Raw genomic sequence first — 56,008 nt, 5'->3', positions numbered from 1 at the left:
GCTGCGCAACGGCCCAAAGGGATCGGCTGTTGCCGAAAACGCCCGGAAGGCCTTGGCGGGCTCGCGGAAAGGTCCCGGGCCGCAACGGTTCGGGTCGCCCCGGGCGCTGCAAGGGTTACGGCGTCCCGGCCACGTTTCAGGGTGTAATCCGTGGGCCCTCCGGGCAGGGACAGGTGCCCCAGGCGCTCGATGGCGGAATGGGCCTTTGGGCTCTCTCCTTCGACGTTCACGGTGAGCTGGCTCTTCTGGGACATGGCTTTAAAGGCCTCGGCGGGAAAGAGGGTGTAGGTGTAGTAAAAGTGACGCACCGCGTTCCCCGCCGGGTTGTCGAAGAGAAAGGCGTCCCGGAAGCCGCTGAACAACCCCCTGGGAAGGACCATGTGGGTTCCTGCGATGCAGAGGGCAAGGGTGACGGGAATCAGGGCATGGAAGAGAAGGGCTTAAAACGGGGCCCGGTGGCTTGTTGTCCTGCGGGCAGGAGTACGAGGTAAGCGCCGATAGTGCCCAGGAGAAGGGGAGAGGTTTCAGAGCGGATTCCCAGGCTGAGAAGGCAGCCTACCAGAAAGAGTCCGTGAGTGTGTGGCTGTTTTCGGGAGAGAACCCCTTGTCGGTAAAGGAATGTGGGGCCACCAGGGCACTGGCAAGGACAAAGGCACCGGAGGTGACCGTGAAAAATATCGCCCCGCACAGGGCCGCCTCCCAGCTGGCAAGGGGCGGCTGGGTGACCGGGCTTGGGCAGGGCAAGGAGCCCTGCTTTGGCCATGGCCCTGGTTTTTTCCAGGAGAAAGAGGTTGCTCCCCCGGACAAAGAAGGTGGCCCCCAGGTGGAACAGGCCAAGGGCCAGGATGTATGAGGCTGCGGATGTCAGGTATCGTTTCATCGCTATCCGGTGTGTTTGAGAACGGTGAACTAAGGATGGCCATGGCCGTCGGCAGAGACGGGAGGCGCCGATGACCTACTATGGCACGCTTTTTCGCGAAAAAAAAGGCACGTTCCCCCATCGGCTCATGGTGTGCCGATGGCGGTCGTGCCCATGGGGTGCCCGGAAAAGAGACGAAGACTGGCCGCTTCAGCCTTTACGGGTGTTTTGCCCGGGTGTTCTGGCGAGACGGTTCAGTGAAGGGGATCCTGCTGGTGTCGGCCATGGTTGAAATGACGGCAAGATTTCCTGCAAGCAAGTGAAAGATTCCCGGCCGTCCCTCGAACAGGAGGGCGGCGGGCTGTTTGACCAACCTCAGGCAGAGGCGGGCGAGCCTGCGGGCGTCATGATGTGAGAGAACGTGGTCCTGGGAGGAGAAGGCGATGTAAGAGATGGGGTTGCCTTCGTGGGCAAGGGATTCGGTGGAGATCCGGATACCGGAGCCCGTGGCCGTCAACACGATGGCGGGCTGGCTCGTCCCGTCGGACGGGGAGGGGTCCTTTGCCTCCTCGCCAAACCATGAAAGACGTGCGGCCAGCTCCTTGACGTGGGCCGGGCGAAACAGGCGGGCTGTCTGGCGGTGCGAGGGGCTTACGGCCAGGACGCATCCTGCAGAAGCTGGCCCGGCAAAGGCCAGGGCGTGCCAGGAAAAAAACGGGATGGCCTGGGTGGCTGCAGCAAGGAGGACGCCGAGCATGAGCAGCATGCTGAGGCACTGGGCTTCGGAGAAGGGGCCCAGAAAAGCCCGTGCCGTATCCCCTCGGTAGAATTCCAGGAAAAACCGGCCCAGGCCGTAGAGCACGAGGTAGGAGGAGAGGCCGCTGCCCGGGGGGAAACCGGCCAGCAGCAGGCCGGAGCCTGTGGCCACGCACAAAAAGCCCCAGAAGGCCTCCACCGCCTGGACCGGAAAGAGTCGGACACCCCTTAGGTATGCAGGAAATCCTGCGGCAACATGGGCATCTCCGTAGCAGATGCCCCAGCCATGGGGCCTGCCGTGGCAGCACCCTGCCATGAAGCACCCGAAGCGCCCCGTGGCCTGGAGCAGGCCCACGGCCAGCATGACCACTTCGGCATGTGCCAGGGAAGAGGAGAGGCCGAGGGCCATGCCGGAGAGGAGAAGGACGGGCACCAGGGTCACCACATGGCGCAGGTAGACGAAGGTCTCTTTCAGGGTCAGGATTTTTACGGCGAGGCTGTGGATCCAGAAGGTGAAAACCGCAAGGCCCATGAGAAAGAGGATGGCATTCAGGGAGAGGCCGAGGCAACGGGTCAGCCCCGTGGCAAGGAGGAGGGCCGCACCGGCCCCCAAGGTCCCGAAGGCATGAAAAACCGGGATGCGTTTGCCGAGGACGGTGAGGGTGGGCGAGACGCGGCGGTCCCAGGAGGCAAGGCATGGCTCGGAGGGTTCAATGATTACATGCATTGGTCGTAGATGCGCTCCCAGTACCTGCGCTCCTCGTGGGTGAGGTCATTTCCGTGCCGGGTCAGGAGCCGGACGATCTCCCTTTGGATCTGTGCACGGACAATGACGGGTACCGCGGCAACGGCTTCGGCCTGCACGTCCAGGGGGTACCCACCGGTGGCCGCCACCTCAAGGGGCGTACTGGTGAACAGGGTGACCAGGGGCCCGGCCACCAGGGCTTTGTTCAACCAATCCCCCGACTCGATGATGTCCTTGATCCGCTTGGGCGCCTCCCGGTGAGTGGGGCCCGAACAAAGGCGGGCGGGTTTGGAGGGGCGGGTGGAGCTCTTGTGCATCGCTGGAGCCGGATGCCGGAGCGAACGGTTGGCCCTGCGTGACGAGCCACATGGGACGAGATATCCCGGACACCGTGCCAGAGGGTTTTCAAGGCGCCGAAGGCATGGCGGTTGGCCTCAGCCTCCACGGTTGCCTCATGCCTGGTGGGGAGTGGGTGCCCCTTGGGTTCCGGCTGTGACTCCCGCTGGAGGGTGTGGGCCAGCTCATGGGCCAGGAGCACCTTTCCTGCCGGATGTCCGGGGAGGTAGGTGCCGGTGTCAAAGACAATGTCCTGCCCTGCAGTGAGGGCAAAGGCGTCGTGGGCTTTTGCCACCCCTGCGGCCCGGGCGCTGGTGTGGACGCGCACGTTGGAAAAATCGGCGTTGAAGGCCGACTCCATGCGGGCCCTGACCTCTCCGCTCAGGGGAGCCCCGTCCCCCAGCTCAGAGGCAAGGGGATGGCTGTGGTGGGCCATGGCCTCCATGGTTCTGTTTCCGAGGCATCGTCTTACCTGTTCACGGGCATCGGTGGGTCCGTGAGCTGCAACGAGTGGTTGCGTGTCTTTGGCATGGCTCGGGGAGCGTGTGCCCTTGGAACGGCGGCGTGTTTTGGGTGTCAAAAGGATCTCCCTGGGGACGGGATCAGTTCCCTGACGGGGGTGTCAGGTCGTTTATGGTGATGGATTTCAAGGCATCGTCGGTCATGGCCACCTGAAGGGACATCAAGGCCTGATGCAGCTCCAGGGCCTTCCCCGGGGTGTTTTCGGACGTCTTCAACAGGGTGCCCAGGGCCTCGGGGGGCCCGGCTATGAGGTCGCCCAGGGGGCGGCTGGCCGTACCGGAGAGAGCGGACAGAGACGGGGGAAAATTCAGGATCATGCGCGCCTTGGTGCGGAACTCCAGGAGCTTTCCCGAGGGGACGGCATCGGTGTGCTCGCCGGGGACCACCCGGGCAAGGTCGGAAAGGGTGCGGATCCCCCTGGCCGTGAGGGCAGCCTCATAGGTCTTGCCGATGCCGTCGATGCCCTGGAGGGGCAGAGACGCCCCGAAGGTCCCCAATGCCTTTTCCTGGAACGATTCTCCGGAAAAATCGAGGCGGAGGGTGCGGACCAGGGTGGTGCCGGGGGCAAGGTCGATGCGGGGGTGGATCACCCGGTTGATCATCACCCCGCTGTCCTTTTCGTCCGTGGCGTCTCCGCCGAAGAGGGCAAATTCCCTGAGGCGGAGTCCGTTTTTGCCTCCCACCTCCCCTGCGGTGAAACGGACGCTGATTTCAAGGCAGCTGGTGGGTTCGGACACCGGGCGGTTGTCCGGATCGAGGAAGGCGAGGTCCGACGGGCTGAGGGTTTTTCGGCAGCACTCACGGGCAAGGCGCGTGTCCTGTGGGGACGGGACAGGCGGCTGGCCGTCCCAGCCTTTGTCCCCGGTGCCCACGGCAAGGCTGAGGATTCCCCGCGACTGTTGATGCCCCTTCATGAGGGCGGCAAGGAGGGTGAAGCATCCGGACACAATCTGGTTGGACCGCCAGCCGCCGTCAAGCAGTACCCGGCGCCCTGCGTCAACCAGCGTGTCCCGGTAGGTTCCGCGGATGGAAAACACAGAAGACATCAAGGCTCCTGATCCATTGATCGCCTTTCGTTCGGGGCGCCAGCGCATCGTCCCTTCGGAGGACCCGGGGAGCCGGGGACCTTCCCCCCGCACTCCCCATCCCCTCCTAACCCTGTACTTCCGGGTGGGTACGGGAGCCCGCCTTTTCCCGCGGCGGCACGAACCAACGGCCACGCGACGGCGGCGCCCCGAACGAAGGGCGACCAATGGAGAATAAACGTGATTGTGGTAACTATTCAGCTCAAAAAAGGCCTCCGACGGCCCTGCCGGAGGTACGCTTTTGGGACCGACTATTTTGAAATCAACGATGCCAGGGGTGCAGGCAGGTTTTTGCGTTGCAGGCGCCTGCTGGTTTCCGGGTCGTTGAATCGGGCGAGCTGTTTGATGAGGGTCGGGTGGCGTTCCGGGTCCACGGCATCGGCTATTTTTCGGACCAGGGCACGCTCCCTGGGCTGGGACATGTCCGCGTGTTTGACGAGGACGCTCTGGATCAGGGGGTCGTCTATCTCCACCAGCACCGGCACAATGGGGTCAAAGCACGCCTCGTGGTCTTTGCGGAACTCGGGGATCACCTCGATCCAGCAGGACGCCGGGGTGTGCTTGAGAAAATCGAGAAATTTAAGGATCTTTTCGTCTTTGGAATCCAGGATACCAGCACGCTCAAAGGCTTTCCAGATCAATTTTTTTTGGGGCATGGGGTGTTAGTCCTCCGCAAAGGTGTAGACGTACCACATGAGGTCGACCTTTTCGTTGCTGGGCCCGTTTCGGATGTTGGTGAAGCGAATGTTGACGTCGTAGGCATTCTGGTCCTCCCGGGAGGTGTAGATGAACTCGCTGCTCACCTCGGCTTTGCCCGCCTCCGTGACATCGGTGATGGCCACGCACTGCATGTAGAGTTTCTTGATGCCCACAAGGGGATCCACGTTGGCTTCCACCAGCTGGGTGACGGATTGCTCGGGCATCAGGTCCATGACACTGCCGCTGTTCACCAGGTCGATGCCCAGCTTTTTCCGGGTGACCGCACCGTTGGCAAGCCCTTCGGTGCCGATGGGCTTGCCGTTGTCTTCGCCGCTGTGGTCGTGGCCGCCTGCGGCAAAGGCGATTTTGGACTCATCAATGGCCGCGTCGGACCGGACCTGGTCGTTGCCCACCACATGGTGCCGGAGCTGGCCTCCCTTGGTGAGGGACTCGTCAAGGCGGTTGCCGATGTTGCCCTTGATGCCCCGGGCGTCCCGGATCTCTTCGGAAAGGTTTGTCAGGCGAATCCCGGTGGCCCGAAGGTCTGCGATGTGATCTCCGGTGATGGTGGCCCTGCCCGCCGGGCGGTTGAGGCGGGCTATGGGGTAGAAGGCGTGACCCGCAGCTGGGTTGGGCGGAAAGAGGCTCCCTTCGGCCACGCGCACCGCCCATTCGCGCTTCAGGCGCACGCAGGTCTCCAGGCCGATGGCGGGGTTGACCAGGGCGCCGTCCTCATCGCTGTCCACTTCCCGTTCCCACACATCCAGGTAGACCGTGTCGGCGCGGACATTGCGGGGGGTGGTCGGGGGGCGACGGGATCGACCCCCCACCGCTCTGCCTGTGCCGGGTCGTTGAACAGGGGCTGGTGGGTAAAGCGCATGTTGGAGACGTTGATGACGTCCATGCCCTCCACCAGGCAGCGGCCCGCGCCTTCTGCGGTGCCGTCGCCCCCCCGGATAACAAAATCGTTTTGCCTGCCCGAGGCCGAGAGGATTTCAAAGCCGTCGTTGCCCTGGGGAACGCCGTTGCCTGCGAACCATTTGAGAAAGGCCTGGAGTTCGTATTTGCGGATATCCTCCTGCTCGTTCCAGTCCGCGTCCACCAGGGGAACACCCTGCTGCAGGCGGACCCCAACGTAACGGTTGAGCCGATCAAAGGTGTTTCGTGAAAAATTGCCCATGCTCGCATCCTCGTTAGAAGTGTAATCGGATCTTTCGAATCAGCGTCGCTGATGCGTCTTTGTGGATGACCGGGTGCCGGATGGAGTTGATCATGAAGTACGTCCCGTCAAAGGTCCCGAACAGGCCGAACTCGCGCAGGGGGCACGTGCCCTCCGGAGTCCCGGGGGCCGGGTACCCCGGTTCCAGGATGGCGGTAATCTGCAACCGGCTGGTGGGTGTGGCCACCTCGTTGTTGTCCTCGTCCAGATAGATCAGGTTCAGGGCGTTCAGGGGCATGGGGTGAGGACAGGGGGCAATGAGGTCCGTTGCCGACGGATCGGGTGCCGGGGGACCGTCCTGGTCCCATGAGGCCCGGCCCGTGCCGAAGGCGAGATGGTGGATGCCCCCCGAGGCGTCGCCCTTCATGAACCCGGCCAGGAGAACCCGGCACTGCCGGGCGATGGTGTTGGAGGACCAGCCGCTGTCCGAGAGGACGCGGCCCTGGCCGTCCTTGAGAATATCGCGGTAGATACCCTTGAGTTGACCGCCTAATTGTTCCATGGATCGTCATCTCCTGTGAGGCCGGTGTGCCAGGTCCTGATGTGGATGTTTTCCTTGGGGGGCGAGGTCTTGACGCTTCCGCCACCGGGGGCTTTAGGGCCCCAGGATCGCAGCCTGCGCCATTGGGGGATTCTGTCGGTATGGTGATCCGTGACCCCCGGAAGGTGCTCCCGGTTCACCGTGGTCAGGCTGGCCTCGGTGCCGTCGTCGATGACACGGGGCGTTTCTGCCGTGGGGTCGTCGTAGGTGTAGATGTGTTCCGCGTACACCGCCGGTTCGATGATGAAGACATGGCGTGCCTGGATGGGGAGAAACCGGTGGATCACCCCGTTCAGGAGGTTGCGGTTTGTCAGGATGTGCTCGGGGTCTTCCCGGTCCGGGGTGAGGTAGATGCCCAGGGTCTCCCGGGAGTACCAGGTGGTGTCGTCCATCCTGCCGTTCTTCCCGGTGTCGCAGGTGTAGGTCTGAAAATCTTCGAAGCTTCCGTGCCGTGCGTTTTTTGCCGTGTGTCCGGCCACGGCCGCCACGCTGCCGCAACAGCGCAGGTCCCGGGTTTCCGTGGCCCTGTAGACAGAACTCTTGTGCTTCAGGGGCTTGCAGGCCCGGTACAGGACCGTCAGGGTGCCTGAAAGGTCCAGGGGGCAGGGAAACCGTTCCGTATAAGGGGAGGCGGGGGGGCCTTCGGATTCCACCCAGCTGCCGGTGTCCCCATGGAATGTTGCCTGTCGGACGGAGCGGTCGCCTCCATGGTCCGAGCTGAAAAAGAGGTGGAGGCGCCCTGTGTCGTCCACCAAAGGGGCGGGGTCGGACTCCCCGATGCGGTGCGGGGCGCAGGGTTTGCAGAGAACAGGGCCCCAGTCCGAGGTGTCATGGGGATCCATGCTTTCCTTGAACCGGTACATGACGCGCCATTGTTTTGGGGTATCTCCCGGGCCGTGCACTCGTTCAGCCCAGAAAAACCCTAAGCGCGGGCCGGTGTCCCCGGGGAGGCAACAGGCCGTGGGGGGATGTGCCAAAGGCGCCGGTGAGGAGGGCATACCTGGCATAACGGCGGTGGGGCCCGGTTGCCATGCATGTCCGTCATGCAGGGTGTATCGGGTTTGCCATCTTTGGCGATGCTCCTCCTGCCAGAAGAGCCAGAGCCTGGTGCCGTCGGATACGGCCACGGGGTGCCTGCGCTGGCTGCGGGTGTCCGTGAACACCTCGGTATCGGACCAGCGACCATTGCAAAGCCTGCGGAAGCAGATTCGCCATGTGCCTGAAGGGGTGTCCAGGGAACTCCAGAAGAGCCACAGGGTGTCCCCCTGGCTTGCCGTTGAAGGGTCCCTATCTAAACTGGAGCCGCTGCTTAAAGGGAGGCTCGCCCCCCAGCCTGTTTCCGAGTCGTGGCGCTTTCCCCAGATATGGCAGTGGTTTTTCCTGATTACATGGGAGAAGACCCAGGTGGCGTGGTCTTCATGCGTGGCGGACACGGGCCTGCCGTCAAAGGCGGCGTTCACGGAAAAAGGGGCCTTCCCCTGCCGCCATCTGCCGAGGCATCGCGCTCGGTGTACCAGAGCATGAGTTGCTCCGGGGTGTTGGACAAAAAGATGTTGTGGACAAACTCCTTGGTGCGGCTCTCCCAGCCGGTGAGCCGTTTTACCGTGGCTTCCACCGTGGGAACCAGCCCCACGGTCTTGTAGAGGTGGGGGGCGCTCCTCACCTCGTTGCGCTGGGTGTCGAGTTCCTGGCGGTAGTCGGGTTGCCAGCCGATCCACCGAGCCAGCAGGGGCAAGAGGTTGCCGTCGATCCTGTCCCGGTTGTGAAGGGCCAGGCTGGCCCTGGCGTGGCTGTGGAGCTGGTCGAGGACGCTGCCCGGAAGTTCCAGAAAGCGCCGAAGCTGCCCGGCATTTTCAAGGGCTGTCGGCACACCTGCCGAGGCATCGGGTACGGTGGTGTCGTAGCGGTGGGTGATCCTCGGGAGGAGGTCGTACATCATCTGGGCCGAGCCAAAGGGCGAGGTGGCCATGGCGTGGCAGCGGTTACCGGGGGCCTCGGCATATCGGACCGGAGAGCCCCCAAAGGGAAAGAGGCTGTAGTAGTGAACGGTTTCCCCTTTTAAGGGGGCGTCGGTAAATGCGTGCCGGAGTTTTTCGCCCTGAACCGGTTGGGCACCGGGGGCAGGGCCGTCAAAGACCACTTCCCCGTCATCGGGGGCCACAGGGTAGGTACCGGTGCGGCGCACGATGCGGACACCGGCATGGCCGGACGGATCCGGGTTGGTCCAGGTGAGGCGGATGCCGTTGCCCTCGGCGGTGGCTTCGCCATGGAGGTCTTCAAGGCGCATCAGCGGCTCCCGTCCACCCGGAGACGCATGCCGTGGGCGTAGTCGGCGTTGCCGTCAGGCACTACGGGGATCTCGTGGTCTTCAAGGATGAGCTTGCCCGAGGGCGCCACCGTGCCGGGCGCTTCGCCTTCCCGGCGGAACTCGTCGATGCTCACAAAGGCCACCCCTTCCACGGCCTCCATGGCCTCGTAGAACTTGCTGAGGTAGAGGGTCTGGCCGAAGTCCACCCGGGGCAGGGCCAGGAGCGCCCCTGCGGCGGCAAGGGTTTTATCCCTGACCTCTTCACGGGGGTAATGGCTTTCGACCCCGATCTCGGCAGAGATCCAGACGGGGACATAGGTGACATCTTCAATGCGAATCAGGGTGGTCACGGGCCGCTTGTCTTCGAAATAGGCCAGGAGGCTCTCTTCCAGTACATCGCTTACCCGGCCTCCGCCCTCCGGGGCCACGTGGAGGGTGACCCGGTTCCAGCTGTCGGCCACGGCCTTGACCTTGGCCACTCCCTTGAGGTTCAGGGCCAGGGCCTTGTAATCCTCTTCGGTGACGGCCCGCTTCAGGGAGCGGAAGACCGAAGGCGCGTGCATAACGGCATGCTCGATGCTCTCCCGGTCCGCGCCGCCTGTGGCTGCCTCACTTTGAATGACGATGACCACGTTGATCCGGGCAGCGTGGAGATGCCGGATGGCTCCAGCGGGTACGTTGCCCATGATGCCGCCGCCAACACGGTAGGTTGCCGTGATCTCGGCCCCGCTCTCGGGCACGGCCCCGAAGGCCCCGTCCCCAAAGAGAATGGTGGCCCGGTCCCGGTCATCGATTTCGATGACATAGTCCTTCTGGTTGTTCCGGCTAAAGGCAAGGCTCTCCTGGAGGGTCCATTCGGTGACGGCGTCCCCCAGGCGGGTGGTGACGAGGATGTCCCGGTGTCGCTTGCCGGAGGTCCCGGCCGCACGGAGGATCAGGCCGGTGCGGCCCAGGGGGAATCGCTGGTTCCGTCCCCCGTCGGAGAGGCCCAGGTGCTCCTCTTTCACAAGCCTGCCCTCTTCCACGGGGACCCCGCCCGTGCCGGTGACCGGGTCTTTTCGGTGGTGTTTCCGCTGGGTGGACGGGTCCACAGCCAGGGCGGCGCAGTCGATGACAAGGGGCGTGTCCCGGGTGTATTCGAAGCGGACGCTGGGGGCGCCGCTGTCGCTGGCCGTGGTAAAGGCGTGGCCCTTTTCTATGGAAATGACGGCCCGGCAGCTCGCCGGAAAGGAGAGTTCCAGGGTGCAGGAGGCCGGGGAAGCCGTTGCCAGGCTGTACCCGATGAGCTTCAGGTGGTCGATGACGCTTCGGCGGGTGCGGGCCGTGGAGAGAAAACTCTCGGTGGCCACCCGGTCCTGGTAGTAGCTGAGGATGTCCCCCATGTGGGCAAAGAGCTCTAAAAGGACGTTGCCGAAATCCGCCTCAGACTCACCCGGACGCCATTCGGGCAACCTGGACGAGACAAGCTCCTGCATGGCCCGCAGAAGGGAGTCGTAGTCCCGGGCCATGTAATCCACCACCTGGTGTTGTCCTGTGACCTTTATCTCTGCCATGTTATTTCCCGAATTTTTTTTTGAAAGCGATCCGCCGGAGTTCTCCCTTTTAAAGTCAAGCAAATCACCAATGCCCTTCATCAGGCTTTCAGGAGAATGGAATGGGTCTCTCCTGAAAAGTCGATTGCCATATGCCACACCCCACGCGAATGCCCCGAAAACCTTTGCATGATGTCGGCCGGTCCACGGCATTCGTAATGCCTGTTTGTCAAACTTTTTAAAAGTTTGGCCCCCGGCAGGGCCGCCGGAGGCTGTTTCGGGCTGAATTGTTACTCGTTTTTTTTACTATTTAAAATGAACGCGCACGGCCTGGCGGGTCTGGTCCTGCTTTTGGGTGTAGGCCACCTCGATGGTGACGGTTTCGTCCTGGTGGGAGACGTTGACGCCCTCCACGGTGATCTCATCGCCCATCCACCGCATGAGGGCGTGGCCGATGGTGAACTCCACGGCCGCGGCCAGCACCGGGTTGTTGCCTTCGAAGACGAGGTTGAAGAGCCCGCAGCCGAATTCGGGCAGGCGAACCCGCTCGCCGGGGGCCGTGAAGAGGACCTGGATGATCTTTCCCCGGATGGCTTCGTCCCCTCCTGTGGCGGTGAGGCCACCGGCCTTGGTGACGGAAAAGGGAAACCCAAAGGCGGTGCGGACGGTCATGCGAGGCGTCCTTTAAGGGCTGTGGGGGGATCCGGGAGCTCACCCGGCTGGGGGAGGGCAGCCAGGTCGGCCTTGAGCTGAAGGTTTGCTGGCGTGTCTGCGGCCCATTGGTCCACGGCCTCAGCCACCCCTTTCTGCCACTGGGCCAGTGCCTGCAGCCAGCGGTGGGTCTGGTCCACCCACTCCCAGAACGGAGGATCCTCCTGGGAGGATGAAATCGCGTCGGTGTGGGCGGTGACAATGCGGTAGACCGCCTCGGCCAGGGCCCCCATGTTCTCACGAACCGCGGGCTCGTCCATGTTCTTGCCCAGGCTCTCGTCTTCCCGCTCCAGGCGGGCGCGCATGGCGTTGATGAATTCGGTTGTGGCAATCTCATGGTTGGGCCCAAGCCCCATGGCACTCTCCTTAAAACATAGAAAAACGTGAATGACCTGGTTTAAACAAGCCTCCGGCGGCCCTGCCGGGGGCTAAACTTTTAAAAAGTTTAACAAACAGGTTTAAAAAAACAGATTCAGGTCAATTGACATCAAAGGCACATATGATTTCCCCCGAGGAATCCGCCTGCGCCCGTTTCGGCCTGTCACCAGTCAACCAGCGTTACCGGAGGCGCGACAACGTATCCTGTGACGTCGAAGCTTGTGAGGCAGCCCGCACAGAGCATCAACGTTTATGTCGGGCGTAGCCCGAGCCGAAGGCCATTGCGCTTTGCCCTGAGGAACGAAGGGCACAGCGCAATGGCAATATGCTTTCGAGGTGGCTCACCTCGCCGCCGGAGGCCTGCTTTTTAACCGGCTCGCTACGATGCGCTTCAAGCAAACACCTGGGTGTTGCTGGTGACGCCCATGACCACCGGGGCGCCCAGGTTGCCGATGCCACTGTCCCCGATGCGGATCACGGGGGCCGATGCCGAGCCGAGTCTTACGGCGCTCCCCTTGACTTCCACGGTTCCGGCTCCGGCGTCCACGGACACGCCGGACCGGGTGAGGGTCACCGTTGCCCCTGAGGCGGTGGTGATGCTGATGTCGCCCTCGGCCAGGGTGATGCTGTGGCCTCCTGTGCCGTGGGTGATGGCAATGCCATTGCCGTCCATGGTGAGGACATGGTTGTGCCCGGCCTCCACCAGGGTGACCCGTTCGTCGCCGTCCCGGTCTTCAAACTGAAGGGTATGGCCCTTGGCTGTCTTGATGATTTTGGCCGTGGGCGGGTCCTGTACCTCGCCTTCGTCGGCGCCGTCGGTGCCGACGGGTTTGGGAGCCTCGCTCTCCCCGCCGGGCTTGCTCCAGTAGGTGCCCACCCAGATGGGAAACTCCAGGTTCCCTTCCTCAAACTCCACCCAGACCCCGGCCCCCACCTCCGGCACAAAGAGCAGGCCCTGGTTCGCGTCCCCGCCAAAGGGCACGCAGGCCGTGGCCCACCCTGTGACGGTGTCCGGGCCCAGTACGCTGGGAACCCTGATTTTTAGACGTCCGAGCCCCTCGGGGTCCCGGTTGTCCACCACCAAGCCCCGGTACTTGCCGTAGTGGTGGTGGTCTATCTTGTCCGACAGCACGGAAATCATCTGTTCAAGGGACACGGATCCTCCTTGGCTACAACCCGAAGGGGGCGTCGGAAAAGCTCTCCGATCCTGTGGGTTCCAGGGCATTGCGCGTGGCCGTGAACCGTTGGGTGTAGCCGTCGTCGGTGAAGGTGTGGGTGACGCGGGTGACGGCGTAAAGGCCGCTGAAGGTCTCGCCGATGCCTTTGATGGGCACCGCTTGGCGCGGTTTGAGCACGTGCCCGTAGTGGTTTCCCATGATTTCGCCGTGGCCGGTGACGAACCAGTGGGCCCGGCGGTGGATGGCCTGGGCGAAGAGGTCCATTTCGGGTTGGCCGGTGGTGATCTTCCGGTCCAGGTGCAGGGTGGCCGCCTGGATCCCGGAAGGGGCAAGGGCCGAGGCATCCAGGCGCCCCAGGGACGGGGCGTCGTTGGATTCAATCGTTGTTGAAAGGACCTTTTTGTTCAGGCGGTCCACCTGGGCCATGGAGACGCGGCCAGGGCCCAGGGCGTTTACCGAGAGGGAGAAGCTGCGGACAGTGGTCTCGTCACCAAAGTGGACGGCGAGGACAGGCTGGGGGGCTGCGTTGAGGTTTGGCTTTTTAAAGCAGCCGGTGCCTTCGTCCATGTAGCAGTCGCAGCCGTTACGAAGGGCCAGGCGCCTGAGGAACTGGAGGTCGGTCTCCCGCTGGATGATGGTGGAGACGGCCTCGCCATGGACCACCTCGGTCTCCTCCACGTCTGTATCAAACCCGTGGCTTTCGAAAATCTCCCGGGCAATGTCGCTGTCTTTTTTATCGGGCCAGGCCTTGAGGGCTTCGTCCCTGTCCATGAGGACCGAGGCGTCCATGCCCCGGATCTCCAAAATGCAGGCCGCTGGGTCCGGGTCGAAGATGGGGGCCATGTGGGTGATGTAGCCTCTTAACAGGGGGTCGTCGGCAGAGCCGAACCCGGCCCGGAGGGTGATTGATTTCCAGGGCCTGAGCCTTTCGTCTTCCAGGAGTTCCCAGGTCCCCTGGTGATCGCAGGAGAGGGTCAGCTGCATGGCAAAGGTGTCGGTGAGCCCGGTCTCTTTTTCCACCTCCACCGAGACGAGGTGGGGGTAGAGGTCGTCGGCCTCTTCCCCTTGGATCTCTATGGCAAGGTGCTCGTTTTCCATGTCGGCTTTGTGACCCTTTATGGGTGAACCTGTTGCGGTGGCCCCTTACAGATCCGCAAGGGCAATGGATTTGCCCGTGCGTTCCACGGGTTGGGCCGTTCCCGCAATCCAGCCCGCCTCGGTGACGGCGGCGACCAGCTCATCCGGGCTCGTGGTGAGGCGGTTGTAGCAGATGATCAGGGTGGCTTCCGGGGCGTCTGCTGCTTCTGTGGGAAGGGGCTCCCCGGTTTCGTCCATGAGCACGTCCTCAACCCCGGGAAGGGCGGTGAGCCTGCGGAGCAGGTCGCTTCGTCCGGGGGGGGGCGCTGCGTTGCCGGAGCCCATGGGGATGCGCACCGTGCGAAAGGGGCCGTCGCCCATGAGTTCCAGGGGGGAGAGGAACTCGGGGTTGGCGTCGGCGATGTGCCACCAGAGCTGCGGGGTGCGGTAGCAGGTCCAGGAGAGATGGTCCAGGCGGTCTGCGTCGGTGAGGGTGTGGCGAACGGTGCCGGTGGTGACCGGGGTGAGGCGAAGGGACACGGACGAGAGCTTTCGGCCCCTGGCGTCCGGGACCACCTCTGTCTCCAGATTTTTGTACCTCGAATGCTTGAAAAACATGGATTATCCCGGGATGACCACGTCGGTGATGCTGGCGATGTTGGCCAGGTTCAGGGCGGACATCACCTCTTTCATGGCCTTGGTGTAGGTGAAGACCGGGTTGGGCCCCTCAATGACGGTGAGGGAGACGGAGAGGGTGGCCCGGATTGGGTTGAGGTCGGTGCTGAACTCGGTCTCGGTGATGTTCATGCTGTTGATGTTGACGGGCAGGACCCGTTTTCGTCCCCAGATAAACAGGATCATGGGGGGATTTTCTCCCCGGGTGAACCGGAAGCCCAGGTCCGAGGCAAAGAAGCTCTCTTTTTTTGGGTAGAGCATGAGTTCCAGGGAGGAGAGCTGGGGCATGATCCCGAACTGGCTGGCCAGGGGGGCCCCTTCGTCCATCTTTTCCGTTGCGTCCAGGCGCATCTCAAACTGGATGGTCTCTTCCTGGACCGTTACCTTCTGGTCCCGCTGAAGCTCCAAAAGGTCCGAGTAGGTATCCTGTTGGTGGAACTGCCTCAGGGAGGGACCGGCTGTGGTGGTCCCTCCGGTTGCGGGGTTTCCTGTCACGGGAGACGCGGCTCCGGGGCCGGAGAAGGTGAGGGTTCGGTTCCGTTTCAGGTCCACGGGGTTGAACTGAAAGGGCACGATAAGGGGAGGAATGCTCAGGCCGAACTCCACAAAGGCCCCGCGCAGGATTTTGGGTGTGTTGGGAAAGCCGCCGCTCATTGTTCGGCCTCATCGGTCCAGAGTTTGCCCATCTTTTCAAACTCGCGCCTGACGCCGTGGAGAATGTGGCGTGTGGCGATGGCTTCATATGCTTCGGCTGCCAGAAAAGCGCTGTTCAGGACAATGTTCTTGATGGTGCCCCCGGACACCTCGAACCGGCGGGCCAGGCCCTCAAAATCAAGGGGCTCGGCCAGGGGGGCGCTTTCCGGCACATGGTTTCTCCAGATTTTTTCCCTGAGGCCCGCATCGGGAAAGGGGAACTCCACGATAAAGCGCAGCCTGCGCGTAAAGGCCTCGTCCATGTTGGAACGGAAGTTGGAGGCCAGGATCACCACCCCTTCGTACTCTTCCATTTTCTGGAGGAGGTAGCTCGTTTCGATGTTGGCGTATCTGTCGTGGGCGTCTTTGAGTTCCGTGCGTTTGCCGAAGATGGCATCGGCTTCGTCAAAAAAGAGGATGGCGTGGCTTTTTTCCGCTTCCCGGAAGATGGTGGCCAGGTTCTTTTCGGTTTCTCCGATGTATTTGCTCACAACGCCGGAGAGGTCGATTTTGTACAGGGAGAGCTGAAGGTCCCGGGCGATGACCTGGGCGGCCATGGTTTTTCCCGTGCCCGGAGGGCCGGAGAACAGGACGCTCAGACCTTTGCCGCTGTGCACCCTGGTGTCGAATCCCCAGTCGGAGAACACACGCTCCTTGTGTTTGACCTGGGCGCAGATTTCGTGGAGGAGCGCGGTTTTTTCCTTGGGCAGGACAAGGTCATCCCAGGACGAGCCGGGTTTGACATGGACGGAGAGGGCCGCCAGCCTGTCGCCGGACTGCTGCCTGCATCCGGCAAAGAGGTCGGGCAGGGTCAGGGGGGCCTCCGGGCTGTTCATGCGGGACTGCATCTCGGCAAACCGGGCGGCATCCCGGATCTGCCCCGGGGGCAGGGTGAACCACCGGGCAAGAAGGGCGGACCACGGACCTCGGTTTTCAGGGGCATTTTCCTCAAGGGCTCGCTGCCAGGCCGTTTCCCGCAGGGGCACGGGGGGGATGGGCAGGGCCAGGGACGCAAAGGGGAGGCCTTCAAGGGCTGCTTCGCGGGTCCAGGGGGCTTCCCCTGCCATAAAAACAGGCGATGCGAATTCGGTGATCCGCTGGGCGATTTTTTTTATAAAGGGCAGGGCCTCGTCCGAGGAGAGGAGGGCCTGCACGTTGTCCAGAAGCAGAAGGGCCCCGGTGAGGAGGCCTTCTCGAAAAGCCAGCCACATGAGGTGGTCTGATTCCGGGGTGGCTGGGGCCACAAGGGAGAGATCGACGCGGAGCATGGGGCAGCCCAGCTCCCGGCAGACGGATCGGGCAAGGTGTCTCTTTTCGGCCCCCTTTGGGCCGTGGAGGTAGAGGACAGACGGGGTACCCGCCTGCCTGCCCATGAGGTGGAGGGCCCGGGTCTTGACGTGGGGCGGGACCAGCACGCGATCTATAGGGTCTCCCTGCTCTTCGATTCGGGCAAATGCGTTGATGCGGGGATCCGGGGCGTTGTGGCCCAGGAGAAAACCGGTGATGCGGCGGTCGACCCGGAGGAAGGTGGCCAGGTCGCTGGCGCCCGAGGGGCTGTGGGGGTCTTCCATCGGTTGCAGGATGCCCCGCTGCAGGAGACGGGACTCCCGGGAGACGATGGCCCTTAAGCTCCATTTCTGGGCCGGGGTGCGGCAGAGCAGGGAGAGGATCAGGTCCATGCTGGGCCGCTTGCGGGTGATGTCGTCCTGGAGGTAGGCGTAGAGGGTGTCGTATTTTCGGTCCAGCTCCGGGGCCAGGCAGATCATCACCGCCTGCACCTCAATGGGGGAGAGGTCGTAGAGCCCGGCAAGGAGGGGCAGTGCCAGCGGGATGTTCCGGTCAAGGCTCGCCGACACCTTTCGGGCGATCTCCTGCCCCATTTTTTCCAGCTGGTCCGATACCTCGGAGAGGTCGGGGGCGCTCTCCGAAGGGACGCTTTCTTCTGCGAGGAGTCGGTCCACGTGGGTGTCGGAGATGTAAAGGCCCATGCTTGACTGGGCATCTTCCGGGTCTTTGAAGGCTTCATGGCCGTGCCTCAGGGTGAGGACCCATCGCGGTCAAAATCCCACGTTGTCGTTCATCTGCCAGGTGGTCGGCGTTTCTGGCGTAACCCGTGTCCTCCGGGCGAGGTGATGATGCTGTCCCTGACATGGGGGCGGCCCCTTGGATGATCACGCCGTCACCTCGAAAAAGAGGGTTTTCCGGCAGAGATGGGAGATGTCGATGCGCATCTCGTAGAAACCGGGGGCCGGTCCGCCGGAATGGTGACCGGAAAGGCGTCGGAGGCCAGAGAGCGTGCCGGAGTCGATGGCCCTTCGCATGACCGAGACATAGGCCCTCCAGCCCGTAAGGTGCCTGCCGGTGACCGTGACCACGGTTCCGGCCGGGGCGGCCGCGGGGGTGATGCCCGTGACCTCGGGGGGATGAAAGGGGGCCTTTACTTCGGGGACTCCCACGCGAAGGACGCGCTTGCCCACGGGGCGCTCCCGGGTAGCTGGCATGTCGATCTGTACCACCGAGACCTCATAGGCCACCGAGAGCCGGTAGGGTTGGGCAAAGGTGCTCCAGATGGAGCCCATGGACTCCAGGTCCACAGGCTCCTGCCGGATGGTGATCTGCTCCCGGGCGCTTTCAAGGCCCTGGCTGAGGTAAGGGGCGGGCACCACGGGGTTGGCGTGGAAGACCCGCATGGCTTCCCCCAGGATTTTGTGGGCATGGACGTTGCCGGTCTGGGGATCGGTGAGGGCCTTGGGCGTCATGAGGTAGAAAAGGTGCAGGGACAACGGGGGCGGCACAAGCCGGGCCGGGTCGTCGGCCCGGGGTTGCCAGTCCAGGTTCTTAAGGGACGGGCTCTCTTCCACGCGGTAGAGAAAGAGGTTCACGCGCCTGTCGCTGCCGGGCTCGTCCGGGGCAAGGAGGGTGACCCCGACTTCCGGGGTGAGGGTCATCTCCCCGAGCAACAGGTTGCGCAGGGACTCGCTGACCATGCCTATGGCGGTGGATTTACTCACGGTCCTCCAGGGTTATCGGATCATGTTCAACAGGGCCCGGCGCGTCCCATGGCTTCGCTGCCAGGTGGCTGCCCGGTTGGGGCCCTTTGGTGCCGCAGGCGTCTGTACCATGATGACGCGGGTGACGGGTGGCGGTTCCATGGGGGGCTCTTTCGGGGCCTCTGGGGCCGGAGTGACAGAGGCCTCTTGCCGGGGCGCCGGTGCCGGGGACCCTGGGGCGGTGAGGCCGGGGAAGAGCCGTCGCAGGCGATCCATGGGCGCTTCATCTTCTCCTGAGGGTGTGGCGGGCACCGGGGCGTGAGGGGGAGGGGAAAGTTCCCCGCACGCCCCATGGACCGGTGGCCGGATAGGGCCTTCCGGTGTGCCCGCTGTATCTGTGTGCTGTTTTGCCGGGGGTGCAGAGGCAAGCAGCGAAGCTGGTTCGTGAAACCGGTTTTTTTCTGCGTCTCTTTTTGGACCCGGCGGCTCAGGGGCTGTGTCCGCACAGGGCGTTGTGGATGGGGCCAGTTTTTTGTCCGGCACCGTGGGGACCTCTGTTGTGGGGGCGACATCTCCGGGGCCACGGGGATAGGGCCGGGATTCAGTGTGACGGAGGCGTCGGCGGCCTCGGGCCCGGTGCGGTGGAGCGGGGCGGGCCCTTCATTACATGGGCTTGGCCCTGGGCTGACGGGGCGAGGCCATCTGTGGCGTCCATGTGCGGGAGGGGCTCGTTATGGAAGGCTCCGTCGTCCGGTTGCGGTGTGGCCTCTTTTTGTTCGGGCGTCGCCGTCCGGTGGCGAGTGGTTTGTGTCCTGGGTGCCTCCATGCCCGTCACCGGTGCGGATGGCTCCGGGAAGGTTGAGGGGATTATCGTCTCGAAACCCGCTCCCCAAGGCGGGGAGAGGTGCTCTCTTCACCGTGGGAGGAAGGGTTCGCCCCGAAGGTTTCGTGGGTCTCAATGGGCAATCTGGAAATGCGTGGCGACGTGTTCCAGGGGGGCCGGTGGTCGGCTCGAACCTTCTACGGCCCGGGAGGGCATCTTCGTACCTGAAGGTACCCGGGGGCAGTAAGGCGGCCCTGGGTTGTGGGAAGCGTGGGGTCGGGCAACCCCAGGAGGGCGTGGATCCGGTGGGCCGGTGGCTCAGATTTCTGGGTGTTGGAGCCGAGAAGCGCCCCTTTTCCGGGTGGGCGAATCAGCTTGCATGATGGGCTCGTTCCACGGCCTCGGACAGGATATCGATGTACCTTCGCCGGTCTGTGCGGGTCATGCCGAGTATCTCTTTCTCGCTCCAGTGGTAGTGGTAGGCCAGGTAGTGCACCTCCTGAAAGAGGAGGTCGAGGCGGGTGCCCATCTCTTTGAGAACGAACGCCTGGAGGTCGAAGGCCACGGAGAAGCTCCGTCGGCACTCGGGGCAGAAGGCCTCCATGGTGGTGACCACCTTGGGGGCAAGGCGGTCCATGGCTTCTTCAATACAGGTTTTGGCCTGCTGGGATAGGGCGTCAATCTCATCCCGCTCCGGGGCGTTGCCGTGGGGGGCCATGGTACGAATACAGCGGGTCAGGAGCAGGGTGGCTGCCAGCACCTCGTTTTCCGTTGCCAGGTGGGCGAGGTGCTCCTGATCTTCGCCGTTGGGCAGCCTGAAGGTGACGGTGCGGGAACCATTGGCTTCGGCCGGGAGTTCCAGGGGCATGTAGCGGTGCGCCTGGGGGGCCCGGATTACGGGGACGGTGTCCGTGGTGAACTCAATGTCCAGGCGTTCCCCGCAGTCGGGGCGGGAGCAGCGGGTGGTGACGTGCACCCGGGGGCCGAAGGTGATCTCCCGAAGCTTCAGGAGGAGAAACTGCCGGTCCCCCACCAGGAGGCGGCGGGTGTGTGCGTCTGTGATGTTGTCCAGGGCGCCCATGCGCCGGATGCAGGCGGCGAGAATCCCTGTGACACGGGCGTCCGGCGAGGCATTGTCCTGTTGTGCCAGGGCTTTTTCCTGGGCGCCCGTCAGGGGGCCCAGGATCACCTCCCGGTGGATGCTTCCGTCTTCGTCCACATAGCCGCCGGGCAGCTCACAGGCAACGGTTTCCATGGGGCGTTACGCTTCCGAAGGCTCGGCAACGGAGGTGTCCCGTTCCCACCCTTCGTTTTCCAGCTTGATGGTGCGGATCATCACGGCGTCGCCCCCGGCGTCAAGCTCGGGCAGGGCCTGGTACTCGGAGACCCAGCAGCGATACACCTTGTAGGAGAGCACCTTGGTGCCCTGCATGTTGAAGACGTCGATGACCACGTCCTTGCGGAAATTCTTCAGGGACATGGAGGCGTCCCCCTGGAAGTTGTTGACGAGGTTGGCCCACTCCTCAAAGGTGGTGTCGTGGGTGATGCCAGCCTCCAAGGTGATGCTCTCGTAAGAGGTTTTGCCGGGGAGCTTCCGGCCGGAGCTGGGGTCGCCGCCCTCTCGCCAGTCCGTCACCGCGGTGGTCTTTTTCAAGGGGCTGCACTTGCTGAGGCCTGCGATGTATTTTCCGTCCCATTTTACCTTGAATTTAAAGTTGCGGTACGGATCAAACCGGTGGGTGTTTACAGTGAACTGTGCCATGGGGGATCTCCCGTTGGATAGGTGTCGGAGGTTGAGCTATCGTTGCCCTGCGGCCTGGCTGAGCTTGACCACCACGAACTCCGCGGGCTTGAGGGGGGCAAAGCCCACCAGCACGTTGACCACGCCCCGGTCGATGTCTGGGTGGTGGTTTCGCCGTCACATTTCACAAAGAAGGCCTTGGACGGCGTGGCGCCCTGGAAGGCACCCTGGCGGAAGAGGGTCATCATGAAAGAGTTGATGTTCAGGCGGATCTGGGACCAGAGCTCCTCGTCGTTGGGCTCGAAGACGGTCCACTGGATGCCGTTGTAGATGCTTACCCTGAGCATCATGGACATGCGCCGAACCGGGATGTATCGATACTCCGCATCGGAACTCAGGGTGCGGGCACCCCAGAGAACGATGCCGGAGCCCGGGAACTTTCGGATGACGCAGACACTCTTCTTGTTCTTGTTGAGGTTGCCCTGCTGGGGATCCGTGAGGTCGGCGGCAAGGCCCACGGCGCCGCTGAGCATGGCCTCGGTTCCGGCCGGGGCTTTCCAGACGCCCCGTTTGGCGTCTGTGCGGGAGTAGATGCCCGCCACGTAGCCGGACGGGGGCACGGTGATGGGTTCGGGGCTGAGCCCGGTGGGGTCCAGGGCCTTGAGCCAGGGGAAATAAACGGCGCCAAAGGAGTTGGGGGTGTTGATGGCGTTTCTGTAAGCCATGGCGCCTTCAAGGGTGGTGGTCTCGATATTCATGTCCGCGATGTAAAAGCAGTCGCTTAACGGGCGGTTCCGGCAGTAGGCCATGCCTGCGTCGGCCACGGCCGGTGTGCCGATGCCCGGGATGGCGATGAGGCTGACGTCCAGGACGGTGTCCAGCCAGTTCAGGGCCTTGATGTAGTCGATGTCGTTCAGCGGGAGGGTGCCGTCGGTGCCAGGGCGGATGGCGGTGACTGCACCGGACACGGTGTCGTCCCCCAGGAGGTAGGGGGTATCCGGCCTGGGGCGCATGGCCGAGGACCCCTCCACCTCGATGCCTCCGTTGCGCGTGCCGAGGCGGAGGGCAGCCGAGGCATTGGTGAGGGGAGCGGGGCCGTCGACCACCTCCACCCGGGAGTCCGCCGAGGTGTGGCCGGAGGTGATGCGAATCCGGTCGGTCTGTTCCACGGAGACCGTCACCTGGTAGGCGTCTGCCGGGGTGGAGTCCCTTAAGGGAACCAGGGCCCGCAGGGCAGCCTGCAAGCCCGCGGCAACGGCGGACAGGTCGGTGAGATCGGCTTCTTCCAGGGCCTCGGTGAGGTCCACGGTGCGGTATCCGTCGTTGTGGATGTTGATGCCGATCTGGCGCTGGTTTTCCCCCAGCAGGGTGCCTTCGGCAATGGCACCTCCCTGGCTGTAGCCCGGGATCTGGTTGCTGTTGGCCTCATTAACGACCACCCGGAGCACGCCGGACCGGGCATTCACAGCGGTTTGAACGTAGTGGGGCGAGGCCGGGTTCATGGAGAGGTCTTCGTGGGTTTCGAGCCGTACAGCCGGGCCGTCCGGGATGTCGTTGTCCCGGTAGATGGCGAGGGTGAAGGCATTGAGGGGATCGTCGGAGGCGTCGCTGTCCACGACAACCATGAGCCGGTTTCCCCAGGCCCCCGGGGAGACGGCGGAAAAGGTGAGGCTCTCCTGGGCCGTGGTGCCCCGGTCCTGGACCGTGACTCCGGCTGTATCGGCACCTGCCGCCACCCTGCCCACATAGCACTGGCTCCCTCCGTTGTTGAAGAACTGGTAGACGGCGTGGGCAAGGAAATACCCCTTCATGAAGCCGCCGTAGGTGGCCTGGAATTCGGTGAAGTTAAAGATCTTTTTTACGGACCCGATGGGGCCCTGCTCGGCGACGCCGAAAAAAGCCGCCGTTGAGGTGCCCGCTGTTTCGATGGGCTTGACACCGCTGGACACCTCTTCCATGTAAACACCTGGATACGTCAATACTGCCATGGGATTCCTCCTGAAGTGAAAGCGTAGGGAGCTCGGACAGAGTGGGGGACTGCTGGACCATGCGACGGCTGTGGCCGGGCATAGCTCCGCCTCCTGGGCTACATGCAAGGGAGCCCTGTCAGGCAACGAGGTCGGCTATATGAAAAAAGACCCGTGAAAAGCGCCTTGGTGTGATGGATTGGGGCTTGAGAACGTATGCGGTCAGTGGATTCGTATCGCCCCGTGCGATTCTCCCCGACGGGTGTCGCGGTTTATGAATCATGGGGTTCATGACCGCTGCCATGTGCACAGGCAGGCCGGAATGCGGGCGAGCCCTTTGGTGATGCCATCAATGAGCGATTTTAAGACAAAAAAGAAGTAGGCATGTAAGACGTGTGCAACTTCTCATATGCGAGAAGTGTCTATTGTCTATAGTCGCGGTTAGAGAGGATGTCAAGCGGCATTTGGCGTCAGTGAGTCAAAATTAAGTTGTCGAGTAATCAGCGTTTTTTTGCGCAGGCTTTCCGGGAAGGCCGTTTGGGTAGGAAAGGGCTGAGCCGCCTGGAAGGGGATGTCATGCCGGGGGGAGACGGGGGGCTCTTTTACGATTCGCAGGGGCGATGGGGTTGTCATTGTTTCGCAAGACGTCAATACGAGACGCTGTCTTTTTTTCCGTTTGAAGGGTATGATATGCGGGAGCACGAAAAACCAGAACACAGGCCTGCGGGCGATGCCGGAAGGCCGGATGGCCAACGCCCATGGAGCATGGGGGAGATGCGATGTACGGACTGATGAAATGCCTTGGCATTCTGTGTGCCGGAAGTCTCGGTATGCTTCTCGTGGCCGCTGTCTGGGTGTATCGGGGCGGGGAGCGCTTTGAGGCGGTGGTCTCGGCCAGCCTCACCGCCGGAGAGGGGCCTTCCCTTTCGCCCGGCCAGAGCCTTAAGGTCATGAGCTGGAACGTGCAGTATTTTGCCGGGAAGAACTATGTGTTTTACTATGATCTTCCCGGGTTTTCCGGGCCGGACAAACGTCCGTCACCACAGGATATGGACGCCACCTTTGCCGAAGCGGCCCGTGTGGTGGATGATGAATCCCCGGATATCCTCCTGCTCCAGGAGGTGGACCACGGGGCTTCCCGTACCGACGGACAGGACCAGGCCGCGAGGCTGGAGAGCCTGTTAAAGACCCGTTACCCTTTCAAGGCCGAGGCCTTTTACTGGAAAGCCCGCTTTGTACCCCACCCGAAGATCATGGGGGCTGTGGGCATGAAGCTGGTGATTTTTTCTCGCTACCGCATGGAGGTCCCCGTCCGCATCGCCCTGCCCGGGGCTGGGGGCAATTTTTTCACCGAACGCCTCAACCTCCAGCGGTGCCTGCTGACCACCGAACTTCCGGTTACGGGCGGGGGGCGCCTGGCCCTGATCAATCTTCACCTGGAGGCTTTTCCGGTAACGCCGGACCTCCTTGCCCGCCAGCTTGGTGCCCTGGAGCATGTGATTCATGTGTTCGAGCGGCAGGGTGCCCCCGTCATTTCAGGGGGGGACTTCAACCTGCTTCCCCCGGGCCAGTACGAGACCCTTGACGAGGAGCAGCGGGCCCTGTTCAACCCGGAAGGGGAGATGACGCCCCTGTTCAGCCGGTACACGGTGATTCCCGGCCTTGACGACACCGACCCCGGAGGGGCGTCTCCCCACTACACCCACTTCCCCAACGACCCCGGCGTCTCCGCACCCGACCGGACCCTGGATTACCTGATGTGCTCAAGAGAGCTTGCCGTGACATCGGCCCGGGTCCGGTCCGAAGATACCCTCCATATCTCCGATCATCTTCCCGTGGTGGCGACTCTGACGGTCCCGGAGCAGGACTGACATCGCTTCGCAAGCACTCCGCTGTTTTCCATGTCCCCTGTTGCAGTCCACATAACTCGCAACAGGGGGCTTGGGGTGCCGGTGTGCTGAAACGGATCAGGTGCCGGTGAATTTGGGGGCACGTTTTTCGCCCATGGCGGTCACCGCTTCCATGAGGTCGTTGGAGGGGACGATGTTGCCGCTGATGGCGGCCACGTAGCTCAGGCCTTCGTCGATCTGGGAGGCGATGGCGTTGTTGAGGACGTCCTTGGATGCCTGCACCGCGATGGGGGCGGCTCCCAGGATCTCCTCGGCCAGGGCGCGGGCACCGGCGTACAGGGCGTCGACGTCTTCGAAGACCTCATTGACGAGGCTCACGTCGCGGGCCCTTGAGGCATCGATGAACTTGGCGGTGAAGGCCATCTCCCGGGCAACACCCTGTCCCACGATGAGGGGCAGGCGCTGGAGGACGCCCATGTCCGCCACCATACCCACGGCAGCTTCCCTCAGGGAGAAGGTGGCGTCGGCAGAAGCCAGGCGGATGTCGCAGGCGCAGATGAGGTCCAGGCCACCGCCGATGCACTTGCCCTGCACCGCGGCGATGACGGGCTTGCGGATCCGCTCGATGACGGTGAGGCCGTCCTGCATGAGCTTGAGTTTGCTGAGCAGGGGCCATTTCACGCCCCCTTTCTGCTCGGGGTCGAGGAGCTCGGGGAGCATGCCGATGATCTCAAAGAGGTCGATGCCCGCACAGAAGTCTTTTCCCTTGCCCGCCACGATAATGACCCGGACCTCCGGGTCTTCGTCCAGCTCTTTGAACACCCCCACGCTGTCAACCCAGGCAGGCGGGTTCATGGCGTTTTTCTTGTCCGGCCGGTTGAGCCACACCGTGGCGATGGGGCCCTCTTTTTCCACCAGATAGTAGTCGCTTTGCATTGTACTCTCTCCTTATATGATTCGAGTCCCTGTGGAACTTTTTACCCTTTGCTGAACCGCGATACGGGGTGGTTGAGTTGTTTATGTTGCATACTACATAATGACCTGCCAAGTCAATCTGACTTGTGGTGGCGGTGTTTTAATGTGGGAAAGCTCTAAAATTCGATACTAAATGGGTGTGTGGTGACTGGGTACGGTTATGCAGTGGGGTGGGGAGATATGTTGTAGAGATGCCTTTTTTTGTCGGCCCAGGCAGGTGGGGACGGTGGGGCGTTTTTAAAAACGACCCACCGAAGGCTCAGTTCCCGGCATCCAGTTGAAGGGCGGCAAGGAACCCGCCGTGGATGGCGTGGTTGAATTTTCCGGGTGCCAGGCCGTCTCCAATGACGGTGAAGGGGACGCCGAGGCCGGGCAGGGCGGACGAAAGGGTGGTCACGGACCGGGAGCCCGTGGCCAGGATGACGGTGTCGAAATTTTCAGTCTGCTCGGCTTTGCCGTCGTCCCAGCAGATTTGATCGTCTGACAGCCTGGTCACGGTGGCACTGGTGATGAGGCGAACCCCGTATCGTTTGAGGTTGTCCATCATGATCCACCGGGTGGAGCGGCCCATGTCCCCTCCGGCCCGGGGGGCCATTTCAAAGACCGTGACCCGGTGGTTGCCGGTGAAAAGCCCTTTTCTGAGCCGATCCGGTGGGGCTGCGTCGTGGGCCGCGAGGAAGTGGAACATCTCCGGGGAGAGGGTGCCCTTGACGGCAATGTGCAGAGCGGTTTCAAGGCCCACGGCGCCTCCGCCGACGATGGCGACGGTTTTGCCGAGGGGGCGGTCTTTTTTCAGGACATCCCATGATGAGAGGACTTTTTCGTTTTGGGCTCCGGGGATGGGGGGACGGGTGGGTTCCGCCCCTTCGGCCACGAAGACATGGTCGGGGCACTCCTGCCGGATCAGCTCCGGGGTCACCGGGCAGGAGAGGGTGACGGCGACCTTGTGCCGGGCCAGCATGGCGCGGTAGTAGCGGATGTATTCCAGAAGCTCTTCCTTGTGGGGCGGTGTGGCGGCCAGGCTGATCTGGCCGCCGATGGTGTCCCCAGCCTCAAAGAGATGCACGTGGTGGCCCATCTGTGCGGCGGTGACCGCGGCTTCCAGTCCTGCAGGGCCTGCCCCCGCCACCATCACCTTTTTTGGGGCGGTGGTGGGCCGGACAATGCGCTCGGCTTCGTATCCGGCCCGGGGGTTGCCGATGCAGGTGACGGGCATGCCGCTGAAGATCTCGTCGGTGCAGCCCTGGGAGCAGGCCACACAGGGGCGGATTTCGTCGACGCGTCCTTGAAGGGCCTTGGCGGGCCAGAAGGGGTCGGCGATGAGGACCCGTCCCAAGTTTACCATGTCGCAGTAACCGTCGTTCAAGAGTCGCTCGGCGTCCATGGGGGTGGTGATGCGGTTGGAGGCCATGACGGGAACAGAGACCGCCTTGCGGACCGTGGCGGCCAGGTAGGCGTAGCCGGTGCGGGGCAGCTCCATGGGGAGCTGGGGGACCTTGGACTCATGCCAGCCACCGGTGACGTTGATGAGGTTCACCCCGCTTTTTTCATAGGCCCGGGCAATGGCAGGGGTCACCTCGTCGGTGTTGCTCATTGGGACGAAGTCGTTGCCTGCCATGCGCACGGACAGGGGAAACCCTTCCCCCACGGCCTGCCTGCAGGCGGCGACCACCTCCGTGGGAAACCGGAGCCGGTTTTCAACGCTTCCCCCGTAGTCGTCGGTGCGTTTGTTGGTCTTGGGAGAGGAACTGGGTCGGTGAGGAGGTACCCTGCCGATGCGATGATCTCCACGCCGTCAAAGCCTGCCTTTACGGCCCGTGCCGCCGCGTCTGCAAAGGCCTGTCGCACCGTGTGGATGTCGTCGGGGCTCATCTCCCGGGGGGTGGTCTTGGAGTAAGGGGAGTAGACGGCGGAGGGAGCCATGGGGGCCTCACCGTTGATGAGCAGGGGGTGGGTGTAGGCACCGGCATGGAAGAGCTGGGTCCAGGGGGAACCTCCACGGGCCCGGATGGCATCGGTGACCCGGAGAAAGTCCGGGATGGCTTCGTCCGTGTCCAGGCCGAGGACCGCCAGGCCGGATCCGATGAAGTCCACGCCCACGGGCCCCACGGTGACGATGCCTGCACCGCCCCGGGCGATTTCGGTAAAGTAGTTTACGTACCGGTCGTTTAACTTGCGGTCCCAGCTGTAGAGAAGGCCGAGGGACGGGTAGGCGATGCGGTTTTTAACGGTGAGCGAGTTGATTGCGATGGGCGAGAACAGGGTGTCAAACATCGAGCCTCCTTGGCATGGGATATTCCGTAAGAGAAACCGAACGACGTTCCGTTAACGACGACATGGGTGCCTGGTGGGAAGATTCTCAAACCGGGCGCGTTTTTCGGTAAAATGCGTTTCGGAAAAAACGATGAGTGATGCGTGTGTTCCTGCGATGCACGGGCCGGGGAAACTGATGGACCCGATGAAAACGGTCTCAGCCTATCACGGGTTTTTCGGTTTTGTCCACAGGGAGTCAACCCTTTGGGACAAAACGACTTTCTGATGGGGTGAGGTGGTGTATAATGGGGGCTAAGGGCTAAGGGCTAAGGGCTAAGGGCTAAGGGGTAAGGGGTAAGGGGTAAGGGGTAAGGGGTAAGGGCTGGCGGGGGTGATGAGAGACCATTGAACCCAGGGAGTGAATTATGGATGAACGTCCGTTGATTTTGCTGACCGGAGCCACGGGGTATGTGGGGGGACGTCTGCTTCGCGTCCTCGAAGGGGAGGGGTTTCGGGTGCGGTGCCTGGCGAGGCGCGCGGCTTTTCTGAAGCACCGAACGGCGGAAGGCACCGAGGTGGCCAAGGGGGATGTCTTTGATGTGGCCTCCCTGGACCAGGCAATGGAGGGTGTTCACACGGCCCTGTACCTGATTCATTCCATGGGTGCCACAGGGGCCTTTGAGGAGATGGACCGGAAGGCGGCCACGAATTTTGTGGGGGCTGCCCAGCGTGCCGGTGTCCGGAAGCTTATTTACCTGGGGGGGCTGGGGGAAGGGCCGAACCTGTCGGCCCACCTTCGAAGTCGCCAGGAGGTGGGCAGGATTTTCAGGCGCTCTTCGGTTCCCACGCTTGAATTTCGGGCTTCCATCGTCATTGGGTCTGGAAGCCTCTCCTTTGAGCTGGTGCGGGCACTTACCGAGCGGCTTCCCGTGATGCTCCTGCCGCGTTGGGTCAAGGTGATGGCCCAGCCCATCGGCATCGAAGACCTGATCCGGTACCTTACGGAATCCGTGACCCTGCCTCTGTCTGAGAGCCGAGTCGTGGAGGTGGGGGGCTCCGAGCCCCTCTCCTATCAGGACCTCATGGAGGCCTACGCAACGGAGCGGGGGCTCTCCCGGCTCATGATCCCCGTCCCCATCCTCACCCCGGGTGTGAGCAGTCTCTGGCTGGGGCTGGTGACCCCTGTTTACGCCCGGGTGGGGAAGAAGCTCATCGAGGGGGTGAAAAACCAGACCGTGGTGCATGACCCGTCTGCTCGGGAGCTTTTCAGCGTGGTGCCCATGAGCGCCCGGGAGGCGATCCGGCGGGCCCTGATGAACGAGGAACGGGCCTTTGCCGAGAGTCGGTGGACCGACGCCGTCTCTTCGGCGGGAGTCAAGCCGCCGGGGCCGGAGACCTCCTGGATGGGGGCCCGGTATATTGACCAGCGGAGTCGCCGGGTGAGCACCACCCCGGGCCGGGCCTTCTCCTCCATTGCCCGCATCGGGGGGCGAAACGGCTGGTACGCCTTTAATTTTCTCTGGCGGGTCCGCGGGGCTGTGGACTATTGGATGGGCGGGGTGGGGGTGAGGCGCGGGCGGCCCCACCGGCGGGAGCTCCGAAGCGGAGACCACCTTGATTTCTGGCGGGTGGAGCGGTTTGAAGAGGGCCAGCTCCTGCGGCTGATTTCGGAGATGAAGCTTCCCGGGAAGGCGTGGCTGGAGTTTGAGGTGAAGACCGAAGGCGACCGGGTGTGGATCCACCAGACCGCGATTTTCTACCCTTCGGGCTTTCTGGGGCGTCTTTACTGGATTGCTGTCAAACCTTTCCATGAGCTGGTGTTCCAGGGGATGATCCGCAACATGGTGCGCTGGGCCGAAGCCGAGGTGGACTCTCCCTTTGTAAGGGAACGTCGTCGCTTTCGGGGGCTCAAGGGGTGAGGTTCGTTTGTCAAACCCAACGGTAACCCTACAGATCAAGTAAGCCTTCCTTGGAGTCGTCTTTCCCCATTCAAAGGCAACTGAATAGCTGCATCCAACACATAAACCGGGCGAACGTTTGGCCAGCGGCAGCTTGTATGGGCCGAATCGACAGGATGAGACCAAGGCAAACCGTGACGCGCAGCCCGATGTTGGAACGGTGGTCAGGGCCTTGTTTTCGGTGGCGGGATCCGTATGCGGATCTCCTTGCCTTCCCGTTATCAGGGGTAGAGGTTCTGCAGGGGCTGTGGTATGTGATAAGTTTCAATCGGCAGGCCCTCTTTTCTGGGCCGGTTTGATCACGGTCCCGTTGCTTTTGTTTTTTATTTTGACGGCCTTCGGAAAAAGTCGACCACGTGGTGCCTGCGGGCATCCGGGACATACGGGCTGGCGGCAGCGACAAGGCGGGACGGGGAATGTCGCGTGCGGCGCCGACTTTTTTTCGCCGGCATTTTTTACAGGGTTGCCTTATGTTGATTACGGATATACTGGCTGAAAACGCCTCCCTCTACGGTTGCGAAATCTCACTTATCGAACGCGAGCCCGCCAAGAATCTCCGGCGGGAAATCACCTGGGCCGGGTTCGACACCTACGCCACGGAGTTGGCTGCGGTCCTTCAGGGGCTCGGGGTGAGCAAAGGGGGGCGCGTGGTTCAGCTCATGAGCAACTCCCTGGAGTGGCTTCCCATCTACTTCGGCATCCTTCGAACCGGGGCCTGGGTGGTTCCCCTGAACTTTCGTTTTGACGCCGAGAAGATCGCCCTGTGCACCAACGTGGCCGAAGCCGAGGTGTTTGTCTTCGGTGAAGAGTTCATCGGCCGGCTGGAAGAGGTGAGGGGAGAGCTCTCCTCCACCGTGAAACACTGGATCTTCGATGGGCCCAAGCGCTGCTGCCCGGACTGGGCCATGCACCTCGGGAGCCTTATGGATACGGACGAGACAGCCTTTGTTCCTGTTCCCCTGTCCAAGGCCGACACCGCGGCCCTCTACTTTACCTCCGGCACCACCGGGACCCCCAAGGCCGTGCGCCTCACCCACGGCAACCTGGCCTTTGCCTGCGAGGTGGAAAACGCCCACCACGGGCAGACACACCTCGACAACTTTCTCTGCATCCCTCCCCTGTATCACACCGGCGCCAAGATGCACTGGTTCGGAAACTTCAAGGTGGGGGCGCGCACCGTCATCCTCAAAGGGGTCAAGCCCGAGTATATCCTGCGAGTGGCTTCCGAAGAGCAGGTCTCCATTGTCTGGCTTTTGGTGCCCTGGGCCCACGACATTCTCATCGCCATCGAAAACGGCGACGTGGTGCTCACCGAGTACAACCTGGACGCCTGGCGCCTCATGCACATCGGTGCCCAGCCCGTGCCGCCATCCCTTATTGACGAGTGGAAGAAACTCTTTCCCCACCACGACTACGATACCAACTACGGCCTCACCGAGTGCTCAGGCCCCGGCTGTGTTCACTTAGGGCTTGAAAACGAGCATAAGGTGGGGGCCATCGGGCTGCCCGGGCACCAGTGGGCGGCCAAGGTGGTGGACGGTGCCTTGAACGAGCTTCCCGGAGGGGAGACCGGCGAGCTGATCATCAAGGGGCCCGGGGTCATGACCGAGTACTACAAAAACCCGGAAGAGACGGCCAAGTGCATCGTGGACGGCTGGCTCCGCACCGGGGACATGGCCCGGAAGGACAAAGACGGTTTTATCTGGCTCGTGGACCGGAAAAAAGACCTTATCATCTCCGGCGGGGAGAACATCTTCCCCGTGGAGATCGAGAACCACATCATCACCCACCCGGATGTCCAGGACGTGGGCATTATCGGTTACCCGGATCAGCGCCTGGGCGAGGTGGTGGCCGCCGTGGTGATGATCAAGGAGGGGCGCTCCATGACGCGGGACGCCCTGGAGGCCTTCTGCGAGAACCTTCCCCGCTACAAGCGGCCGCGAAAGATCTTTTTTGGCGAGGTGCCCCGAAACCCCACGGGAAAAATCGAAAAACCGAAGCTCAGGCGTAAGTATATCCGTACCAACCGGGACTTCCGAAAACTGTACGAGTAACATGCTTGTTTTCAAGCATACCCAGGGCAAGACATGTATCGACGACACTTTCATCTCAAGGAGCGGCCCTTTCAGCTGGTGCCGACGCCATCGTACCTGTTTCCTTCCCGGTGCCATCAGGAGGCCCTGGGCCACCTGACCTATGCCCTTGAAACCGGCGAAGGCTTTGTGGAGGTGACCGGCGAGGTGGGCACGGGCAAGACAACCCTGTTGCGCACCTTCCTTAGGGGGCTGGACGAGACGGTGTCCGTTGCCTGCATCTTCAACCCCACCTTGAATGCCGTGGAGCTGCTTCAGTCCATCAACCGCGATTTCGGCATCGACGCCGGATCTTCCAGCCGGTCGGACCTGGCGGCGGCCCTTCAGCGGTTCCTCATTGAAAACCGGGAGATGGGGAAAAAGGCCCTGCTTGTCATCGACGAGGCCCAGAACCTTTCCATCGAAGTCCTGGAGGAGCTTCGCCTTCTCTCCAACCTGGAGACCACCCGCGCCAAACTGCTCCAGACCGTCCTCTGCGGCCAGCCCGAGCTCGGAGAGATGCTGGAACGCCATGAACTCCGCCAACTGGCCCAGCGGATCTCCCTGGCCTGCCGCCTGCAACCCCTCTCCTCCGACGAGACCCATGACTACATTGTCCACCGTTTGAAACGGGCCTCCCTGGGGGCCCGGGGTGATCTTTTCACCCCCCGGGCCAGGGCACAGGTGTACCGCTATTCAGGGGGCACGCCGCGCGTCATCAACATCTGTTGTGACCGGGCCCTGCTCTGCGGATATGTGGCGGGCAAGGACCGTGTGGACGCCGGGGCAGTAAAGAAGGCCGTGGCGGAGCTTGCGGACCGGCCCTACATGGATCGCACCCTTTTGGGACGGCCCTTGCCGGCGTGGGGCGTGGCGGTGCTGGGACTTGCCATTGTGTTCATGGCCGGGTTTCTGGTCTTCGGTACCTCCCTGTGGCATCCAAAGGCGACACAGACGGCTCCGGTTGCGGTTACGGATGGCCAGGGCAGTGCAGCCCCTCCGGCCACCTACGGCCTGTTCGACCTGTTTGACGAGGCGGGTGTGGCAGAGTCCGTCCCATGGGGCGTTCGCCGGATCATGGGGGCATGGGGGCACACGCTTTCCTCCTCCGAGCTTCCGGCCATCGGGGATCCCTACCTTCTTCTCTCCGCCGTGGCCGCGCCCCTGGGCATGGAGGTGATGCCCATGGACGGGGATCTGGATCGGGCCATGGCCTTCGGCCTGCCGGTCCTGATGCTTTTCGGTTCTGGCGGCCAGGGGCCTCTGGTGCTGGTGTTTGAAGGGGAGGAGGCCGGTGGGCTGTTGCGGTTTCAATCCCCCAAAGGGATCGTGGAGCTGTCCCGGAGCGATGCCGACAGGCTCTGGTCCGGTCGGGCCCTTATCGCCTGCACCAATCCCCTGGGGTTCTCCGAGGTGGTGACGGAGCGCTCGGGCCTTCAGGAGGTCATCGCCCTTGAATCGGCTCTCTCACGGGCCGGGTTTCACGGGGTGAGCGTGGACGGGCGTTTTGATGGCGAGACCCTTCGGGCGGTGCATGCCCTGCAGGAGGCCTATGGCATTCTCTCTGACGGCATGGTGGGAGACCTTACCCGCGTGGCCCTTGCCGCAGCGCTGAAAAATGGATTGCCCGATACCCCGGAGCGCGTAGCCGCCCATGACCGACAAAAAGGAGAGATCCCATGAGTTCGGTTCTGGAAGCCTTGAAGCGAATGGAAGAAGAGGAAAAATACGCTGAAAGCGTTGGGTTTGCAAGGGCGGAACCACGGCAAAAGACGGGCTTTGCCCGCCTGCTTCCCTTTGTGGCTGTGTTTGTCGCGGGGGTGGGCCTTGCGGGGGCAGGGTTTTATCTGGCCTATGGCCGGGGGCAGGCTGTGGTGGCCGATGAGGCGCCCCTTGGTGTGACTTCGGTTTTTCGCGTGGTGGCCCCGAGTTCTCCGGCCACTCAGGACTCTTCCGGTACCGGGGCGCAATCGCGTTCGGCTTCTTTGGTGGCTTCATCGCCTGGTGCGACGGCGTCTTTATCAGAGCCGGATTCACCAGTCGGACCCGCTGTGGAGCCGGAACCTGTTTTCGAATCAATTCAACCGTCCCAGGGGCAGGGCCAACCTGTTGCAGCGTTGACTGATGCGCCAGCATTGTCCCCGGACGAGCTGCGACAGCTTCCGGCCGCCGATGCCGGGACCTATCGCCTCCAGGGGGTGCGGTGGTCGCAGACACCCTCCCGGCGTATCGCGGTTATCAACAGCCAGATTATCCGAGAGGGCGCTTCCGTGGACGGAGCAAAGGTTCTTTCTATCTCCAAAGAGGGCGTGGTGCTGGACATTGCCGGCGTGGAGATGTTTCTTGCCTTTGTGGGGCGCTGACGACGGGGCCTTGCGTCTCTGTGATTCCCCATTGCAAACAAAAAAAGGCCCGGAAGATGACTCTTCCGGGCCTTTGTATTTTTTAAGTGGTAGCGGGAAGCGGATTTGAACCACTGACCTTCGGGTTATGAGCCCGACGAGCTACCAGACTGCTCCATCCCGCAACAACGAAGCGCACACTACAGCCCAAGCCGCATGATGTCAAGCTCAAAACCACTTTGGGGACAGGTTCTTTATGCTGGACCCATCACACCGTCCTGTGAGATAGTGGTCTGTAACGTACTATCATCCTCAAATTTTGGTGTATTTTAGTTTTTTTTCCATCCGTCACACAAACCATCCACATCAATGATTCTGCACGACCAGAGAGGAGGGTGTTATGCCGCGAGTTCCCCGTATGGTCATAACGGATGCCGGACAAAAAGCCGCTTACCATGTGATCAGCAGAACCGCCTTGGACGGCCTTCCCTTCGGGGCGGTTGAAAAAGACGAATTACTGCGCATCATCCAGAGGTTCTCAGCGATTTATTGTGTCGAGGTTTTTGGGTTTGCGATTATGGGAAATCACTTCCATTTGCTCATCGAGGTAGCCCCGGAGGACATGGTTTCCGATGATGACGTTCGAAGGCGCTTTCACCTTCTCTATGGGGAGAAGACGTTTTTTCCCGAAGGGAGACTGGCGGAGTACCGGGAGCGTTTTTGCAGCCTGTCGGCGTACGTCAAGGACATCAAGCAACGGTTCTCCTGTTTTTACAACAAGCGGAAAGAACGAAAGGGAACCCTGTGGGGAGAGCGTTTCAAGAGTGTGATCGTTGAGCAGGGAACCACATTGATCCATTGCCTGGCGTATGTCGACCTCAATGCGGTTCGGGCAGGAATCGTGAAGCGGCCGGAAGAGTATCGCTGGTGCTCCATTGGTTACCACGTCCAGACGGGAAACGGGGACGGGTTTCTCTCATCTGACCTGGGGACATCGGCATTCGGTGTTTCCGATCCTGCTTCGCAGCTCAAGACATACCGGGAGTACCTGTATCACGTGGGGGCTGTTGAAAAGAGGGGCAAGGCGAGTATTTCGCGATCGGTGTTGGATGAGGAAGCCGCCCAGGGGTTTGAGCTGACCCGAGCGCAACGGTTTCGGTACAGGACCCGCTACTTTACGGATTCAGGCATTATCGGATCCCGCGAGTTCGTTGAAGCGGGCTATGAAAGGTTCAGGGATCGATTTCGTACTACGCGGGATAAAATACCGAGGCGCGTCAAGGGAGTTCAAGGGATGTATTCCCTAAAGCGCCTCGTCGATGCCTGATATGTGGCTGCCTCGTTTTTGAGGTGCTTGAGCCAACGAACTCAGCGGTGGGCTGAGAGCGCAAGGGCGGGGTGCGTCCGGAGGTGAGTGACGTCGGGCGGTTTTGAGGAGCTGGGCGCTCATTTTACTGATGGGTGAGGGATTCGAGTTGTAAAATAACATGGGAGTTGCCCGGTGGGTTGTTTTTGGGGGGCGTGGAAACATCGCAAAGGAGAAAACCGTGTTGTTTTTGCATAAAGAGCCTGTCCCCCCCCAAAATGTTCAATATTCTCTGTGGAGGTAGGAATTGCTTGTGAAACAGCAATGTCGCCAACATCTACTTGACCTAATCCCTTTACGTGTGAAATGGTCAATACGTTAATGCCGTAGTATCAATAACATGCCAGTTCCCTGGCAGCGCAACACGTTTTGCTGAACGCACGGCCCGTGCATGAAAGCAACAGGTTGCAGGCCTCCTGTTGCCGCCTCCCGTTTTCGAGTAATAACGCATTGTAAAGATAATATCCCCTTCAGAGAAAGATAGAAAACTCGATCAGCAGGAAGGCGTGTGCATGCTGTCTGAAACCACCGGGTGCCCGGTGCGTACATGTCCCATTCAGCCCGTCGGGCCGCACCGCGGTAATCCGGTGTACGGCCTTGCCATTGTCTTCGGCCCCGTTGCCTGTACAACGTATCGCCTGTGTTTGCTCTGCGAAAAGCATATGGCATCCATCTAGTTTCCGGTATACGCCGGTTGATTAATGCATGCGACAAAGGGGAGGGTAACCTTGAATGGTGTGAGGGGGCCTGCATTGTCGCTACCAACCCATAGCTGACGATATCAATGAAACACGCTCTGCTTCATACCAAACTCCAGATACCTCCCGTGGCGCCCGACATTGTGCCGAGGAATCGATTACTGACCCTCCTGGACGAAGGGGGGAGACGGCCGCTGGCGTTGATTACCGCACCGGCAGGATACGGAAAAACGACCCTGGCCAGCTGTTGGGCCAATGCCTGCGGTTGCCCGTTCGGCTGGGTCTCCCTGGACAGGGAAGACGATGATCTGCGACAGTTCCTGGCCTATTTTCTTGCCGCCGTTCAGAAAGCCTTTCCGGGCATTGCCCTTGGTACCGAAGCCCTGCTGGAGGCCGGGCAGCTCCCGCCGGAGCCCGTCCTGTCCCGGTATCTGCTCAACGACCTCTACGGGTTGCCCGAACCCTTTGTCCTTGTGCTGGACGATTTTCATCGCATGACCGACCCCTCCATTTATGGGCTGGTGTCTGATCTGCTCAAGCATCCTGCCAGGTTTCTGCACCTCGTTCTTTTGTCTCGGACAGATCCCCCGCTCCAAGTAGCGCCCTTTCGGGGCCGCGGCCTTGTGACCGAGGTCCGGGCCTCGGATTTGAGGCTGACCCTTGCCGAAGCCACAGCCTTCATGGACAAGCTGCTACCCGTAAACGTCGATGACGCCACAGCCTCCGTTCTGGAGAGCAAAACCGAAGGGTGGGCTGCCGGACTGCGTCTGGCCGGGCTCTACCTGCAAGGGGGGCAGGACCCCAGAAAAAAGGCGATGGAGCTGAGCGGCATCTCTTACCACATCGCCGACTACCTCCTGGCCGAAGTGGTGTCCCGCCTCGATTCGGACACGGTCTCATATTCCGATCTGTAAATACCGCCGTCGTACCGTTTTTGCGCGCCCTTGTGCCGGTATATGCACCAGAGGCGATCTTTTTCCCATCGAAAGGACAGCGCGGAGGCTTTTATTGACAGGCTGGTGGAAAGCAACCTGTTTACTTTAGGCCTGGACAGCGACGGGTATTGGTTCCGCTTTCACCACCTTTTTCGGGACCTGCTCAACGGCATGCTAAAAAAGGTGAAAACCTCCCAGGAGATAGCGGATCTGCATCGGACCGCCGGGGCCTGGTTTGCAGAAAATAGCTATATTGAAGAGGCCCTTCATCACTTTTTGGCCTCCGGGGACACCGCGGAGGCCGTTCAGTTGGTGATGGACAACCGTCACGATTTGCTGAACAGCTCCCAGATTATCCGATTGGATCGGTTGCTGTCCATGCTGCCCGAGGGCGTTTCATCAGAGCACCCCCTGGTGGCTACGACGCAGGCCTTCATAACCATCGAGCACGGGAATTATGCAGGGGCTCTGGAGTGGGCTGTCCAAGCCCAGAAGATGTTGGACGGGCTTTCGCCCGGGGCAAGGGGCCTGAGGGAGTTGAGGGCTGAAGTGCTTGTCCTGAACGGGCTCATGGCGCTTTTTTCCGGCTCACCGGACGGGGGCAGGCTGTATTCGGCGGAGGTGTTCGGCCAGCTCCCGGAACAGGCTGTTTTCATGAAGGCCTATGAGGTGGGCGTCTCGTCCTGCTTTCACCAGATGCGGAGAGACCGGGGCCATGTGGACGCCATGATCAAAGAGGCCCTGTTCAACCCGGAATGGCCGACCAATATCCAGGCCAGAATCTACTTCCATCTCTGTATCGCGCTCTATATGGACGGCGACTTGCCCGGGGTAATGCAAACGGTTGCTGCCTGCAGGCGGTTTGTGGGTGTTGCCCCCTTTCATCACACCAGGGCCTATGCTCACTATTTCCAAGGGGTCGCGGCGTATCTGCAAAATGATCTCAAGGGGGCTGAGGGGTACATGCTGAAGGTTCTGGAGATTCGGCATACGGCCAATGCCTCTTATGTCGCCGAAGCCGGGTTTGTCCTCTCCTGTATCTATCTGGCCTGGGGGGACGAGACCACCGCCGAACTGGTACGCGAACAGATCATCACCCATTGCCGACAGAATGGCCACGCCGTTGCCGAGGCTGTTGCCATGGCCTTTGAGGTAGAGACCGCGGTCCGAAGCGACGACCTCCTCAAGGCAAAACAGCTCTGCGCCCGTGTGGATTTCAACCGTCGCCCGCCGTTGTGGTTTTTTTACGTCCCTCAGCTCACCCCCATCAAGTGCCTGCTGCAGGACGGCTCCAAGGAAGCCCTGCACCAGGCTCGTTCCAGGCTCCGGCTTCTGGACGGGCGCTTGCGCGAGATCAACCGTATCAATGTGCGTATCGAGGTTTCGGCACTCCTGGCCCTTGTCTGCGGGAAGCAAGGAGATGAGGTGGCTGCGGCGGACTGTCTGGAAACCGCCCTGACCCTTGCCGAACCCGGGAATTGGGTCCGAAGTTTCGTTGACCTTGGAGAGCCCATGGTGACCCTGTTGGATCGACTAATTGGCGATGGGCCGGTCAGGCCCTTTGCCAAACGGGTCCTCGAAGCCTGTGGGGCTCGGAGCCCGGTGCTGGACCCTTCGGTGCCACGGGCCCCTGCCAAGCCCCAGGCCCTTGACCAGAGGGATGTCGAATTTCTTACGCGACGCGAATCCGAGATCGTCCCACTCCTGGCCGAGGGCATGAGCAACAAAGAGATCGCCGGAATACTCTGTGTGTCAGAAGGGACCGTCAAGACCCACCTGAAGAACATATTCAAGAAGCTGGGCGCAAACAGCCGGATCGACGCATTGAACCGGGCTCGGGAATCGGGTCAGTTCATTGCCAACTAAAATAGACAGGGGCGTTGTTTGCCTTCTCATGGGTACCTTTTTTGGGGCAGGCCATGCTGCTTTCTACCCCAAAAGTGGTAGACGAATTCTTGAAAAATACCCCTTTTGAGAGATTTACACCAGGGGGCCGTAACGCTAAGGTGACTGTTTCCTACTGATCCATTTATCACTGAAAAAAGGGAGGTTATCCATGGTGCGTGAGGTGCGGTTGTTCTCCGGGGGCTTTGGCTTGCCCGCAATGCGTTTTGTGTGTGGTGTGTTGATTCTGGCGTTGTGCATGCTTTGCATGCCGCCAACGGCTCGGTGTGAAGCAGGGGTGTCGCAGGCAGAAACCATCGAAGCGGTGGACAAGGTTTCGGATACCATCGAAAAGGTCGGGCTGAAACTCTGGGAGCTCTCGGAAGTTTCCCTGATGGAGTTCGAGTCCTCAGCGTACCTAAAAACGCTGCTCAAGAAAAACGGGTTCAAGCTGACCAGCGAGGGGACCAGCGGTGTCCCCACGGCCTTTGTGGCCGAGTTTGGCTCAGGGAAACCCGTCCTCGGTATCATGCTGGAATACGATGCCTTGCCCGACCTGGGCAACGAAGTCGTCCCCTTTAAAAAGCAGAGAGAAGACGGTGTCACCGCAGGCCACGCCTGCGGACACAACCTCATCGGTGCCGGAGCCCTGGGGTCTGCCCTGGCCATCAAGGACCTGATGAAGAAAAAAGGGATCAAGGGAACCCTGAGGGTGTACGGAGGGGCCGCTGAGGAGACAGAGGGTGCCAAGGTCTATATGGCCCGCGATGGTCTGTTTGACGATGTGGACACCATGCTGCACTGGCATCCCCTGGACAAGGCCGTTGTGGCCAACATACGGACAACGGCCATTACCCATGTCTATGTCGAGTTCAACGGAAAAACCGCCCACGCAGGGATGGCCCCGTGGGAAGGCCGAAGCGCCCTGGACGCCGTGGAACTGTTTCTGCACGGCGTAAATCTGATGCGGGAGCATGTGCTGCCCACCTGCCGCATTCACTACATTGTCAAAAACGGCGGTCTTGCCCCCAACATCGTCCCTGACAAAGCCTCGGTGGTGATGACTTTTCGCGGGGAGTCCAGGGATGTGGTGAACGACGGCGTTGCCTGGATCAAGGAGATGGTCGACGGGGCTGCGCGAATGACCCAGACACGGGGCATGGCCGTGGATTACTACGGCATGTACGATACCCTGCCCAACACCCCCCTTGCCGAGCGGATGCAGGGGCACATGGAGGCCGTCGGCTTACCCCGGTACACCAAGGAAGAGATCCGTTTTGCCAAAAAGCTGCAAAAAGAGGTGGGCCTGGAGCAGGCCGGTATGGCGTCTGCGATACTTCCCCTGCCCAACGAGGTGATGGTGGGAGGGAGCACCGATGTGGGGGATGTCAGCTGGAACACGCCGACCATGGGACTGCTCTTGCCTTCCAGCCCGTCGGGCATCGGGGTGCACACCTGGATGGCCACGGCCAGCCACGGATCGAGCATCGGTATAAAATCCGCGGTGATGGCAGCAAAGATCATGGCGATGACCGGCATGGACGTCTTGACGGATGACGCATTTTTAAAGGCGGTGAAGGCAGATTTCAAGCGGCGGACCAAAGAAAAAAGAACATCTCCCCGATTTGGGTGAGATTAAGGAACCCATCGGTCTGCCCGACGAAATGCGGTCCCACGGAAGCATCATTGAGTTAAAGGAGGATTTTTACAAGCAGGCTGGTGACGACGCTTTTTTTGACTGATCCAGCGGGTATGTCCGACGTCGGGTTGGCTCTGGTAGCTATATGAATCCATAAATATGGGAGAGCGACTGATGATTGAAAAGAGATTGACGGGATGGCTGGTTGGTGCGCTGCTGCTGGTAACCTTCTGTTTTGCTTCGGCTGAAGCCTGCACCGGGATTCGGTTGATGGCAAAAGACGGCTCGTGCGTTTATGGCCGCACCATGGAGTGGGGGAACTTTGACCTGGACTCCAGGGTCGCCATTGTTCCCAGGGGGTATGCGTTCAAGGGGACGACGCCGGACGGGAACAACGGGAAAGAGTGGAAAGGGAAGTACGGTGTTGTTGGCCTGGACATGCTTGAAAAGGACCTTCTTGCCGACGGCATGAACGAGAAGGGGCTTACGGTGGGGCTCTTTTACCATCCGGGCACCGCCGAATATGCCGCCTATGAACGGACCAAGGCAAAAAACACCATCACCGCCGTGGATATGGTGTCGTACATCCTTTCACAGTACGCCACCGTGGACGAAGCCAAAAAAGGGCTGGAGAAGGTGCGCGTTGTCCCTGTGGTGGAAAAAGCCCTGGGCATTCCCGTGGATGCCCACTGGGTTGTCACCGAACCTTCGGGCAAGTCTGTGGTCATCGAGTGCCTGAGGGGGCAGGTCCGGTTTTTCGATAACCCCCTGGGGGTGATCACCAACTCACCTACCTACGACTGGCACATGACCAACCTGCGGAACTATGTGAACCTGTCCGCTGTTGCCATCCCGAATAAGACCATAGAGGAACTTGACTTTCGTCCCTTGGGCGGGGGCAGTGGCATGATCGGGCTTCCCGGTGACTTCACCCCGCCTTCCCGCTTTGTAAGGGCCGTGGCCTGGACCCAGACCGCCCGGCCTACCAAGGACTCCCAAGAGACGGTTTATGAATTGTTCCGGATCCTCGACAACTTCAACCTTCCCCTGGGTTCCGCAGAAGGCTCTGACAGTGAGGGTGTCGACCTCAAAGGGATGAGGAGCGCAACCCTCTGGACCACGGCCTGGGATCAATATGATAAAATCCTTTATTTCCACACGCAGCACGACCGGCGCGTGCGAAAAGTCGATCTGGATCGCATCGATTTTACCAGGAAGAAGATCTGGCACATCACCCTCGATACTAAAAAAGAGCAGGATGTCAAAGACATCACACCTTCTGTATAGGGGCTTCCCCGTGGGAAGGGCATGTGACCGGCCACTTGCCGGGGGCCTTTCTCGTGTAGCCTGAGGCTCGTGGACAGCGTGGCAACAGGGCGATGGACTTTCGCCCGGTTGCCACGTTTTTTTATGGCAACGGCAAAAAGAGCCTGTCCCCATCTGAATACCCATTATCTGAACGCTTTGAATAACGCCGGGCACAAACGGGTTACGTGGGGCCCCGGCAGGGTTTTACAGGTGGTTAAAGGTGTTTGACGATGGTTGACATTAAGAGCCTGTCCCCCTTGAATTGATTATTTGTGGAACCCGTGGACCTCGAATTGGGAGTCCTCCTGGGTGGCACGCCTGAAGAGAAGGGAGTAGGGCTCCTCATCGAGGACCTCATCCATGCGGTCCGGAAAGTTGGTGATCACCCCGTCCACTCCGTAGTCGAGGCATGACCGCATGGAGGCTTTCCGGTTCAGGGTCCAGTAGTAGCTTTTCTTGAAGTGTCCGTTGGCGTCCCGCATGTTGGTCATGGCCTGAACCCAGGACATCCAGCTGGGCATGGACGAGGGGTGGACGCTGCTGGCCCCCACCCCGATAAATGTGGAGCCGATGGCCTCTACCTTTTCGGCCCAGGTATCGGGGGTAAGGCCTGAGTAATCCTGAAGGTAGGAGTCGATACCCGCATTGTAGAGAATGTGGCCGTCCGCATCCTCTTTTTTAAGCACGTCGTTAAAAATCGCAGCCTGGTCACGGGGAACGGAGAAAACGGCGAGGTGTGCGGGGATGCCTGCGTCCATAAGCCGTCGGGCCAGGGTCCGGGCGTAGTCTGCCGGGTCAATATCCTTGTCCTGCTTGCAGTCGAGCTCGATAAGGGCGATGTTCCGTTTGTCGATATGGGCTTTGAGGTTCAGGAGGAAGTCGTCAAAGCGCGACGCAGGTGTAAAGCAGATATCGCCGGAGTGGTACACCTTGAAGCCGATGCTGCCGTCTTCCTCCACCGGTGTCAGGTCAAACTCAATGGCATTGGCGTTTTTATCCACCATGCGGTTGACCTTGTCGATGGTGCTGCACCGGTGGGCGATGTTGTAAAAGGGGCGCCGGGTTTCAATGGCGCTGAGGTTGACTGTTCCTGTCCAGATGTAAGTGTTTCCGCCCCCGTAGTAGAGCTCAAAGCGGACATCTGACGCGGGCTCTGCCAGGTCCACCTCAAGGATGGCTCGCTGAAATCCGCCGTCACGGTACGAAGGGAATTCCCGGCTGATGAGGGGAGAGGAGGCGATCAGCTCCGAGCCGGACCACGCCCGCAGTTCGCCCAGGCGAACCCCGCCATATTCTTTGTGCCATACCTGGAACAGTACCGCATATTGCCCTTTGGCGAGGTCAATGGGACAGGTTTCAAGCATGGAACCCGGTGCCTGATCTTTTTCCACTGTCCAGGTCGGGATCCAGTTGAGCCCACCATGGGAAGAGAGGTAGCCGATTTGATGGCTTTGGCCGGTCTCAGGCATCCAGGTTGTCATGGCAGGGGGCGCCATCCTTTCTTCAGCAAAGCTCGTTATTGAAGAGAGCAAACATGCCAGGCAACACACCATAAGAATACTACATGATTTTCTTCTTTCCATAATCTACTACTCCTTTGAAAATTAAGTTAAAGACCTATTGGCATAAGGAGGAATAGCGGTCAATAGTAAACGGTGTTAGATAATGGCTCCGTGGTTTTGGCTAAAGAATGGGTAGCAAAGGGGCTTCACAGGACGCGGCGGGTGACGGAAATTTCGTGATGTTTGATATGCTACAAAATTGTAATAACATGGGGCCCTACGGGTTTTCTCCCGAGGAACTTGAAACGGAGCTTTTAAGGTATGTGAGCAGCAACTAAGGGCTATGCCCTAAAATAATAATATATAACGATATTCCGCCTTAAATTCGTTGTGTGTCGAAGCAACGATCAAAAAATCATGCTGAGGACTTATGGGATGATCCCGTCATGTGTAAGTTGTTCTTGGTATGGCCCTAATACATTCACGGCAGGATGAGTCCGTCACCTGACCCGGGGCAGCTCCCATCCATCTTGGAGCTGCCCTTCGCTTTCCGACAGGGGCGCTGCTACAAAAGATCGTAGTGCCGGAAGAGCCCCGAGCGTATTTTCAGGGCAGTGAGCCCGGCTGTTTCGTATGGCAAATACTCGAGGGTCCGAGAGTATTGCCTGAAGAGGTATTCTCTTCCCTGGAGGGTAAAGTGGACGTCGCAGGAGAGATACTCCTCCCGGGGACCACGGCTGCTGTAGCTGATCGAGCACCTGTCGCTTTGGATGTTTTCCATGGGGATGACGGTTTCCGAAAGGGGCCCGAAGTTTTCGTAAAAGGCAAGGCCGAAGGTGAGGACTCCCACTGCGGTCATGATCCGGGCCGTACGGGGGGATTTATCCATTTTTATTGCCAGGGCCCCTGCGCCGACCATGAAGGCGATTGTCATGAAGGTCAACGCCCAGGTTGCAAGGGGCAACTCACGGAAAAAGAGGGTATCCTGAAGGCTGGTGCAAATAAGGCTGTTGGTGACCACGGCAAACCACAAGGCCTGGCCCCAGACCCGGGCTTCGGCTTCCCTGGCGAAAAAAGCCGTCATAAAAAAGCAGCCTGCAAAATAGGCCAGGGCAAGCCCCAGGGGAACTGTTAAACAAGCCGTCAAAGATATGAATACCAGCGCAGAATCAAATCCTGCCCGGGTCCCATGGTGCCATCCTGCCGCCGCAACGGCTCCGAACAGCCCTAAGACCACCCACCAATACCTGATGCAGAAAATCATCAGGTGGGACACGATTGTGTTGATCGCCCCGGAGAGGATAGAGGCCGGGTAGATGAGGCTTAGATCCGAAGGGGTGGCTTCTTCCTCCTGATGTTCATCATCGTTCAATTCTGCTTCGTCACACATCTACTCGTTATCCTTACGTGTAAATACAGTCATAACAAAGGTATCCCGCGGCCTAAGCTCCTTGCTTTGTGCCCAGGCCCGTTTTTCCTGAGCCTTTGACATCAGTGGGGCTTGAAAGGCAATAACGTCCCTTTCCGTTTGCTTTTCAAGCTGACGCTGTCTTACGCCAAATTCCTCGTGGGGGCAAGTCATGGTTGATAATGGAAAAGAAGCAAAGGGGACAGGCTCTATGCCTTATAGGTTTTCATCGACGACTGCCTTGACATATGCAGGCATTTATTGGATAGAATTGAATTATTCATGTAGTAATATTAGGGCAAAGTGCTTTGCGGTTGTTTAGTAATTTTACGAGTGGGGCTATCGTTTTTGTTTTAGGAGTAGCGATACAACACTTTGTAAAATAGAGCTAAACCGTATGGTTTGTGTGCTTCTTGTGTTTGTGGGGCGTTTTTCTCTATGTGTGGTTTGGTTTTAATTCTATTGTAAATTTCAGAGCGTTAACCTGTCCTGATGAAACGGTTTGCGTCGATTTGCCTGTTTGCGGTGTCTGTTCTTCTGGTACCTGTTATTTCAAGCGCCGGGAACTCAGAGTGTACTTATAAATTACTGGCCGGTACCGTGTATGCCGCCGGGTTTGAATACAATGACGATCAAGATATCTACATGACGCGGCACCATGCACTCCAGCGTAAGTTCGGTTACAACAACATTTACGACAAATGCGCGGCGCCCCTGGGCATGGTTATCGATGTGGAGCCGGTGCGGTTTGAATACGACGGTCAGAGGTATATGGTTGAGCTCTGGAAAGGGCAGTATTTCTCGGCCATCGGAGCGGAAATCGGTTTTTACGTGGGAACAAAGCTGAATATCGCCGGGGAGGACCATTACCGGTGCGCGGACACCGAAGAGGAACTCGATATTGCCTTTACCATGAAGAACCAGGGTGTGCCGGAATACTCGGTGAGCGGACGGCACTGGTGGCTCACAGGGTTCAAGCCCGGCGTGTTCGCCCGTCCCGACCAGCTGACCCTTGAAGACATCGAGATCACGTTTCACTCCCAAGGCATGGCCGAAGCCTTTGCAGAGGCACTCTACAGGCTGGGATACAGTGATGCCGGAGACCGTGTGTGGTGTGAGGGAAGAACCGTGGGCTTTGTTTTCTCAACCCCCAGAAACCCTCAGCCATGGGATCAGGACAAGCTGGATATCGTTCTGGCTGCAAACAGGGTCCGGGTTGACGTGGTGCTGGACATCCAGGCGTCCCTGGGGTTTGAGAATTTCAGCCCGGAGAGCATTGCCGAGGCCCTGAGCAGGGATTTCTGGTCCGGTATGCACCTGTACAACCAGCTCAAAAAGATTGTTGCGGATTAACAATCAGAAAACCGCCCAGGCGTTACCATAGGAACGAGGCGCGTCAAGCCGTGGCACGGGATACCGTGCTGCGGCTTTTATGGTTGGCTGCGAGGGTATCATAGGTGTCAATGCCTCCTGATATTCGGTTTTTATCAAGGATAACGGCTTTTGTGATGAGGAATCATTTTCTCCTATGAAAAAAGTGCATGACGTGTATCTTGGTGAGCAGGCTGATGCATTTTTTACTCTGATGTCCACAAGAACCGTTTTTTTCCATAAGCGCCTGAAAGGAGAATACCACATGAAAATTGTCTGCCTGACGGGAAGTCCGAGGTACCGCGGAAACAGTGCGTCCATAGCAAAACGATTCATGGAGACAGCAACGAACCGGGGTGCCGAAACCACGACGCATGCCCTCAACAAGCTCACGTACAAGGGATGCCAGGCCTGCATGGGGTGCAAGACCACATCCGATACCTGTGTCCTGGATGATGATTTGAGGCCGGTTCTGGAGGATGTCGTAACAGCCGATGTGCTTGTCATGGCATCCCCGATTTACTACGGGGATGTGACATCCCAGATGAAGGGCTTTATGGATCGCACTTACTCATTTTATGTCCCAGAGTTCCACACCAAGGCACGGCCGAGCAGGCTGGCCCCCGGTAAAAAATTCGTCATGATCACGACCCAGGGCCAACCGGATGAAAACATGTTTGCCGATGTGTTTCCCAAATACCATTTCTTTTTTCAAACCCATGGGTTTAAAGAGGGGTTCTCGATTCGGGGGTGCGGCCTGACCCGCCCGGACGATGTGATGAACCGCCAAGAGATCCTGGCGAAGACTGAAGAACTTGCCGGGGTGTTGGTGAGTTGAATCGATGACATGGATTTTTATAAGAATGGTTTCGGGAGAGGGCGAACGAGGAGGAAGATGAAATTCAATCATGTTGGAATACCTACGGAAGGCAGGTTTGAAGGCGAAATAGATTTGCCTCATCTGCACATGACAGTCTCTGATCATGAGAACAACCCCTATGGCATCCAGTGGCAACGCTATTGGGAGAATGCCCCGTACCCGGAACTGGTCAAGAGCGTTCCCCATGTGGCCTTTGAAGTGGATGACCTGCAGGCAGAAATCAAGGGCAAAAAAGTGATTATCCATCCCAATTCGCCCAGTGAAGGGCTGATCGTGGCCTTCATTGAAGTCAATGGAGCGCCGGTGGAGTTGATGCAATACACAAGCGAACCGGTCTGCGACCGACCCGGAGCAGCATGATGGGTGGTATTCGTATCAAGACATATCTTGCGGCTTTGTTTTTATTCCTTGTCTTTATAGCAGACGGCGTTGCCGGTCCCGTGGACGACATGGTGGCGGGCGCCTATGGAGAGATCGCAAACAAGACGGCGTACAACACGGAGATGCTGAGTCGCTATTTTCCTCCCACCTACAAGGGGGGAGAAGACACGGGGGCTCCGGTGTACCCGGGGGGCGACGTCAACCCTCGGGAAGGCGTCTGTGCGGATCTGGTGGTGCGGGCCCTTCGGTGCGGGGGCGTTGACCTGCAGAAGGCGGTTCATGAGGATGTGGTGGCCCACATGGGGGCCTACGGCATCAAGACCCCGGACAGATACAGCGACCACAGACGGGTCTGGATCCTTCGGACTTTTTTTAAGCGGCAGTGGGCGTCCCTTTCAACGGAGCTGAAAAATCCCGGCGACTGGCAGCCCGGGGATATCGTGATCTGGCACACGGGCTCGAAGAAAGAAAAGGCACCTCCGGACATCGGGATGGCCGGGGCATAAAATGCTGGGATGGGTTTCCGTACGTTATCCACAACATGCGATACGTCCCCTGTGTTTCTGCTGGTGTCACCCTGGAGGAAGATGTCCTGGAGGGCCTTTCGGTTCTGGGGATTTCGGTTCGAAAGTGGCAGGTTATCGGGCATTATCGGCTTAAGTGACGGCATTTACCCTGACACAAGGGCGAGAAACCATCACTACACACCCTCTTCTGGATCCATGGACGATTTCAGCTACTACTCACGAGCCTTGCTGTTTTACTGGCTGGGGCCGTTCAGGCCGGGAACGCCCCTGCGCAGGACCAGCTGTTTTCGGAGATCACCGGTATCGTGGAGACGCATTTTTTTGATCCCCACCGTATCAAGCAGGCGTTTCCGGCGATCAAAGAGCAATACCGGCCGCAGATCCTGGGGGCTTCCCCCGAGGCAATTCCCCGTCTTGTCAACGCCATGCTGGGCGAACTCAACGCTTCCCATACCTGTTACTTAACGCCGGATGATCCCGAGTATTACTACCTGGCCGCCCTTTTTTCCAGGATACCTGAGATCGGGGCCCTGTTTCTGAAGGGGCTGCGCATTACGGTTGGTCTTTACCCGGATGGATCAGGGGGCGGGTCCATGTGGCGAGCCTCCTTGCCGGGGGCGCCGCCGAAAAAGCCGGGATCTTAAAGGGCGACGAGATCCTCTCCGTGAACGGCAAGCCGTTTACCCCAGTAGCATCCTTAAGGCCCCTGGTGGGCACCGATGCCGTGTTCGAGGTGAGGCGAAAAAAAACCACGGCGCCATTTTCGCTGACGATGCGGCCGGTGCTCATGAACCCCAAAGAGGAGATGCTGGAGGCGCAGAATGCCAGCGTTCGCGTGATTGAAAAGGGTGGCCGCCGCATCGGTTACATCCATATCTATTCCTATGCCGGGGAAGAGTATCACAAAGCCCTGCGAGACGCCCTGGCCTGGGGCCCGCTGAAAGATGCCGATGCCCTGATCATCGATCTGCGTTATGGCCTTGGGGGGGCGTGGCCCTCGTATCTCAACATCTTTAACCGGAACATTCCGGTGCTGGAGGTCATCGACAGGGAGGGGAACAGAAACAGGGTGGACACCCAATGGCGCAAGCCCGCAGTCTACCTTGTGAACGGTTACACCCGCAGCGGCAAGGAGCTCTGGCCCTTTGGCGCCAAAAAACACGGAGCGCCCACGGTCATCGGGGAGCGCACGGCAGGTCAGAGAGCCTGGCAGGACGCTTGTTCCCGCTTTCCAACAAGGCCCTTCTTTTTCTTGCCGTCCAGGGGTGCCGCATCGACGGGGTGGATCTCGAGGTATCCTGGGCTGGTGCTGTATTGAGTCCCCTTTGAGGTTCCCTACTGTGGCGGGCAGGACGCCCAACTCCACAAGGCCGCAGAATACCTTTTGAACCAATTGAAGGTTTTATAATATATGGTATCACGTTGCCTTCTGTCATGTTGATTGGCCTGAATCTGTTGTTTAAAAGCTGTTTGTCAGACGTTTCAAAAGTTTGGCCCCCGGCATGGCCGCCGGAGGCTTTTTTTTATCTGCATCAAACCATTGATGGCTTAACCGTTGCAGGCTGAGGTCATGACATTGCCCCATTTTCCCATGCCATCACTTATCGATACATTGACAGAAGCCCTGGGCGATGCCCGGCACCTCCCGGCCCATGGAGCGGAAGAGCTTTCGCATCTATTTATCCAAAGGCGTTACCCACGCAGCACCATCCTGGTCCTGGCCGGAGATTTATGGGATCGGGTGTATTATATCCGCAAGGGGATGATTCGGCTGTACTATACGGACAGCCAGGGGCGTGAGTTTAACAAGGGCTTTTTCCGGGAAGGACAGCTTCTCTGGCCGGTGGCGCCCTATGCCCGGAAAGGTGGCACCTTTCATCCTCGGCTGAAGATCTCCAGGTCTCTGTCTGCGGTTTTGACGCCTTTTATCGGTGGCTCTCCACGCACCGGTGCTGGGAGCATTTTGCCCTGCCCTATGCCTATGCAGGGGCTTCTCCGGGCACCAGGTCCCCACGAAGGTTGGAGCCGGTGCAGCTTCGTTGCCACCATCCTGACCTGACCGAGCGCATTCCGGATTATCACCTGGCCTCCTACCTGGGCATGACCAATGTGTCCCTCTCCCGGATTAAAAAAAAATATTATGCTTAACCTACGTTAATTATCGTTTTCTTTTTTCCGTTATCCTGCCTGTGCAGTTCGCATGATTCACGATAGCAAAAAAGAGGAGGCGATCCATGGAATCGTTACGCGGTAAAACAGCCCTTATCACCGGAGGGAGCGACGGCATCGGCTTTGCCATTGCCACGGAAACTTTTGCGGCCCGGTGATGCGTCGATTGGAAGGGACCCGGAGAAGCTGAAGCGGAGGAAAAAGAGCCTTGGGCAGTACCCGTGGATATGCGCTCGCGGTTGTGGGTAGCATCAGATAACAGGGATGAGGTGACGGGTGTTGCCGGGTTGGTGGCTGACCATGGCATGAGGATTGACATCATCGTCAACAATGCAGGGATCGCCCGGTTCGTTCCCTTTGAGGATACCGATGAATCCCTGCTCGCATATCACCTTGCGCTGAACGTCTGTGCCCCGTATGCCATCTGCCAAGTCTTTCTGGAGGACTGCTGGGCGTCCCGGAGCATTATGGATGTTGTCGGTATATTTTTGCGCGTCGATATGTTCCGGACAGGCCGTCCACGGCGTATTCCCTCACCAAGGGGGCCCTGGAGTCCTTCACCAGGGCCCTTGCCTTTGAACTGGTTAGGGCTGTCTGGTTTAATGCCATTGCCCCCGGCACCGTCACCACGCCCCAGGTCGAGAAAAACATGGAGCGCCTTGACCAGGGGGCAAAGGAACGGTTCAAGGCCATGGTCCGGTCGATCTATCCCATGCAGGCCCTGGGCGACCCGGAAGATGTCGCCCATCTGGCTGCGTTTCTGGCGTCGGATCAGGCCCGGTGGATTACCGGGGGGATCTTCCCGGTGGACGGGGGCTTAACGACGAACTGACGCCGCGGTGTTTTCCGGCAGGCCGGTTTCAACGGGGTTGCCCGGGGTGTTGCTCCAGCCAATCCATCCGTCGCTGAAGATGCCGATGTCCTTGAGCCCCATGACATCGGCATCGTAGTAGATCTCGGCCACACGCCAGCCGCTGCCGCACATGAAGGAGAGGTGGGTGGTGGTGTCGATGCCCTGGCCCTTCCACAGGGCCAGGATTTCGTCGGCGTTTCGCATGGTCTTGTCCGGGTTTCGGTAGTACTCCAGCGTCGTAGGCGCTCTTTTTGCCTGTGCATAGCCAAAGACCTCAAATCTGGGAATTCCACCCTTTTTCTTGTGGTAGGCATAGCCGGAGGATTCACCGATGTGCTCGGCCCAGGTCCGGTTGTCCACCAGGGTGAATGTCTTGGGGGTACGGAGTCCGGCCCGGGTCTCTTCCATGGTGTCGATGACGTCCGGGTTGCCGGGGGACACCACCTTTCAGCTTGAGCCGTAGTCGCCGTCGCTGGCGACGGGTTTCCAGGTCAGCCTGGCCAGGGTCCAGGAGAGGGTCCCGCCGTCAGAGGACGCACACCCTGATGCTGCATGTATTCCAGCACCGTGGCCACCCGAAAGGCGGCCAGGGGTTCCTCGGAAGTAACGATGACGGTGTCATCCCGGGTGAATCCGAAGGAGAGGGCCATCTTTTTCAAGGTCTGGTCATCGGCCAGCATCCACATGACGGGCTCGGTTTCCGTGGGCGGCTCCACGCGATCCGTGTTGATGTGAAAGGCCCCCGGGATATGGCCCTTGGCATAGGAGTTTTTCTCTTCTCCCCAGCTTGCCTCTGCCACGATGATGCTTTGGCTGTTTTCAAAACTCTCCGGCCGGTTTCCCGCCGACGATCTCGAGAGACCGGCCGGCACCAGCAGCTGGTGGTTGGGATAGCGTTCCAGGGGCAGTTTTTTGTCCTTTGCCCAGGCGGTGATGTCGTAGCGATGCAGGCGGGTGTAGCCCTTTGAGGTGAGGTAGGCTGCCACAGCGGAGGCGTCCTGTCCGTTGGCGTCGTAGAGAAGCACGTTTTTCTCGGCATATGCTCTTTGTCCAGAAAGGATCTCTTCAGGGTCGCGTCACACTGGTCCCCCCACCTTCAGCCAGTTGGCAGAGAAGTCCGTTGCACCCGGGATGTGGCCGCCCCGGCTTACGCCGTCCAGCTTCCAGCCGTTGTAGGCGCTGTTCAATCGGGTGTCCACGATAACCCAGTCGTCAGCGCCCATGGCCGCAACAACCTGGGGGTGTCCATGACGGGTACGGCCTGTTCCGCCCGGATTTCGGCGGTCAGCCCAAAAAGGAAGTAGCGCCGCTAAAGCTTGCGCATCTGTTTTTCATCTCAAATCTGTCTCCTGCTGTGTGGATAGGCCCCAGGTGAGGGCCTTGTGTGGCAATGTCCTTAAAACCTGTGATGTGTAGTCCTGACGGGGAACGAAGTCAAATTGATCCTGTGAATGCAGTGGCTTGTTTCTATAGGCTGTTTCTCTGTCTGGTATCATGCCTGCTGATACCCTTACCAGGCAGCTCTGTCGGGGCCGAGCGTTTGCCTGGACTAGAATACGGATTTAACAAAGGTCTTCATGGTTCATTTTTGTAATGCGAAAAAATGGAAATTATTTCGTGGAGCCCAGGCTCTCCGCCAAACCTGTTTGTCAAATTTTTTAAGGTTTTGGCCCCCGGCAGGGCCGCCGGAGGCAAAAAAATCATGAAAAATCGGCCTAAACGGAGCGCCGCACTCCGTGCGGCTAACTCGTCCGTCGTTATCCGTGCCGCACAGGAGTGCGGCGCTCCAGGGGGAGGGGGAGGAAGAGGCCGGCCTTGATCACCGGAACGTTTTTGCGGGGCTTTTTTCAAAAAGCGACCCGCCGGAGGCCACTGAATGTTTAAATGCGTTGGCCCTGCGAACCAGGGTGATTTTCGTTGACAAAAAAACAGCGGTGCGTGTAAAAAGAGGTACTTCAAAAAAATGGAAACGATGTGTTGTTAAAAGAGGTTACTTTTGGATTTCTTCCTCCTCTTTTAGAAAGTGGCTGCGTTTTCCCGAAGGAATCCTGATAATCATCCAATTATCGGGACCCTTCAACCCATCTTTATGTGCTCCCGATGATTGATTTGTTTCCCTTATGTTTTTTTGAAGGAGCACACATGCCTGCCTTTGGTCGATCCTTAAAGGAGATCTTCCTTTTTTCACTTCCCATTATCGCAGGGCAACTGGGCCAGATGCTGTTCGGCATCGGGGACATCGTGGTTGCCGGGCGTTACTCCACCGAGGTTCTCTCCGCCCTCGGCATCGCCACCGCTATTTTTTCTCCCTTTCTGCTCATTGGAACGGGGGTTACCTTTGCCGTGAGCCCGCTCAAGGCACGGATGATCGCCGAGAAGCGGGACGTCAGCGCAGTGCCCGGGACCACCCTGGCCCTGGGGTTTTTGGCCGGTACGGTGCTGGCTTTGATGGTTGTCGCCTCGGGCTTCTGCGTGTCGGCCCTGGGGCTTGCTCCCGCCATTGAGGAGCTGGTGGTGATTTACCTTATGATCTGTGCGGGATCCATGATTCCTGTGATGATTTTTCAGGTGCTCAAGGAGAATCTCCAGGCCCGGGAAAAGACCCTCTTTGCCAACAGCCTGATCCTGTTTTTCAACCTCGTGAATGTCGGGGCCAACGTCTTTTTTATCTTTACCCTGGACTGGGGCATTGCCGGGGCGGCCGTGGCAACCACCCTGTCCCGGACCCTCATGGCCGTGATTCTTTATGCCCATGCCGCCCGGCAGCTCACCATCACCCGGAAGGTCTCTTTTCCGATCATGGGGCATCTCCTGAAAAAGGGCCTTCCCATCGGCCTCAACGGGTTGCTCATCGGCCTGATCTTTTCCCTGGTCACGGTGCTGGCCGGGAAGATGTCGGTGACGGCTTCAGCGGCTAATAACATCCTCATCAATATCTCGTCCCTTACCTACATGGTGCCCTATGCCCTGGCCGGAGCCGCTTCGGTGAAGGTTGCCGGGGCGTTCGGGCGCAGGGATTTTCACGCCGTGACCTCCTATGCCCTGGCCACCCTGTGCCTGGGGTTCATGTCCGCCACGGTGATGGGCTCGTTGTTTTATGCCGTTCCTGAAGCGATTCTTTCCCTGGTCACGGCAGATCCCCGGGTGATCCGTTACGGCGTGGGCCTGCTTCTTGTGGGGGCGTTTTATCAAGTGCCCGACGCCATTCAGGTGACGGTCCAGGGATGCCTGCGGGGCCTTGAGGTGACCTTTCGGCCCATGGTCTATATTTTTCTCGGTATCTGGGGCGTGGGGTTTCCCGTGGGGTGCTTTTTCGCCTACGCAAAGGGCATGGAGGCCGCAGGGCTCTGGATGGGCATGGCCGTTGGCCTGACCGCCGTGGCCGTTGTAAACGCCGCTCTTTTTGTGCGGATCCTCATGGGGTACAGGCGCTCTCCAGTTGCTGAACCGCAGGCCTTGGTGCCTTGCGCGATACAGCAGTGAACAGTGAGAAGGGTCGTACCGCAATCGTTCCTGTTTTGATATAATCCAAGGACCTGTCCATGCCGGTGGTGTAACCCTTCAGCTTGTTTTTATCAAAGACAGTTTGAGCTGAACCGTTACCCGTGGCCTGGACACAGGCAACATCCCGGAAACAGAACGGGGACGATGTGATGGTGGTGTGTGTATATTGCGGCGGCCTGTATCCTCTGGTTTGCAGCCTGGCATGATGCCATGGCTGCGAGAAATGTGGTGGTGTTCTGTATAGACAATTACCCTCCCTACAGCTATGACGTGAATGGCCGGGCCATGGGGATATATCCCTCAATTTTCAGGCGGGCCTTTTCCCGGATGGACGGGTATCGGGTGACCCTGCTCCCCATTCCCTGGAAACGGGGGCTGCACTACCTGAAAAGCGGACAAGGTTTTGCCATTGTGCCCGTCTATTTCAAGCCGGAGCTTCGTCCGTACATCTGGCCGTACAGCATCCCGGTGCTGCGGCAGGAGGAGGTGCTTCTCTGCCGTGAACATGTCCTTGCCACCCGAAGCAGCCAACACTGGCCCGAGGGGTTCTATGGGCTGACCATCGGTAAAAACGCCGGGTATGCAACGGGAGGAAAGGCCTTTAACGAGGCCGTGGCCCGGGGGGATGTTTTTTTGTCCGAGGCCAAAAGCAACCGGATCAACCTTTTAAAGCTCGGGCTCGGGCGAACGGATTGCTACCTCAACGATCGCCTCTCCATTGCATGGGAACTGGGTCAGCTCATGGGCGAAGGGCTTTACGACGAGGGCGGGACACACGCCGTCCTCGGCGAGCCCATTTCCATCCACTGGGAGTGGGGACATCTTGGCGTGACCCGCATGGATTTCGGGCAGTACCGTTTGAAATCAGATTTTCTGGAGCAGTTGAACGGGATTCTTTCGGCCATGCAGGCCACAGGAGAGATTCGGGAGATTGTGGAAGGCATCATGGGGGCTCCTTGCCCCAAGGGGCCGTAAGGATGACGATGATTTACGACAACGATGCGTTTTTTGAGCAGTACAAGCGGTTGCGGCTTGAGGACACAGGCCTGAACGGAAAGATGGAAGAGCCCTGCATGCGGCCCATGCTGGGGGATGTCTCCGGCCTGAGGGTCCTGGACATCGGGGCAGGCTTCGGCCACCAGGCCGCCTGGCTGAAGGAGCACAACGCGCGGTCGGTGGTGGCCCTGGACCCGTCGGCCAACATGTTTGCCCACGCCACGGCCCGACATGCGGGCAAGGGGATTACCTTTGTGCACGGCTATTACGAAGACCAGGTGTTTGACGACCCCTTTGATCTC

Annotated in this window: 54 protein-coding genes, 1 tRNA gene and 2 pseudogenes (2 of these 57 cut by a window edge); 22 read left to right on the top strand and 35 right to left on the bottom strand. The window is 60.0% G+C overall.

Translation table 11 applies throughout. The annotated features are described in order from the left end of the window. From ACOYW1_RS18550 to ACOYW1_RS18430, 25 genes are all read right to left on the bottom strand, one after another. On the bottom strand, positions 1 to 380 hold the 5' portion of the coding sequence (locus ACOYW1_RS18550; RefSeq protein WP_482419237.1) for a hypothetical protein. It extends 118 nt beyond the left edge of the window; the window shows 380 of its 498 coding nt (coding positions 1-380); it begins with the start codon at positions 378 to 380; its stop codon lies off the left edge, out of view. 38 nt (positions 381 to 418) lie between these two features. Continuing rightward, positions 419 to 880, bottom strand: coding sequence for a hypothetical protein (locus ACOYW1_RS18545; RefSeq protein WP_482419236.1), 462 nt, complete (start codon positions 878 to 880; stop codon positions 419 to 421). Between the two features lie 196 nt (positions 881 to 1,076). Next, positions 1,077 to 2,342, bottom strand: a complete 1,266-nt coding sequence (locus ACOYW1_RS18540; RefSeq protein WP_482419235.1) for a prolipoprotein diacylglyceryl transferase family protein — start codon at positions 2,340 to 2,342, stop codon at positions 1,077 to 1,079. Further along, positions 2,333 to 2,569, bottom strand: coding sequence for a hypothetical protein (locus ACOYW1_RS18535; RefSeq protein WP_482419234.1), 237 nt, complete (start codon positions 2,567 to 2,569; stop codon positions 2,333 to 2,335). Before ACOYW1_RS18535 ends, ACOYW1_RS18540 begins: the two co-directional genes overlap by 10 nt. Beyond that, on the bottom strand, positions 2,566 to 3,141 hold the full coding sequence (locus ACOYW1_RS18530; RefSeq protein ID WP_482419233.1) for an eCIS core domain-containing protein: 576 nt from the start codon (positions 3,139 to 3,141) through the stop codon (positions 2,566 to 2,568). The genes ACOYW1_RS18535 and ACOYW1_RS18530 overlap by 4 nt, the downstream gene beginning before the upstream one ends. A gap of 157 nt (positions 3,142 to 3,298) precedes the next feature. Continuing rightward, positions 3,299 to 4,264: a hypothetical protein gene (locus tag ACOYW1_RS18525; RefSeq protein WP_482419232.1), complete on the bottom strand. Its 966-nt coding sequence runs from the start codon at positions 4,262 to 4,264 to the stop codon at positions 3,299 to 3,301. Between the two features lie 290 nt (positions 4,265 to 4,554). Further along, the gene (locus ACOYW1_RS18520) at positions 4,555 to 4,959 is read right to left on the bottom strand and encodes a hypothetical protein (RefSeq protein ID WP_482419231.1); all 405 of its coding nucleotides are present in this window, start codon (positions 4,957 to 4,959) and stop codon (positions 4,555 to 4,557) included. 6 nt (positions 4,960 to 4,965) lie between these two features. Continuing rightward, positions 4,966 to 5,748 carry a hypothetical protein gene (locus tag ACOYW1_RS18515; RefSeq protein WP_482419230.1) on the bottom strand — a complete coding sequence of 261 codons (783 nt, stop codon included), beginning with the start codon at positions 5,746 to 5,748 and terminating at the stop codon, positions 4,966 to 4,968. Continuing rightward, entirely contained in the window at positions 5,682 to 6,182 is a 501-nt protein-coding gene (locus ACOYW1_RS18510; RefSeq protein ID WP_482419229.1) for a DUF6519 domain-containing protein, read from the bottom strand. Before ACOYW1_RS18510 ends, ACOYW1_RS18515 begins: the two co-directional genes overlap by 67 nt. Positions 6,183 to 6,195: 13 nt before the next feature. Further along, positions 6,196 to 6,723 carry a hypothetical protein gene (locus ACOYW1_RS18505; protein WP_482419228.1) on the bottom strand — a complete coding sequence of 176 codons (528 nt, stop codon included), beginning with the start codon at positions 6,721 to 6,723 and terminating at the stop codon, positions 6,196 to 6,198. Beyond that, complete coding sequence (locus ACOYW1_RS18500; protein WP_482419227.1) at positions 6,711 to 8,222, bottom strand: hypothetical protein; 1,512 nt, start codon at positions 8,220 to 8,222, stop codon at positions 6,711 to 6,713. The genes ACOYW1_RS18505 and ACOYW1_RS18500 overlap by 13 nt, the downstream gene beginning before the upstream one ends. Then, positions 8,219 to 9,049 (bottom strand): hypothetical protein, encoded by an 831-nt coding sequence (locus ACOYW1_RS18495; protein ID WP_482419226.1) that lies wholly within the window; start codon positions 9,047 to 9,049, stop codon positions 8,219 to 8,221. Before ACOYW1_RS18495 ends, ACOYW1_RS18500 begins: the two co-directional genes overlap by 4 nt. Continuing rightward, complete coding sequence (locus tag ACOYW1_RS18490) at positions 9,049 to 10,623, bottom strand: baseplate J/gp47 family protein (protein ID WP_482419225.1); 1,575 nt, start codon at positions 10,621 to 10,623, stop codon at positions 9,049 to 9,051. Before ACOYW1_RS18490 ends, ACOYW1_RS18495 begins: the two co-directional genes overlap by 1 nt. Positions 10,624 to 10,908: 285 nt before the next feature. After that, entirely contained in the window at positions 10,909 to 11,274 is a 366-nt protein-coding gene (locus ACOYW1_RS18485; RefSeq protein WP_482419224.1) for a GPW/gp25 family protein, read from the bottom strand. Next, positions 11,271 to 11,669, bottom strand: coding sequence for a hypothetical protein (locus ACOYW1_RS18480; RefSeq protein WP_482419223.1), 399 nt, complete (start codon positions 11,667 to 11,669; stop codon positions 11,271 to 11,273). The genes ACOYW1_RS18485 and ACOYW1_RS18480 overlap by 4 nt, the downstream gene beginning before the upstream one ends. Before the next feature lie 413 nt (positions 11,670 to 12,082). Further along, positions 12,083 to 12,847 (bottom strand): phage baseplate assembly protein V, encoded by a 765-nt coding sequence (locus ACOYW1_RS18475; RefSeq protein WP_482419222.1) that lies wholly within the window; start codon positions 12,845 to 12,847, stop codon positions 12,083 to 12,085. Between the two features lie 13 nt (positions 12,848 to 12,860). Then, positions 12,861 to 13,967 (bottom strand): phage late control D family protein, encoded by a 1,107-nt coding sequence (locus tag ACOYW1_RS18470; protein WP_482419221.1) that lies wholly within the window; start codon positions 13,965 to 13,967, stop codon positions 12,861 to 12,863. 45 nt (positions 13,968 to 14,012) lie between these two features. Then, on the bottom strand, positions 14,013 to 14,564 hold the full coding sequence (locus tag ACOYW1_RS18465; protein WP_482419220.1) for a hypothetical protein: 552 nt from the start codon (positions 14,562 to 14,564) through the stop codon (positions 14,013 to 14,015). 3 nt (positions 14,565 to 14,567) lie between these two features. Next, positions 14,568 to 15,275 carry a CIS tube protein gene (locus tag ACOYW1_RS18460; protein WP_482419219.1) on the bottom strand — a complete coding sequence of 236 codons (708 nt, stop codon included), beginning with the start codon at positions 15,273 to 15,275 and terminating at the stop codon, positions 14,568 to 14,570. Then, entirely contained in the window at positions 15,272 to 17,302 is a 2,031-nt protein-coding gene (locus tag ACOYW1_RS18455; RefSeq protein WP_482419218.1) for an AAA family ATPase, read from the bottom strand. Before ACOYW1_RS18455 ends, ACOYW1_RS18460 begins: the two co-directional genes overlap by 4 nt. 183 nt (positions 17,303 to 17,485) lie before the next feature. Beyond that, positions 17,486 to 18,325 carry a Pvc16 family protein gene (locus tag ACOYW1_RS18450; RefSeq protein ID WP_482419217.1) on the bottom strand — a complete coding sequence of 280 codons (840 nt, stop codon included), beginning with the start codon at positions 18,323 to 18,325 and terminating at the stop codon, positions 17,486 to 17,488. A gap of 12 nt (positions 18,326 to 18,337) precedes the next feature. Then, positions 18,338 to 18,580 (bottom strand): hypothetical protein, encoded by a 243-nt coding sequence (locus ACOYW1_RS18445; RefSeq protein ID WP_482419216.1) that lies wholly within the window; start codon positions 18,578 to 18,580, stop codon positions 18,338 to 18,340. A gap of 917 nt (positions 18,581 to 19,497) precedes the next feature. Further along, on the bottom strand, positions 19,498 to 20,382 hold the full coding sequence (locus ACOYW1_RS18440; RefSeq protein ID WP_482419215.1) for a T4 family baseplate hub assembly chaperone: 885 nt from the start codon (positions 20,380 to 20,382) through the stop codon (positions 19,498 to 19,500). 6 nt (positions 20,383 to 20,388) lie between these two features. Next, entirely contained in the window at positions 20,389 to 20,889 is a 501-nt protein-coding gene (locus ACOYW1_RS18435) for a phage tail protein (protein WP_180143868.1), read from the bottom strand. Beyond that, complete coding sequence (locus ACOYW1_RS18430; protein WP_482419214.1) at positions 20,871 to 22,856, bottom strand: phage tail sheath subtilisin-like domain-containing protein; 1,986 nt, start codon at positions 22,854 to 22,856, stop codon at positions 20,871 to 20,873. The genes ACOYW1_RS18435 and ACOYW1_RS18430 overlap by 19 nt, the downstream gene beginning before the upstream one ends. 758 nt (positions 22,857 to 23,614) lie before the next feature. Here ACOYW1_RS18430 and ACOYW1_RS18425 point away from each other — a divergent pair. After that, a complete protein-coding gene (locus ACOYW1_RS18425) occupies positions 23,615 to 24,706 on the top strand; it encodes an endonuclease/exonuclease/phosphatase family protein (protein ID WP_482419213.1) in 1,092 nt (363 codons plus the stop codon). 96 nt (positions 24,707 to 24,802) lie between these two features. On the opposite strand, the gene ACOYW1_RS18420 is transcribed toward ACOYW1_RS18425, so the two are convergent. The 4 genes and pseudogenes from ACOYW1_RS18420 to ACOYW1_RS18405 all read right to left on the bottom strand — a co-directional run bounded on the left by ACOYW1_RS18420 (position 24,803) and on the right by ACOYW1_RS18405 (position 27,934). Continuing rightward, positions 24,803 to 25,621 carry a crotonase/enoyl-CoA hydratase family protein gene (locus ACOYW1_RS18420; RefSeq protein WP_482419212.1) on the bottom strand — a complete coding sequence of 273 codons (819 nt, stop codon included), beginning with the start codon at positions 25,619 to 25,621 and terminating at the stop codon, positions 24,803 to 24,805. A gap of 298 nt (positions 25,622 to 25,919) precedes the next feature. Continuing rightward, entirely contained in the window at positions 25,920 to 27,005 is a 1,086-nt protein-coding gene (locus tag ACOYW1_RS18415; protein ID WP_482423759.1) for an NAD(P)/FAD-dependent oxidoreductase, read from the bottom strand. After that, positions 26,994 to 27,344 (bottom strand): annotated as a pseudogene (locus ACOYW1_RS18410) (oxidoreductase); the annotation flags it as partial. The pseudogene ACOYW1_RS18410 and the gene ACOYW1_RS18415, both read right to left, overlap by 12 nt. Continuing rightward, positions 27,251 to 27,934 carry an oxidoreductase gene (locus ACOYW1_RS18405; protein ID WP_482419211.1) on the bottom strand — a complete coding sequence of 228 codons (684 nt, stop codon included), beginning with the start codon at positions 27,932 to 27,934 and terminating at the stop codon, positions 27,251 to 27,253. The pseudogene ACOYW1_RS18410 and the gene ACOYW1_RS18405, both read right to left, overlap by 94 nt. A 404-nt stretch (positions 27,935 to 28,338) precedes the next feature. Here ACOYW1_RS18405 and ACOYW1_RS18400 point away from each other — a divergent pair, with 404 nt between their 5' ends. From ACOYW1_RS18400 to ACOYW1_RS18385, 4 genes are all read left to right on the top strand, one after another. Further along, positions 28,339 to 29,832, top strand: a complete 1,494-nt coding sequence (locus tag ACOYW1_RS18400; protein ID WP_482419210.1) for an SDR family oxidoreductase — start codon at positions 28,339 to 28,341, stop codon at positions 29,830 to 29,832. 509 nt (positions 29,833 to 30,341) lie between these two features. Beyond that, positions 30,342 to 31,925 (top strand): class I adenylate-forming enzyme family protein, encoded by a 1,584-nt coding sequence (locus ACOYW1_RS18395; RefSeq protein ID WP_482415398.1) that lies wholly within the window; start codon positions 30,342 to 30,344, stop codon positions 31,923 to 31,925. 33 nt (positions 31,926 to 31,958) lie between these two features. Next, on the top strand, positions 31,959 to 33,626 hold the full coding sequence (locus ACOYW1_RS18390) for an AAA family ATPase (RefSeq protein ID WP_482419209.1): 1,668 nt from the start codon (positions 31,959 to 31,961) through the stop codon (positions 33,624 to 33,626). Next, positions 33,623 to 34,306: a hypothetical protein gene (locus ACOYW1_RS18385; RefSeq protein WP_482419208.1), complete on the top strand. Its 684-nt coding sequence runs from the start codon at positions 33,623 to 33,625 to the stop codon at positions 34,304 to 34,306. The genes ACOYW1_RS18390 and ACOYW1_RS18385 overlap by 4 nt, the downstream gene beginning before the upstream one ends. A gap of 87 nt (positions 34,307 to 34,393) precedes the next feature. On the opposite strand, the gene ACOYW1_RS18380 is transcribed toward ACOYW1_RS18385, so the two are convergent. Then, positions 34,394 to 34,470, bottom strand: a tRNA-Met gene (locus tag ACOYW1_RS18380). A 215-nt stretch (positions 34,471 to 34,685) separates the two neighbouring features. Here ACOYW1_RS18380 and ACOYW1_RS18375 point away from each other — a divergent pair. The 5 genes from ACOYW1_RS18375 to ACOYW1_RS18355 all read left to right on the top strand — a co-directional run bounded on the left by ACOYW1_RS18375 (position 34,686) and on the right by ACOYW1_RS18355 (position 42,094). After that, positions 34,686 to 35,612, top strand: a complete 927-nt coding sequence (locus ACOYW1_RS18375) for a transposase (protein ID WP_482419207.1) — start codon at positions 34,686 to 34,688, stop codon at positions 35,610 to 35,612. A gap of 823 nt (positions 35,613 to 36,435) precedes the next feature. Further along, a complete protein-coding gene (locus tag ACOYW1_RS18370) occupies positions 36,436 to 37,263 on the top strand; it encodes a hypothetical protein (RefSeq protein WP_482419206.1) in 828 nt (275 codons plus the stop codon). Next, the gene (locus ACOYW1_RS18365) at positions 37,264 to 39,150 is read left to right on the top strand and encodes a helix-turn-helix transcriptional regulator (RefSeq protein WP_482423758.1); all 1,887 of its coding nucleotides are present in this window, start codon (positions 37,264 to 37,266) and stop codon (positions 39,148 to 39,150) included. A gap of 316 nt (positions 39,151 to 39,466) precedes the next feature. Then, positions 39,467 to 40,801 (top strand): amidohydrolase, encoded by a 1,335-nt coding sequence (locus ACOYW1_RS18360; protein WP_482419205.1) that lies wholly within the window; start codon positions 39,467 to 39,469, stop codon positions 40,799 to 40,801. 180 nt (positions 40,802 to 40,981) lie between these two features. Then, positions 40,982 to 42,094 (top strand): linear amide C-N hydrolase, encoded by a 1,113-nt coding sequence (locus ACOYW1_RS18355; RefSeq protein WP_482419204.1) that lies wholly within the window; start codon positions 40,982 to 40,984, stop codon positions 42,092 to 42,094. 287 nt (positions 42,095 to 42,381) lie between these two features. On the opposite strand, the gene ACOYW1_RS18350 is transcribed toward ACOYW1_RS18355, so the two are convergent. Both ACOYW1_RS18350 and ACOYW1_RS18345 read right to left on the bottom strand, forming a co-directional pair. Then, entirely contained in the window at positions 42,382 to 43,596 is a 1,215-nt protein-coding gene (locus ACOYW1_RS18350) for a glycerophosphodiester phosphodiesterase family protein (RefSeq protein ID WP_482419203.1), read from the bottom strand. Between the two features lie 586 nt (positions 43,597 to 44,182). Then, positions 44,183 to 45,007, bottom strand: coding sequence for a hypothetical protein (locus ACOYW1_RS18345; protein ID WP_482419202.1), 825 nt, complete (start codon positions 45,005 to 45,007; stop codon positions 44,183 to 44,185). A gap of 510 nt (positions 45,008 to 45,517) precedes the next feature. Here ACOYW1_RS18345 and ACOYW1_RS18340 point away from each other — a divergent pair. The 9 genes and pseudogenes from ACOYW1_RS18340 (at position 45,518) to ACOYW1_RS18300 (ending at position 51,185) form a co-directional block, all read left to right on the top strand. Beyond that, a complete protein-coding gene (locus ACOYW1_RS18340; protein WP_482419201.1) occupies positions 45,518 to 46,378 on the top strand; it encodes a DUF4474 domain-containing protein in 861 nt (286 codons plus the stop codon). Positions 46,379 to 46,661: 283 nt separating this feature from the next. Continuing rightward, positions 46,662 to 47,234, top strand: a complete 573-nt coding sequence (locus tag ACOYW1_RS18335) for a flavodoxin family protein (RefSeq protein WP_482419200.1) — start codon at positions 46,662 to 46,664, stop codon at positions 47,232 to 47,234. A gap of 57 nt (positions 47,235 to 47,291) precedes the next feature. Next, positions 47,292 to 47,636: a VOC family protein gene (locus ACOYW1_RS18330; protein WP_482419199.1), complete on the top strand. Its 345-nt coding sequence runs from the start codon at positions 47,292 to 47,294 to the stop codon at positions 47,634 to 47,636. Continuing rightward, positions 47,633 to 48,163: a DUF1287 domain-containing protein gene (locus ACOYW1_RS18325; protein ID WP_482419198.1), complete on the top strand. Its 531-nt coding sequence runs from the start codon at positions 47,633 to 47,635 to the stop codon at positions 48,161 to 48,163. Before ACOYW1_RS18330 ends, ACOYW1_RS18325 begins: the two co-directional genes overlap by 4 nt. Before the next feature lie 326 nt (positions 48,164 to 48,489). After that, entirely contained in the window at positions 48,490 to 48,828 is a 339-nt protein-coding gene (locus tag ACOYW1_RS18320) for a hypothetical protein (RefSeq protein ID WP_482419197.1), read from the top strand. Beyond that, complete coding sequence (locus tag ACOYW1_RS18315) at positions 48,780 to 49,502, top strand: S41 family peptidase (RefSeq protein WP_482419196.1); 723 nt, start codon at positions 48,780 to 48,782, stop codon at positions 49,500 to 49,502. Before ACOYW1_RS18320 ends, ACOYW1_RS18315 begins: the two co-directional genes overlap by 49 nt. A 252-nt stretch (positions 49,503 to 49,754) precedes the next feature. Next, positions 49,755 to 50,243, top strand: a complete 489-nt coding sequence (locus ACOYW1_RS18310) for a Crp/Fnr family transcriptional regulator (RefSeq protein WP_482419195.1) — start codon at positions 49,755 to 49,757, stop codon at positions 50,241 to 50,243. A gap of 337 nt (positions 50,244 to 50,580) precedes the next feature. After that, positions 50,581 to 50,787, top strand: a pseudogene (locus ACOYW1_RS18305) (SDR family NAD(P)-dependent oxidoreductase); the annotation flags it as partial. Further along, positions 50,727 to 51,185 carry an SDR family NAD(P)-dependent oxidoreductase gene (locus ACOYW1_RS18300; protein ID WP_482423757.1) on the top strand — a complete coding sequence of 153 codons (459 nt, stop codon included), beginning with the start codon at positions 50,727 to 50,729 and terminating at the stop codon, positions 51,183 to 51,185. The pseudogene ACOYW1_RS18305 and the gene ACOYW1_RS18300, both read left to right, overlap by 61 nt. On the opposite strand, the gene ACOYW1_RS18295 is transcribed toward ACOYW1_RS18300, so the two are convergent. Genes ACOYW1_RS18295 through ACOYW1_RS18285 form a run of 3 tightly spaced genes read right to left on the bottom strand, consistent with a single transcriptional unit; the run spans position 51,171 to position 52,429 of the window. Continuing rightward, positions 51,171 to 51,647, bottom strand: a complete 477-nt coding sequence (locus tag ACOYW1_RS18295) for a sulfurtransferase (RefSeq protein WP_482419194.1) — start codon at positions 51,645 to 51,647, stop codon at positions 51,171 to 51,173. The two genes, ACOYW1_RS18300 and ACOYW1_RS18295, sit on opposite strands and share 15 nt — an antisense overlap. A 50-nt stretch (positions 51,648 to 51,697) precedes the next feature. Next, positions 51,698 to 52,231: a rhodanese-like domain-containing protein gene (locus ACOYW1_RS18290; protein WP_482419193.1), complete on the bottom strand. Its 534-nt coding sequence runs from the start codon at positions 52,229 to 52,231 to the stop codon at positions 51,698 to 51,700. A gap of 51 nt (positions 52,232 to 52,282) precedes the next feature. Then, positions 52,283 to 52,429 carry a hypothetical protein gene (locus tag ACOYW1_RS18285; protein ID WP_482419192.1) on the bottom strand — a complete coding sequence of 49 codons (147 nt, stop codon included), beginning with the start codon at positions 52,427 to 52,429 and terminating at the stop codon, positions 52,283 to 52,285. A 919-nt stretch (positions 52,430 to 53,348) separates the two neighbouring features. Between ACOYW1_RS18285 and ACOYW1_RS18280 the strand changes: the two genes are divergently transcribed. From ACOYW1_RS18280 to ACOYW1_RS18270, 3 genes are all read left to right on the top strand, one after another. Next, positions 53,349 to 54,689, top strand: a complete 1,341-nt coding sequence (locus tag ACOYW1_RS18280) for an MATE family efflux transporter (protein ID WP_482419191.1) — start codon at positions 53,349 to 53,351, stop codon at positions 54,687 to 54,689. Positions 54,690 to 54,920: 231 nt separating this feature from the next. Next, positions 54,921 to 55,685: a substrate-binding periplasmic protein gene (locus ACOYW1_RS18275; RefSeq protein WP_482419190.1), complete on the top strand. Its 765-nt coding sequence runs from the start codon at positions 54,921 to 54,923 to the stop codon at positions 55,683 to 55,685. A gap of 2 nt (positions 55,686 to 55,687) precedes the next feature. Beyond that, a protein-coding gene (locus ACOYW1_RS18270) for a class I SAM-dependent methyltransferase (RefSeq protein ID WP_482419189.1) crosses the window boundary here: on the top strand, positions 55,688 to 56,008 show its 5' end (the start). The gene runs 399 nt beyond the window's last position; 321 of the gene's 720 nt are visible here — the first part of the coding sequence; the start codon lies at positions 55,688 to 55,690; its stop codon lies beyond the right edge, outside the window.

Source organism: Desulfoluna sp. CYM3A (genome assembly GCF_056829965.1).
This window is presented reverse-complemented; position numbering and strand designations above follow the sequence as displayed.

Bases quoted from the DNA above. Each gene is read 5' to 3' on its own strand.
- ACOYW1_RS18275 (WP_482419190.1), top strand. From the start codon at position 54,921: ATGGCTGCGAGAAATGTGGTGGTGTTCTGTATAGACAATTACCCTCCC.
- ACOYW1_RS18415 (WP_482423759.1), bottom strand. From the start codon at position 27,005: ATGGTAAACTTGGGACGGGTCCTCATCGCCGACCCCTTCTGGCCCGCC.
- ACOYW1_RS18335 (WP_482419200.1), top strand. From the start codon at position 46,662: ATGAAAATTGTCTGCCTGACGGGAAGTCCGAGGTACCGCGGAAACAGT.
- ACOYW1_RS18370 (WP_482419206.1), top strand. From the start codon at position 36,436: ATGAAACACGCTCTGCTTCATACCAAACTCCAGATACCTCCCGTGGCG.
- ACOYW1_RS18540 (WP_482419235.1), bottom strand. From the start codon at position 2,342: ATGCATGTAATCATTGAACCCTCCGAGCCATGCCTTGCCTCCTGGGAC.
- ACOYW1_RS18510 (WP_482419229.1), bottom strand. From the start codon at position 6,182: ATGGGCAATTTTTCACGAAACACCTTTGATCGGCTCAACCGTTACGTT.
- ACOYW1_RS18545 (WP_482419236.1), bottom strand. From the start codon at position 880: ATGAAACGATACCTGACATCCGCAGCCTCATACATCCTGGCCCTTGGC.
- ACOYW1_RS18465 (WP_482419220.1), bottom strand. From the start codon at position 14,564: ATGTTTTTCAAGCATTCGAGGTACAAAAATCTGGAGACAGAGGTGGTC.
- ACOYW1_RS18495 (WP_482419226.1), bottom strand. From the start codon at position 9,049: ATGCGCCTTGAAGACCTCCATGGCGAAGCCACCGCCGAGGGCAACGGC.
- ACOYW1_RS18345 (WP_482419202.1), bottom strand. From the start codon at position 45,007: ATGTGTGACGAAGCAGAATTGAACGATGATGAACATCAGGAGGAAGAA.
- ACOYW1_RS18420 (WP_482419212.1), bottom strand. From the start codon at position 25,621: ATGCAAAGCGACTACTATCTGGTGGAAAAAGAGGGCCCCATCGCCACG.
- ACOYW1_RS18445 (WP_482419216.1), bottom strand. From the start codon at position 18,580: ATGGATCGCCTGCGACGGCTCTTCCCCGGCCTCACCGCCCCAGGGTCC.
- ACOYW1_RS18460 (WP_482419219.1), bottom strand. From the start codon at position 15,275: ATGAGCGGCGGCTTTCCCAACACACCCAAAATCCTGCGCGGGGCCTTT.
- ACOYW1_RS18480 (WP_482419223.1), bottom strand. From the start codon at position 11,669: ATGGGGCTTGGGCCCAACCATGAGATTGCCACAACCGAATTCATCAAC.
- ACOYW1_RS18385 (WP_482419208.1), top strand. From the start codon at position 33,623: ATGAGTTCGGTTCTGGAAGCCTTGAAGCGAATGGAAGAAGAGGAAAAA.
- ACOYW1_RS18430 (WP_482419214.1), bottom strand. From the start codon at position 22,856: ATGGCAGTATTGACGTATCCAGGTGTTTACATGGAAGAGGTGTCCAGC.
- ACOYW1_RS18485 (WP_482419224.1), bottom strand. From the start codon at position 11,274: ATGACCGTCCGCACCGCCTTTGGGTTTCCCTTTTCCGTCACCAAGGCC.
- ACOYW1_RS18425 (WP_482419213.1), top strand. From the start codon at position 23,615: ATGTACGGACTGATGAAATGCCTTGGCATTCTGTGTGCCGGAAGTCTC.
- ACOYW1_RS18440 (WP_482419215.1), bottom strand. From the start codon at position 20,382: ATGGAAACCGTTGCCTGTGAGCTGCCCGGCGGCTATGTGGACGAAGAC.
- ACOYW1_RS18390 (WP_482419209.1), top strand. From the start codon at position 31,959: ATGTATCGACGACACTTTCATCTCAAGGAGCGGCCCTTTCAGCTGGTG.
- ACOYW1_RS18405 (WP_482419211.1), bottom strand. From the start codon at position 27,934: ATGTTTGACACCCTGTTCTCGCCCATCGCAATCAACTCGCTCACCGTT.
- ACOYW1_RS18325 (WP_482419198.1), top strand. From the start codon at position 47,633: ATGATGGGTGGTATTCGTATCAAGACATATCTTGCGGCTTTGTTTTTA.
- ACOYW1_RS18330 (WP_482419199.1), top strand. From the start codon at position 47,292: ATGAAATTCAATCATGTTGGAATACCTACGGAAGGCAGGTTTGAAGGC.
- ACOYW1_RS18310 (WP_482419195.1), top strand. From the start codon at position 49,755: ATGACATTGCCCCATTTTCCCATGCCATCACTTATCGATACATTGACA.
- ACOYW1_RS18490 (WP_482419225.1), bottom strand. From the start codon at position 10,623: ATGGCAGAGATAAAGGTCACAGGACAACACCAGGTGGTGGATTACATG.
- ACOYW1_RS18340 (WP_482419201.1), top strand. From the start codon at position 45,518: ATGAAACGGTTTGCGTCGATTTGCCTGTTTGCGGTGTCTGTTCTTCTG.
- ACOYW1_RS18355 (WP_482419204.1), top strand. From the start codon at position 40,982: ATGATTGAAAAGAGATTGACGGGATGGCTGGTTGGTGCGCTGCTGCTG.
- ACOYW1_RS18530 (WP_482419233.1), bottom strand. From the start codon at position 3,141: ATGGAGGCCATGGCCCACCACAGCCATCCCCTTGCCTCTGAGCTGGGG.
- ACOYW1_RS18285 (WP_482419192.1), bottom strand. From the start codon at position 52,429: ATGGGCGCTGACGACTGGGTTATCGTGGACACCCGATTGAACAGCGCC.
- ACOYW1_RS18435 (WP_180143868.1), bottom strand. From the start codon at position 20,889: ATGGCACAGTTCACTGTAAACACCCACCGGTTTGATCCGTACCGCAAC.
- ACOYW1_RS18400 (WP_482419210.1), top strand. From the start codon at position 28,339: ATGGATGAACGTCCGTTGATTTTGCTGACCGGAGCCACGGGGTATGTG.
- ACOYW1_RS18505 (WP_482419228.1), bottom strand. From the start codon at position 6,723: ATGGAACAATTAGGCGGTCAACTCAAGGGTATCTACCGCGATATTCTC.
- ACOYW1_RS18520 (WP_482419231.1), bottom strand. From the start codon at position 4,959: ATGCCCCAAAAAAAATTGATCTGGAAAGCCTTTGAGCGTGCTGGTATC.
- ACOYW1_RS18280 (WP_482419191.1), top strand. From the start codon at position 53,349: ATGCCTGCCTTTGGTCGATCCTTAAAGGAGATCTTCCTTTTTTCACTT.
- ACOYW1_RS18470 (WP_482419221.1), bottom strand. From the start codon at position 13,967: ATGGAAAACGAGCACCTTGCCATAGAGATCCAAGGGGAAGAGGCCGAC.
- ACOYW1_RS18525 (WP_482419232.1), bottom strand. From the start codon at position 4,264: ATGTCTTCTGTGTTTTCCATCCGCGGAACCTACCGGGACACGCTGGTT.
- ACOYW1_RS18350 (WP_482419203.1), bottom strand. From the start codon at position 43,596: ATGACAACCTGGATGCCTGAGACCGGCCAAAGCCATCAAATCGGCTAC.
- ACOYW1_RS18375 (WP_482419207.1), top strand. From the start codon at position 34,686: ATGCCGCGAGTTCCCCGTATGGTCATAACGGATGCCGGACAAAAAGCC.
- ACOYW1_RS18395 (WP_482415398.1), top strand. From the start codon at position 30,342: ATGTTGATTACGGATATACTGGCTGAAAACGCCTCCCTCTACGGTTGC.
- ACOYW1_RS18455 (WP_482419218.1), bottom strand. From the start codon at position 17,302: ATGGGCCTTTACATCTCCGACACCCACGTGGACCGACTCCTCGCAGAA.